The organism is Ascidiaceihabitans donghaensis (genome assembly GCF_900302465.1).
GTDB classification, from domain to species: Bacteria; Pseudomonadota; Alphaproteobacteria; order Rhodobacterales; family Rhodobacteraceae; genus Ascidiaceihabitans; species Ascidiaceihabitans donghaensis.
This window is the reverse complement of record NZ_OMOR01000001.1, coordinates 800,219-857,889: the sequence shown is the minus strand read 5'-3', so window position 1 is coordinate 857,889 and position 57,671 is coordinate 800,219. Positions and strand designations below refer to the sequence as shown.

Annotated in this window: 54 protein-coding genes; 23 read left to right on the top strand and 31 right to left on the bottom strand. The window is 54.6% G+C overall.

Annotated elements, in window-relative coordinates; all coding sequences use genetic code 11:
- Positions 1–56 precede the first annotated feature (56 nt).
- A complete protein-coding gene (groL, locus tag ASD8599_RS04265) occupies positions 57–1,697 on the bottom strand; it encodes a chaperonin GroEL (protein WP_108827387.1) in 1,641 nt (546 codons plus the stop codon).
- Positions 1,698–1,775: 78 nt separating this feature from the next.
- Positions 1,776–2,063 (bottom strand): co-chaperone GroES, encoded by a 288-nt coding sequence (locus tag ASD8599_RS04260; protein ID WP_108827386.1) that lies wholly within the window; start codon positions 2,061–2,063, stop codon positions 1,776–1,778.
- Positions 2,064–2,306: 243 nt separating this feature from the next.
- On the opposite strand from ASD8599_RS04260, the gene ASD8599_RS04255 reads away from it, so the two are divergent.
- Together ASD8599_RS04255 and ASD8599_RS04250 are read left to right on the top strand one after the other, a co-directional pair.
- Entirely contained in the window at positions 2,307–5,573 is a 3,267-nt protein-coding gene (locus ASD8599_RS04255) for a Hint domain-containing protein (RefSeq protein WP_181364403.1), read from the top strand.
- Positions 5,574–5,638: 65 nt separating this feature from the next.
- Positions 5,639–6,628, top strand: coding sequence for a TraB/GumN family protein (locus tag ASD8599_RS04250; protein ID WP_108827384.1), 990 nt, complete (start codon positions 5,639–5,641; stop codon positions 6,626–6,628).
- Between the two features lie 19 nt (positions 6,629–6,647).
- Here the strand turns inward: ASD8599_RS04250 and ASD8599_RS04245 are convergent, their stop codons facing one another.
- On the bottom strand, positions 6,648–7,328 hold the full coding sequence (locus ASD8599_RS04245) for a DUF2161 domain-containing phosphodiesterase (protein ID WP_108829996.1): 681 nt from the start codon (positions 7,326–7,328) through the stop codon (positions 6,648–6,650).
- Positions 7,329–7,590: 262 nt separating this feature from the next.
- On the opposite strand from ASD8599_RS04245, the gene ASD8599_RS04240 reads away from it, so the two are divergent.
- From ASD8599_RS04240 to ASD8599_RS04205, 8 genes are all read left to right on the top strand, one after another.
- Positions 7,591–8,511 (top strand): manganese-dependent inorganic pyrophosphatase, encoded by a 921-nt coding sequence (locus tag ASD8599_RS04240; protein WP_108827383.1) that lies wholly within the window; start codon positions 7,591–7,593, stop codon positions 8,509–8,511.
- A gap of 159 nt (positions 8,512–8,670) precedes the next feature.
- On the top strand, positions 8,671–9,546 hold the full coding sequence (locus tag ASD8599_RS04235) for a TIGR01459 family HAD-type hydrolase (protein WP_108827382.1): 876 nt from the start codon (positions 8,671–8,673) through the stop codon (positions 9,544–9,546).
- An 88-nt stretch (positions 9,547–9,634) separates the two neighbouring features.
- Positions 9,635–10,078 carry a MaoC family dehydratase gene (locus tag ASD8599_RS04230; RefSeq protein ID WP_108827381.1) on the top strand — a complete coding sequence of 148 codons (444 nt, stop codon included), beginning with the start codon at positions 9,635–9,637 and terminating at the stop codon, positions 10,076–10,078.
- An 86-nt stretch (positions 10,079–10,164) separates the two neighbouring features.
- On the top strand, positions 10,165–10,896 hold the full coding sequence (locus ASD8599_RS04225; RefSeq protein WP_108827380.1) for a sterol desaturase family protein: 732 nt from the start codon (positions 10,165–10,167) through the stop codon (positions 10,894–10,896).
- Between the two features lie 63 nt (positions 10,897–10,959).
- The gene (locus ASD8599_RS04220; protein ID WP_108827379.1) at positions 10,960–11,892 is read left to right on the top strand and encodes a bifunctional riboflavin kinase/FAD synthetase; all 933 of its coding nucleotides are present in this window, start codon (positions 10,960–10,962) and stop codon (positions 11,890–11,892) included.
- Entirely contained in the window at positions 11,889–12,359 is a 471-nt protein-coding gene (locus tag ASD8599_RS04215) for a YcgN family cysteine cluster protein (RefSeq protein WP_108827378.1), read from the top strand. Before ASD8599_RS04220 ends, ASD8599_RS04215 begins: the two co-directional genes overlap by 4 nt.
- On the top strand, positions 12,359–13,396 hold the full coding sequence (locus ASD8599_RS04210) for a threonine aldolase family protein (RefSeq protein WP_108827377.1): 1,038 nt from the start codon (positions 12,359–12,361) through the stop codon (positions 13,394–13,396). The genes ASD8599_RS04215 and ASD8599_RS04210 overlap by 1 nt, the downstream gene beginning before the upstream one ends.
- A gap of 125 nt (positions 13,397–13,521) precedes the next feature.
- Positions 13,522–14,367, top strand: coding sequence for an MBL fold metallo-hydrolase (locus ASD8599_RS04205; protein WP_108827376.1), 846 nt, complete (start codon positions 13,522–13,524; stop codon positions 14,365–14,367).
- 40 nt (positions 14,368–14,407) lie between these two features.
- Here ASD8599_RS04205 and ASD8599_RS04200 read toward each other — a convergent pair whose 3' ends face one another.
- Positions 14,408–15,196 (bottom strand): alpha/beta fold hydrolase, encoded by a 789-nt coding sequence (locus ASD8599_RS04200; RefSeq protein ID WP_108827375.1) that lies wholly within the window; start codon positions 15,194–15,196, stop codon positions 14,408–14,410.
- Positions 15,193–15,789, bottom strand: coding sequence for a 2-hydroxychromene-2-carboxylate isomerase (locus ASD8599_RS04195; protein WP_108827374.1), 597 nt, complete (start codon positions 15,787–15,789; stop codon positions 15,193–15,195). The genes ASD8599_RS04200 and ASD8599_RS04195 overlap by 4 nt, the downstream gene beginning before the upstream one ends.
- 118 nt (positions 15,790–15,907) lie before the next feature.
- Between ASD8599_RS04195 and ASD8599_RS04190 the strand changes: the two genes are divergently transcribed.
- Together ASD8599_RS04190 and ASD8599_RS04185 are read left to right on the top strand one after the other, a co-directional pair.
- Positions 15,908–16,927 (top strand): ribose-phosphate pyrophosphokinase, encoded by a 1,020-nt coding sequence (locus ASD8599_RS04190; protein WP_108829995.1) that lies wholly within the window; start codon positions 15,908–15,910, stop codon positions 16,925–16,927.
- A 128-nt stretch (positions 16,928–17,055) separates the two neighbouring features.
- Positions 17,056–17,868, top strand: a complete 813-nt coding sequence (locus ASD8599_RS04185) for a formate/nitrite transporter family protein (RefSeq protein WP_108827373.1) — start codon at positions 17,056–17,058, stop codon at positions 17,866–17,868.
- Positions 17,869–17,874: 6 nt separating this feature from the next.
- Here the strand turns inward: ASD8599_RS04185 and ASD8599_RS04180 are convergent, their stop codons facing one another.
- The 7 genes from ASD8599_RS04180 to ASD8599_RS04150 form a co-directional block, all read right to left on the bottom strand.
- Positions 17,875–18,225 (bottom strand): H-type lectin domain-containing protein, encoded by a 351-nt coding sequence (locus ASD8599_RS04180; protein ID WP_108827372.1) that lies wholly within the window; start codon positions 18,223–18,225, stop codon positions 17,875–17,877.
- Between the two features lie 113 nt (positions 18,226–18,338).
- Positions 18,339–18,764, bottom strand: a complete 426-nt coding sequence (locus ASD8599_RS04175; protein WP_108827371.1) for a F0F1 ATP synthase subunit epsilon — start codon at positions 18,762–18,764, stop codon at positions 18,339–18,341.
- 26 nt (positions 18,765–18,790) lie between these two features.
- Entirely contained in the window at positions 18,791–20,212 is a 1,422-nt protein-coding gene (gene atpD / locus ASD8599_RS04170; protein ID WP_108827370.1) for a F0F1 ATP synthase subunit beta, read from the bottom strand.
- A gap of 21 nt (positions 20,213–20,233) precedes the next feature.
- Positions 20,234–21,109, bottom strand: a complete 876-nt coding sequence (locus ASD8599_RS04165; RefSeq protein ID WP_108827369.1) for a F0F1 ATP synthase subunit gamma — start codon at positions 21,107–21,109, stop codon at positions 20,234–20,236.
- 13 nt (positions 21,110–21,122) lie between these two features.
- On the bottom strand, positions 21,123–22,661 hold the full coding sequence (gene atpA, locus ASD8599_RS04160; RefSeq protein ID WP_108827368.1) for a F0F1 ATP synthase subunit alpha: 1,539 nt from the start codon (positions 22,659–22,661) through the stop codon (positions 21,123–21,125).
- Entirely contained in the window at positions 22,662–23,222 is a 561-nt protein-coding gene (locus ASD8599_RS04155) for a F0F1 ATP synthase subunit delta (protein ID WP_108829994.1), read from the bottom strand.
- Positions 23,223–23,681: 459 nt separating this feature from the next.
- Positions 23,682–24,434: a class I SAM-dependent methyltransferase gene (locus ASD8599_RS04150; RefSeq protein ID WP_108827367.1), complete on the bottom strand. Its 753-nt coding sequence runs from the start codon at positions 24,432–24,434 to the stop codon at positions 23,682–23,684.
- A gap of 61 nt (positions 24,435–24,495) precedes the next feature.
- Here ASD8599_RS04150 and gloB point away from each other — a divergent pair, with 61 nt between their 5' ends.
- From gloB to ASD8599_RS04135, 3 genes are all read left to right on the top strand, one after another.
- Positions 24,496–25,263, top strand: a complete 768-nt coding sequence (gene gloB, locus ASD8599_RS04145; RefSeq protein ID WP_181364402.1) for a hydroxyacylglutathione hydrolase — start codon at positions 24,496–24,498, stop codon at positions 25,261–25,263.
- Between the two features lie 174 nt (positions 25,264–25,437).
- Positions 25,438–27,759 (top strand): ATP-dependent Clp protease ATP-binding subunit ClpA, encoded by a 2,322-nt coding sequence (gene clpA / locus ASD8599_RS04140; protein ID WP_108827365.1) that lies wholly within the window; start codon positions 25,438–25,440, stop codon positions 27,757–27,759.
- Between the two features lie 89 nt (positions 27,760–27,848).
- Positions 27,849–28,727: a M23 family metallopeptidase gene (locus ASD8599_RS04135; RefSeq protein ID WP_108829993.1), complete on the top strand. Its 879-nt coding sequence runs from the start codon at positions 27,849–27,851 to the stop codon at positions 28,725–28,727.
- Between the two features lie 2 nt (positions 28,728–28,729).
- Here ASD8599_RS04135 and ASD8599_RS04130 read toward each other — a convergent pair whose 3' ends face one another.
- From ASD8599_RS04130 to ASD8599_RS04120, 3 genes are all read right to left on the bottom strand, one after another.
- Positions 28,730–30,697 (bottom strand): peptidoglycan -binding protein, encoded by a 1,968-nt coding sequence (locus tag ASD8599_RS04130; protein ID WP_108827364.1) that lies wholly within the window; start codon positions 30,695–30,697, stop codon positions 28,730–28,732.
- A gap of 2 nt (positions 30,698–30,699) precedes the next feature.
- Complete coding sequence (locus ASD8599_RS04125) at positions 30,700–31,896, bottom strand: biopolymer transporter ExbB (RefSeq protein WP_108827363.1); 1,197 nt, start codon at positions 31,894–31,896, stop codon at positions 30,700–30,702.
- Between the two features lie 76 nt (positions 31,897–31,972).
- Positions 31,973–32,503, bottom strand: coding sequence for a gamma-glutamylcyclotransferase (locus tag ASD8599_RS04120; RefSeq protein WP_108827362.1), 531 nt, complete (start codon positions 32,501–32,503; stop codon positions 31,973–31,975).
- A gap of 64 nt (positions 32,504–32,567) precedes the next feature.
- Here ASD8599_RS04120 and ASD8599_RS04115 point away from each other — a divergent pair, with 64 nt between their 5' ends.
- Positions 32,568–33,572, top strand: coding sequence for a DUF2125 domain-containing protein (locus tag ASD8599_RS04115; protein ID WP_108827361.1), 1,005 nt, complete (start codon positions 32,568–32,570; stop codon positions 33,570–33,572).
- Here the strand turns inward: ASD8599_RS04115 and ASD8599_RS04110 are convergent, their stop codons facing one another.
- Genes ASD8599_RS04110 through hisC form a run of 3 tightly spaced genes read right to left on the bottom strand, consistent with a single transcriptional unit; the run spans position 33,573 to position 36,405 of the window.
- Entirely contained in the window at positions 33,573–34,403 is an 831-nt protein-coding gene (locus tag ASD8599_RS04110) for an extensin-like domain-containing protein (RefSeq protein WP_181364401.1), read from the bottom strand.
- Positions 34,400–35,323, bottom strand: a complete 924-nt coding sequence (locus tag ASD8599_RS04105) for a prephenate/arogenate dehydrogenase family protein (RefSeq protein ID WP_108827360.1) — start codon at positions 35,321–35,323, stop codon at positions 34,400–34,402. The genes ASD8599_RS04110 and ASD8599_RS04105 overlap by 4 nt, the downstream gene beginning before the upstream one ends.
- Positions 35,320–36,405 carry a histidinol-phosphate transaminase gene (hisC, locus tag ASD8599_RS04100; protein ID WP_108827359.1) on the bottom strand — a complete coding sequence of 362 codons (1,086 nt, stop codon included), beginning with the start codon at positions 36,403–36,405 and terminating at the stop codon, positions 35,320–35,322. Before hisC ends, ASD8599_RS04105 begins: the two co-directional genes overlap by 4 nt.
- 173 nt (positions 36,406–36,578) lie before the next feature.
- Between hisC and ASD8599_RS04095 the strand changes: the two genes are divergently transcribed.
- Positions 36,579–37,298: an OB-fold-containig protein gene (locus ASD8599_RS04095; RefSeq protein ID WP_108827358.1), complete on the top strand. Its 720-nt coding sequence runs from the start codon at positions 36,579–36,581 to the stop codon at positions 37,296–37,298.
- Positions 37,299–37,382: 84 nt separating this feature from the next.
- On the top strand, positions 37,383–39,041 hold the full coding sequence (locus ASD8599_RS04090) for a flotillin family protein (protein ID WP_108827357.1): 1,659 nt from the start codon (positions 37,383–37,385) through the stop codon (positions 39,039–39,041).
- A 129-nt stretch (positions 39,042–39,170) separates the two neighbouring features.
- Here the strand turns inward: ASD8599_RS04090 and ASD8599_RS04085 are convergent, their stop codons facing one another.
- From ASD8599_RS04085 to ASD8599_RS04070, 4 genes are all read right to left on the bottom strand, one after another.
- Complete coding sequence (locus ASD8599_RS04085) at positions 39,171–40,352, bottom strand: adenylate/guanylate cyclase domain-containing protein (protein WP_108827356.1); 1,182 nt, start codon at positions 40,350–40,352, stop codon at positions 39,171–39,173.
- Positions 40,353–40,550: 198 nt separating this feature from the next.
- Complete coding sequence (locus ASD8599_RS04080; protein WP_108827355.1) at positions 40,551–40,871, bottom strand: hypothetical protein; 321 nt, start codon at positions 40,869–40,871, stop codon at positions 40,551–40,553.
- A 182-nt stretch (positions 40,872–41,053) separates the two neighbouring features.
- On the bottom strand, positions 41,054–41,674 hold the full coding sequence (gene rpsD, locus ASD8599_RS04075; RefSeq protein ID WP_108827354.1) for a 30S ribosomal protein S4: 621 nt from the start codon (positions 41,672–41,674) through the stop codon (positions 41,054–41,056).
- Positions 41,675–41,816: 142 nt separating this feature from the next.
- Complete coding sequence (locus tag ASD8599_RS04070) at positions 41,817–42,392, bottom strand: DNA-3-methyladenine glycosylase I (protein WP_108827353.1); 576 nt, start codon at positions 42,390–42,392, stop codon at positions 41,817–41,819.
- A 114-nt stretch (positions 42,393–42,506) separates the two neighbouring features.
- Between ASD8599_RS04070 and ASD8599_RS04065 the strand changes: the two genes are divergently transcribed.
- From ASD8599_RS04065 to ASD8599_RS04050, 4 genes are all read left to right on the top strand, one after another.
- Entirely contained in the window at positions 42,507–43,340 is an 834-nt protein-coding gene (locus ASD8599_RS04065) for an EAL domain-containing protein (RefSeq protein WP_245925920.1), read from the top strand.
- Positions 43,341–43,528: 188 nt separating this feature from the next.
- Positions 43,529–44,704: an acetyl-CoA C-acetyltransferase gene (locus ASD8599_RS04060; protein WP_108827352.1), complete on the top strand. Its 1,176-nt coding sequence runs from the start codon at positions 43,529–43,531 to the stop codon at positions 44,702–44,704.
- 158 nt (positions 44,705–44,862) lie between these two features.
- A complete protein-coding gene (gene phbB / locus ASD8599_RS04055; protein ID WP_108827351.1) occupies positions 44,863–45,585 on the top strand; it encodes an acetoacetyl-CoA reductase in 723 nt (240 codons plus the stop codon).
- 324 nt (positions 45,586–45,909) lie between these two features.
- Positions 45,910–46,854: a transcriptional regulator GcvA gene (locus ASD8599_RS04050; protein WP_108827350.1), complete on the top strand. Its 945-nt coding sequence runs from the start codon at positions 45,910–45,912 to the stop codon at positions 46,852–46,854.
- Between the two features lie 5 nt (positions 46,855–46,859).
- On the opposite strand, the gene ASD8599_RS04045 is transcribed toward ASD8599_RS04050, so the two are convergent.
- The 3 genes from ASD8599_RS04045 to ASD8599_RS04035 form a co-directional block, all read right to left on the bottom strand.
- Positions 46,860–47,024 (bottom strand): YdcH family protein, encoded by a 165-nt coding sequence (locus ASD8599_RS04045; RefSeq protein WP_108827349.1) that lies wholly within the window; start codon positions 47,022–47,024, stop codon positions 46,860–46,862.
- A gap of 103 nt (positions 47,025–47,127) precedes the next feature.
- Positions 47,128–47,871, bottom strand: a complete 744-nt coding sequence (locus tag ASD8599_RS04040) for a tRNA1(Val) (adenine(37)-N6)-methyltransferase (protein WP_108827348.1) — start codon at positions 47,869–47,871, stop codon at positions 47,128–47,130.
- A complete protein-coding gene (locus ASD8599_RS04035) occupies positions 47,849–48,064 on the bottom strand; it encodes a putative signal transducing protein (protein WP_108827347.1) in 216 nt (71 codons plus the stop codon). The genes ASD8599_RS04040 and ASD8599_RS04035 overlap by 23 nt, the downstream gene beginning before the upstream one ends.
- Before the next feature lie 56 nt (positions 48,065–48,120).
- Between ASD8599_RS04035 and ASD8599_RS04030 the strand changes: the two genes are divergently transcribed.
- On the top strand, positions 48,121–49,122 hold the full coding sequence (locus ASD8599_RS04030; RefSeq protein ID WP_108827346.1) for a polyprenyl synthetase family protein: 1,002 nt from the start codon (positions 48,121–48,123) through the stop codon (positions 49,120–49,122).
- Here the strand turns inward: ASD8599_RS04030 and ASD8599_RS04025 are convergent.
- The 6 genes from ASD8599_RS04025 to soxR all read right to left on the bottom strand — a co-directional run bounded on the left by ASD8599_RS04025 (position 49,115) and on the right by soxR (position 57,648).
- Positions 49,115–49,912, bottom strand: a complete 798-nt coding sequence (locus ASD8599_RS04025; RefSeq protein WP_108827345.1) for a 4-(cytidine 5'-diphospho)-2-C-methyl-D-erythritol kinase — start codon at positions 49,910–49,912, stop codon at positions 49,115–49,117. The genes ASD8599_RS04030 and ASD8599_RS04025 overlap by 8 nt on opposite strands.
- Positions 49,902–51,614 (bottom strand): tetratricopeptide repeat protein, encoded by a 1,713-nt coding sequence (locus ASD8599_RS04020; RefSeq protein ID WP_108827344.1) that lies wholly within the window; start codon positions 51,612–51,614, stop codon positions 49,902–49,904. The genes ASD8599_RS04025 and ASD8599_RS04020 overlap by 11 nt, the downstream gene beginning before the upstream one ends.
- Positions 51,615–51,707: 93 nt before the next feature.
- A complete protein-coding gene (locus ASD8599_RS04015; RefSeq protein WP_108827343.1) occupies positions 51,708–53,474 on the bottom strand; it encodes a carboxyl transferase domain-containing protein in 1,767 nt (588 codons plus the stop codon).
- Between the two features lie 120 nt (positions 53,475–53,594).
- Positions 53,595–55,244 carry an electron transfer flavoprotein-ubiquinone oxidoreductase gene (locus ASD8599_RS04010; protein ID WP_108827342.1) on the bottom strand — a complete coding sequence of 550 codons (1,650 nt, stop codon included), beginning with the start codon at positions 55,242–55,244 and terminating at the stop codon, positions 53,595–53,597.
- 178 nt (positions 55,245–55,422) lie between these two features.
- Entirely contained in the window at positions 55,423–57,108 is a 1,686-nt protein-coding gene (locus ASD8599_RS04005; protein ID WP_108827341.1) for a hypothetical protein, read from the bottom strand.
- Positions 57,109–57,192: 84 nt separating this feature from the next.
- Positions 57,193–57,648, bottom strand: a complete 456-nt coding sequence (gene soxR, locus ASD8599_RS04000) for a redox-sensitive transcriptional activator SoxR (protein WP_108827340.1) — start codon at positions 57,646–57,648, stop codon at positions 57,193–57,195.
- Positions 57,649–57,671 lie beyond the last annotated feature (23 nt).

The following is a 57,671-nucleotide window of genomic DNA, read 5'->3' as shown; positions in this document are numbered from 1 at the left end:
CCTTTTGCATTTCTGTTTGCGTCGTGCAGACAGGCTTTGGATTTACCAAAGTCGTCTTACATCATGCCGCCCATGCCGCCCATGTCGGGCATTGCTGGTGCGCCGCCGCCGTCTTTGGCGGGACGATCAGCAACCATAGCTTCTGTTGTGATCAGCAAGGATGCAACGGATGCTGCGTCCTGAAGCGCTGTGCGCACAACTTTGGCCGGGTCAATGACGCCGAACGAGAACATGTCGCCATATTCTTCTGTTTGCGCGTTGAAGCCGAATGTCAGGTCGTCGCTCTCGCGGATTTTGCCCGCAACAACAGCGCCGTCTACGCCCGCGTTTTCAGCGATCTGGCGCAATGGCGCTTCGATGGCTTTACGCACGATGGAGATACCAACGTTCTGGTCGTTGTTTGCGCCTGTCACGCCTTCAAGCAGCTTGGCCGCCTGAACCAGAGCAACACCACCACCAACAACGATACCTTCTTGAACCGCGGCACGTGTCGCGTTCAATGCATCGTCAACGCGGTCTTTGCGCTCTTTGACTTCTACTTCTGTCATGCCGCCAACGCGGATCACAGCAACACCGCCAGCCAATTTGGCAACGCGCTCTTGCAGCTTCTCTTTGTCGTAGTCAGACGTGGTTTCTTCTGTCTGCTGACGGATTTGTGTGACGCGTGCTTCGATTTCGCCGCTGTCGCCGTTGCCATCGATGATTGTTGTTTCATCTTTGGTGATAGCGACGCGCTTGGCGGAACCCAGCATGTCCATTGTGACGGATTCAAGCTTCATGCCGAGGTCTTCGGAAATCACTTGGCCGCCTGTCAGGATCGCGATGTCTTGCAACATGGCTTTGCGACGATCGCCGAAACCAGGTGCTTTAACAGCTGCAATTTTCAGGCCGCCGCGCAGTTTGTTCACGACCAACGTCGCCAAAGCTTCGCCTTCAACATCTTCTGCGATGATCAAGAGCGGCTTCTGGGACTGGATGACCTGCTCGAGCAATGGAACCATTGGCTGCAAGGAAGACAGTTTCTTCTCGTGCAACAAGATGATGCAGTCTTCGAGTTCTGTCGTCATTTTGTCAGGGTTTGTGACAAAGTAAGGGGACAGGTAGCCGCGGTCGAACTGCATGCCTTCAACAACATCGGTTTCTGTTTCCAGGCCTTTGTTCTCTTCAACAGTGATAACGCCTTCGTTGCCAACTTTTTGCATCGCGTCTGCGATTTGTTGACCGATTTCGGCTTCGCCGTTTGCAGAGATCGTACCGACCTGAGCAACTTCAGCAGAATCGTTAACTTCACGTGCAGCAGATTTGATCGCTTCAACAACAGTTGTTGTCGCCAGATCGATGCCGCGCTTGAGGTCCATTGGGTTCATGCCAGCGGCAACCGACTTCATGCCTTCTTTGACGATGGCTTGGGCCAAAACTGTCGCGGTTGTTGTACCGTCGCCAGCTTCGTCATTGGTGCGAGAAGCAACTTCTTTCACCATTTGTGCGCCCATGTTTTCGAACTTGTCTTCCAGTTCGATTTCTTTCGCCACGGATACACCATCTTTGGTGATGCGCGGTGCGCCGAAAGATTTGTCCAGAACCACGTTACGACCCTTTGGGCCCAATGTGACTTTGACAGCGTTTGCAAGAATGTTCACGCCATCCAGCATACGGTTGCGGGCGTCTGTGCCGAACTTTACGTCCTTAGCAGCCATGTTGTTTCTCCTTAAGAGTATTCAAATATCGAGAGGGGTGGTGCATTGAAATGCACCTTACGAGACAACCGAAAAGGTTTACTCGATGATGCCCATGATGTCGGATTCTTTCATCATCAAAAGCTCTTCGCCTTCAACGGTGACTTCTGTTCCGGACCATTTGCCGAACAGGATTTTGTCGCCGGCTTTAACAGCCATTGCGATCAGCTCACCGCTGTCTTTACGGGCGCCTTCGCCTGTAGATACAACTTCGCCTTCGCTTGGTTTCTCTTTCGCGCTTTCGGGAATGATCAACCCGCCAGCTGTTTTTTCGTCGCTTTCGGTGCGGCGTACCAGCACACGGTCATGAAGCGGTTTCAATGCCATCTTTGTAGCTCCTCAAAGGATCAAAGTTTCTCCCTGACCTTGGTCATCCAAGGCCGTTAGCACTCAGTCAGTTCGAGTGATAACGGCGCATAGCTAGGCATGTGCATGGGGCGAGTCAAGGAAAGGGACCGTAAAAATTTTGCAAAAATGCGAAACAGAAATGCCGTGACAAGAAACCTGCTGTTAGCTTGCTTTGTATTAACCATCGCACCTGACGGGATTAGCAGTTTCAGGGGTGCGACAATGGCGACGGTAAATGGTGGCAGTGGCAGTGAAAACATTAACACCGGAAGTGAAAACGACTCCATAAACGGAGGCGGCGGGAATGACACCGTCACTTCTAACGCTGGCAATGATACTGTTAGCACTGGCAGCGGTGCAGATTCCGTTGATTCCGGGGCGGGCAATGATCGCGTCGTCTCTGGTGGCGGCCATGATACAGTCAACGCTGGCGAAGGAGACGATTATGTCGATGGTTGGACCGGCGACGATTCCATCAGTGGCGGGGACGGCAGCGACACCATTCTAGGTTATTCGGGCGATGACACCATCGATGGGGGCGCAGGCAATGATAGCATTGATGGGGAAGGCGACAACGACAGTATTTCTGGCGGTAGCGGCAATGACACCATTTTTGGTTCAGCCGGCAGCGACACCATCGACGGCGGCGGTGACGACGACACAATTGATGGCGGCACCGATAATGACAGCATTGAAGGCGGCGACGGAAATGACTCAATAGCCGGCGGTTCTGGTGATGATTTTTTATCCGGTGGCTTAGGCGACGACAGTATTGAAGGCGGCAGCGGCAACGACACGATAGAAGGCGACGAAGGTAACGATACCCTAAAGGGCGGCGATGGGGACGATGTCATTTCGATGTGGGGTGGCGCGGATTATGCCGAGGGCGGCAGCGGCAGCGACACCTTTATTCTGCATGACAACTTTGGCAACGACACGATCATCGGCGGTGAAGGCGGTAGCGATTTCGACACGATCGACCTGCAACATCTCAGCGGGCCTGTCACGGTCACCTACACCGGAGAAGAATCCGGCACCATCACCGACGGCGTCAGCACAATCACGTTCAGTGAAGTCGAAAACCTGATCCTGACCGAACACAACGATTATGTTGACGCTAGCGTTGTCCACTCCGGAAAGAGTGGCGATCATCAGGGCATCAATGTTGACACTGCGGCCGGGGATGACACAGTGATCGGTGGACGTGGCGGTGACACCATTGAAGGCGGCGCGGGCAACGACAGTATTGATGGCGGCTACGGGGACGACACCCTCTCTGGCGGCGACGGAAACGATACAATCGAGGGTGGCAGCGGCAACGATACGATCATTGGCGGCTCAGGAAGCGACAGTTTAGACGGCGGCCTTGAAGCAGATACCCTTGAGGGAGGGGATGGGGCAGATACGATTGATGGGGGCGAAGGCGATGATTCAATCGATGGCGGGGCGGGCAACGATACGCTTAGTGGTGGAAGTGGCGCAGATACTATTGACGGCGGTGCGGGGCGCGACAGCATCCTTGGCGGAGACGGTGACGACAGTATCTATGGCGGCAGCACCATTGAAAACGATACCATCGACGGCGGTGCAGGCAATGACCGCATCGACGGCGGTCGAGGTGACAACAGCATTTTCGGAGGCACCGGGGACGACACGATCCTGTCCAATTGGGGCATCGACACCATGGATGGTGGCGACGGCATCGACACCTACAACGTGGACGAAGGCGAAACGCGCAACTTGCGCTATGATGTCAACCTCACCAGCGGCTCTGATCAATACGGCAACCAATACAGCAACTTTGAAAATGTCGTGGGCGGCACGCAAGGCGATTCGATCACAGGCGACTCTGGAAACAACATTCTGGACGGGCGCGGCGGCAATGACACGCTGAGTGGTGAAGGCGGCGATGACACGATCCTTGGCGGCGACGGCGACGATATCATTCGCGGCGGCACAGGCGACGACAGTCTGGATGGCGGCGAAGGATCCGACACTTTCGTCATGGACGGCAGTTTTGGAAACGACACCATTTCTGGGGGCAGCACAGGAAGCGACTACGACACTATCGACCTGTCCGCGGTGTCAGGGCCCGTAACAGTCACCTACACAGGCGACAAGGCCGGAACCATCACCGACGGAACCGACACGATCACCTTCACCGACATCGAACATCTGATCCTGACCGACGAAGCAGATGTGGTCGACGCCACTGCGGACGGCGTTGGCATTGATGTGGATGCAGGCGACGGCGATGACACGGTTACGGGTGGTACTGGTGACGATAGCATCGAGGGCGGCAACGGCTACGACAGCCTAAGTGGCGGCGACGGCAACGACACTATCGACGGTGGCGATCAAGGCGACGTCATCTACGGCGGTGCTGGTAACGATCGGATCGAAGCCGGAGAGGAACAAACCTTCGGAGATGACGACACGATCTACGGGGGCAGTGGAAACGACACCATCACCTCATCCGAAACAGACGGCAATTCCAACGACCAACTCTACGGCGAAGACGGCGACGACAGCATCTCGACGCAGGGCGGCGACGCGACATTAGATGGCGGCAGCGGCAACGACACATTGCAGGGTGGTGGCGGGGATGACGTCCTGACAGGCGGTGACGGGGACGATGTCTTTGTCTATTCCCCTGGCGGTGGCAACGACACGATCACCGACTTCAACACTGGCAACAGCGGCGCGTTGAATGACGGCGACACCACGAACAACGATTTTGTCGATCTCAGCAATTACTACACGGACATTTTCGAATTACGGGCCGATTTGGCGGACGACAACACGCTTAATCAATCCACCGGCGATTATGATGACAACGCCAACATGGATGGCTCATTGACGTTTTCCGGCGCCAGCGGCTCCGATTTGACAACGGATAACACCAATCTGGCATGCTTCACGCAAGGCACAATGATCGAAACAGATCAAGGACCTGTTGCCATTGAACGGCTCACGCAGCACCACAAAGTTTGCACGTTGGACCATGGGGCGCAAAGGGTGCGTACCGTTTTGTCCAACACTGTTCCGGGTTATGGAAGGCACGCGCCAATTGTGATCCAGTCCGGCGTGCTCGGCAACAAAGCCGCGTTGATCGTCTCTCCCGCACACCGCATGATGCTTAGGGACACGCAAGCAGAAGTTATGTTTGGGCAGGCTGAAGTCTTGGCGACTGCAAAATCACTATGTGACGGCAAAACCGTTTATCGTATGCCAGTGGTCAACATCACCTACTACCATGTCGTTCTGTCCCGCCATGAGATCATCTTCGCCGAAGGCTGTGCCACTGAAAGCTACCAAACCGATGGCACCCACTCCCAACCAAGCGCAGATCACAACAAATCCGCCACAGATTTCGTACAAAGCCCGATGGCTTGTGTCAGACCCAGTTTGCGTCATTTTGAAGTTCAGCTTTTAAGAAATTTACAACGCAGCTGGACCTGTCCGCGCCATGACCTGCAAGCAGCCTAGCGTATAGGTGTTGCAGCATAGGCAACAGGCCCATATCCTGCACACAATCAGCAACAGGAGCCACAATGCGCGCCATCACAGCCCTTTGTCTTAGTCTATTTTTGTGCGGCACATCCGCTTGGGCAGCCTGCACCGGCGTCGACTTGCGCGACCAATTATCGGCATCACAATCATCCGACCTGCAAAGCCGGCTGAAAGATCAAGCATTCCGGCACGGCAATCACTGGGTTGCAACGAAAGAAGATGTGCGTTTGAACATCATCGGTACCTTGCACCTAGATGACCCTCGCCATGACGCGATTGTGAAACAGCTAAAACCCGTTTTACAAGGCGCGGATCTACTTCTTGTGGAGGCGACCGAGGCGGAAGAAAGGGCTCTGGAAAACGCCATGGCGCTGCAGCCGGACGTGATGTTTATCCAGACAGGGCCAAGCCTGATCGACATGATGTCTGCCGAAGAGTGGGCCGCATTGTCCGAAGCAGCACAGGCCCGTGGAATCCCTTCATTCATGGCTGCAAAATTTCAGCCTTGGTACTTAAGTCTGGTGTTGGGGCTGCCCCCTTGTGTGATGCAGCAAATGGCGCAAGGCGGGCGCGGACTGGACCACCGTATCATGGCAGAGGCGAAGAAAGCCGGGGTACCGACAGCCGCGTTAGAGCCTTGGGACACATTGTTTGAAATCTTCGGTAACGATCCGATCGAAGACCAGATCGAAATGCTAAAATTGTCGGTAATGCCTGTCAAAGCCGCCGAAGACGCGGTTGCCACTTTGGTCGCGCAATACTTCGATGAAGATCACGGCGCCGTCATGGACACATCGCGTGTGATCACCAAGGCGCAGGTCGATATGGCACCCGTTGCCTTCGATACGGCCTTTGATGCGCTTCTGGACAACTTGCTTGTGGCACGCAATCTGGCGTGGATGGATGTGATTGCAGCACAAAAAGACACCCGTATCGTGATTGCTGTTGGGGCGGGGCATTTATCAGGGCCGCACGGAATTTTAAAGATGTTGCAAAACGTCGGATATAAAATGGAACGTCAGCCGTTTTGAGAGCCTCGCCGTTCTGGTGCTAACTGCTGCCTAGAATTTGTCCAGAAGCAGAAACTGCATCAGCCCCAAGGGGCGTCAGTCCGTAAACGCCTTTTTCAACCTTTTCAAACCAGCCATAGTGATTGTCACGCATCATTGTCGTAGCCCGCGCGACTTGGGTTTCACGGGCCACATCAGCACCACGGCACGCGCCCACTTCAAAAAGGTATAGCGCGACCTTGATTGCATCCTGTCGATAGGCAGTTATCAATCCAACACGGGTCTGACCGCCATCATTGGGATCACCCACCCGCCCTGCAAACTCTTTCAACAAACGTGCTTCCCGTTTGGCAGATTTACGTGGTGCATAGGGCCCAGGATCACAATGAACTTGAACAAGACCATCAGCAATCCTGACTGTAATCAAACCCAAGCCCAAACGGCGGGCCAATTTGGTCATGTCTTTTACGGATTTCAAAAACCGTTTGCCCGATCCGTGTGCAACGGCCATGTAAACGTCCTCGGTGATAGACAATCGTGCAACGCATTGGTGCACCAAGGTCAGCGAAAACCCCAGCTTGAGTTCGACGATAACGGCAGGTTCTGCACCACGCACCGCAACCACATCAGCAGCACCAACTTCGGATTTCACGACATACCCTTGCCCCTCTAAGAAGGCTTTGATTGGCGGGTACAAATCGGTCTCTTTAAATGCGTCCATACAGGCGTCGTAGCAGGGTTTTGCCCAAGCGCCCAGAGAGGTGACAATATCCGCAACACCAGAGAGGACCCTGCAAATGGTCCAGACCTGCAACACAAGACCCATAACAACGTTACGCCGATTCTTTTCGCCAAAAATATCCCGGGGAGTTTGAGGGGCAGCGCCCCTCATCATTGAAACAGCAAAAAATGCCGCAGGTGACAACCGCGATAAGCAGTCCTATAAGGCGCGTAAATCAGACGCTTTGAGCAGGAATACACCCATGACAACTCTCGTTTTTGGCCATAAATCACCAGACACCGACAGCACAGGCAGCCCCATCATTTGGGCGTGGTATCTCAACGAGATCAAAGGCCAATCGGCCAAGCCGGTTCTCTTGGGTGAGCCAAACACAGAAGCGGCCTTTGTGCTGAAACGCTGGAATTTGGACAAACCAGAAATCGTGTCCGAAGTTGCGGCAGACACCCCAGTGGTCATCGTGGATACGAACAACCCCGCCGAATTGCCTACAGGGATCAACGATTGCGACATCACAGCTATCATTGATCACCACAAACTGGTGGGTGGGCTGGAAACCAAAGGCCCCATCGACATCCGGATCGAACCCTTGGCATGTACGGCCACCATCATGTGGAAAATGATCGGCAAAGACATGGCGCAAATGCCTAAAGACGTGAAAGGGGCAATGTTGTCTTGCATCTTGTCGGACACACTAGAGTTCCGCAGCCCCACAACGACACAAGAAGACAAAGCCATCGCGTATGATCTCGCCAAAGATCTGGACGTCGACATTTCCGCCTATGCTGCGGAAATGTTCGAAGCCAAATCAGATGTGTCCGCCTTCTCGGACGCGGAATTGCTGCGGATGGACAGCAAGGAATACGAAGTTGACGGCAAACAATTCCGTGTGTCCGTTCTGGAAACCACTGCACCGCAAATCCTGATTGACCGTAAGGATAGCCTTATGGCGTCCATGCCGGGCGTTGCCGCCGAAGATGGTGCGGATCAGGTGCTTTTGTTTGTCATCGACATTCTAAATGAAGAAGCGACGTTGCTGGTTCCCAATGATCTGGTCAAAACCGTCGCGGAGAAAAGCTTTGATGCGACGGTCAAGGGCGACACTGTTGTGTTGCCAGGCATCATGAGCCGTAAAAAGCAGATCATTCCAAACCTGAAAGTATGATCGGTGTGGTGCAGTGAACTGCACCTTACTGACCTGTGATCTCGTAAGGCGCACCTTGGTGCGCCTTATTGTTTTTCAAAGAATACATGTCGGGATCTGTCCAGATGCGTTGTTCATGAACCGCAACTGTGATTTGACCCACGCCAAAGGAGCCTCCCAATGACCCAAATCATCACTGCTTTGTCCGAAGTGTCCCAACGCTACGACGCACTTTTTGTCGATTTGTGGGGCTGCGTCCACAACGGTGTCACAGCCCATGTCCCTGCTGTTGAGGCGTTACAAGCCTACCGCAAAACGGGTGGGAAAGTGGTCTTGGTCACCAACTCACCCAAACCACGTGCCGGGGTCGCAGACCAGCTATTGGGCTTTGGTGTGCCTGATGATGCCTATGACACCATCGCCACATCTGGCGATTCTGCACGGTCCGCGATGTTTCGGGGTGCCGTTGGTGAAAAGGTGTTCTTTATGGGCGAAGAACGGCGTGATGCGCAGTTTTTTGAGCCACTTAGCCTGTTAGACGCCCCTGTGGACATTTCGCGTGTGCCCCTGCAGGAGGCCACGGGCATCGTTTGCTGCGGCCCTTTTGATCCGATGGCCGACCCTGACGTCAATCGTGCCGACTTTCTGTATGCCAAGCAAAAAGGCATGAAATTGCTATGTGCAAATCCTGACATTGTTGTGGACCGCGGCGACGTGCGTGAATGGTGTGCGGGCGCTTTGGCCCAGTTGTACACAGAGATGGGCGGCGAAAGCCTGTATTTCGGTAAACCCCACCCCCCTATTTATGATCTTGCCCGCCGCCGGCTTGCAGAACTGGGCGCGGATATTCCGGACACACGTATTTTGGCCATCGGCGACGGGGTCCTGACCGACATCAAAGGGGCCATTGGTGAAGACATTGATTCCCTATTCATCTCGGGTGGCTTGGCCGCGTCAGAAACAAAAACAATCGACCAACCTGACCCAGATCTTCTAAGTGCCTATTTAGAAAAAGAAATGTCGTCCCCAACCTTCACAATAGGACATCTGCGCTGACCCTTTTTTCGCTTGATTTTCTGCGCCTGCAAAGTAATTAAGTTACTTGAGACTGACGGCAGGCGTCAGAAAATTACCGGAGCGTGAAATGTTGGACAATCTTCCCCGCGGCACCATCTGCATTGAAGACATCGAAATGGGCATGACCCGCTACTTGCGCAAACAAGTCACCGACAAAGACATCGAAATGTTCGCCGAGGTATCGACCGACCACAACCCGGTCCATCTTGATGATGAATACGCACAAGACACGATTTTTGAGGGCCGCATCGCCCACGGCATGCTGACTGCAGGCTTGATTTCCGCAGTCATCGGAGAACAGCTGCCCGGTCACGGCACCATTTACATGGGTCAAAATCTCAAGTTTCTGGCCCCTGTGCGCCCCGGTGACATGGTCTATGCCGAGGTTAAAGTCATCGACATCGAGATCTCCAAACGCCGTGTGAAACTGGACTGCCATTGCTCTGTCGATGGTAAGAAAGTGGTCATTGGCGAAGCCACAGTCATGGCGCCGTCGCGTAAATTCGATTGACCTAGCTTTACGTCACCCTACGCCACGTCAACCTTTACACACGACCAAACAACGCTTTTCATCATATCCATCCAAAGGAGGATGCTATGAAAGAAACGCTGCGGGTGCTGATGCACATGGGGTCATTGCAACGGCTTTTGCCGTTTTGGTTGTTTGGGGTGGCCCTTATGGTTTGGGCGCCTTCCTTGTGGATCCTGCCCGCTTTGGTCTGGGGCGGTGTCATGCAATTTTTTGTCGAATACGCGATGCACCGTTTCTTGCTGCACCGTGCGCCCCCAACCGATCAAAGCCCTTTCAACGCATTGTACCGCAGCCACATCGGCCATCATGAATTTCCAAACACGCCGGAATTCTTCACCGGCGACGACCACTGGTATCCGGTGCGGTTCGGGCTTTTGTCTTTGGCCCTGCACGTCGCGGTTTTGGGATGGATTATAGGCATTCAAGCAGCCCTCTGGTTTTCGATCATCGCCATTTTTGTCGGATCAGTCAGCGCGTTTGCCTTTTACGAATTTTGTCATACCCTGGCGCATCTTAAAGTCCCCAAAGGCTGGTTCGGCACTCAAATCACCCAAAGCCACCTGCGCCATCACTTCAATGACCATGATGCGACCTTTCACGTGTCCTTCGGCATGGGATGGATAGATCGGGTGTTTGGCACCGGATACAATAGGGAAACCGCCCGCGACCGGTTCGATGCAGACACCATTCTAAGCATGGGCATGGACCCTGAAGATTTGCGTTTGGTTACTGCACGCAAGGCCTATGGCTTGCCTGCATCACCGCGCCCGCGCAAAGGATCAACGCAAGCGCAGTGAAGGCGCGGCGAATGTCCCTTTTGGCCGCTTGCACCCTTCGCCCTCCAAGGCTAGGCATGTCGCATGCGCATCATTCGAGACTATCACTTCGTTGAACCCCAAGACCGCGGCGCCACAGTCGCTGTCGGCAACTTTGACGGGGTTCACCAAGGCCATCAATCCGTCATAGACATGGCCCGCGCCGCAAGGCCCGACGCCCCTTTGGGCGTGTTGACGTTTGAACCCCACCCCCGTCAGTTTTTCGCCCCCCACGCCCCGTCCTTTCGACTAATGAGCCGTGAAGCCCGAGCGTCACGATTGGAAAAGCTGGGTGTTGAAAAACTGTATGAATTGAATTTCAACGCTGCACTTTCAGGCCTTAGTCCACATGATTTTGCAAAGATCGTGATCGCGGATGGCCTTGGGTTGCAGCATGTTATTGTCGGCGCTGATTTTTGCTTTGGCAAAGACCGTGCAGGCACTGTGCAAGATTTGCAACAATTCGGGGCCGAAATGGGGTTTGGCGTCACAATCGCCCCCCTGATCGCGCAATCTGAAAAAACGATTTCATCCACCGCCATCCGGCAAGCGTTGAGCGATGCGCGGCCCGCCGATGCCGCGGCGATGCTGGGCCACTGGCACCGGATCGAAGGCCCTGTGATTGGTGGCGAGCAACGTGGCCGCGAATTGGGCTATCCAACGGCCAACATGTCCATTGACGGGCTGCATCCCCCTGCCTTTGGCGTCTATGCTGTTCTGGTCGATGTGTTAGACGGGCCGCACACAGGCCAGTATCACGGCGTCGCATCCATGGGCGTGCGTCCCATGTTTGGCGAAAACAAACCCAACCTAGAAACCTTTATCTTCGATTTCACCGGCGATCTGTATGGCACGCAATTGTCCGTCGGTCTGGTAGCCCATTTGCGCGGCGAAGAGAAATTTGACGGCCTAGATGCGTTGATCACGCAGATGGATGCCGACAGCCTACAAGCCCGCTCCATTCTGGCCGCTCTATGACCGGTGCAATTGCACAAAAGGGGCTGGCCCGCGAATTCTGGAAGCGTAAACCGCTGAAAAAAATGAATGATGCGGAATGGGAAGCGCTGTGTGACGGGTGCGGCAAGTGCTGCCTGAACAAACTGGAAGACGATGACAGCGGCGAAGTTGCATTGACAAATGTGGCCTGTCGCCTGCTGGACGATGCAACATGCCGATGTGTGCACTACGAAAACCGTCGCCAGTTTGTGCCTGATTGCATCAGCCTGACCCCGGACAATCTGGACACGCACGCCTATTGGATGCCGCAGACCTGTGCCTACCGCCTGCTGTTTGATGGCAAGGAATTGCCCGAATGGCATCCTTTGATCACGGGCGACCCGAATTCCGTCCACAAGGCCGGCGTCAGCATGCAACATCGGACAGTGTCTGAATTCAGCGTCCCCGAGGAAGATTGGGAAGATCACATCATAGAGGAGCCCACCTGATGTTTTTTGCCTCTGACAACGCAGGCCCAGTGCATCCGCAAGTCATGGACAGGCTGAACAATGCCAATGATGGATACGCAATGCCATACGGCGCAGACCCGATCATGGACGAGGTGCGCGAAGCAATACGCAACCTCTTTGAGGCGCCGGAGGCTGCCGTTTATCTGGTGGCCACAGGCACAGCCGCCAACAGTTTGGCATTGGCCTGTTACGCCCCCGCGTACAGCACCGTCTTTTGCACACAGGTTGCGCATATCCACGAAGACGAATGCAACGCGCCAGAATTCTATTCAGCGGGCGCCAAACTGACGCTGGTGCCGGGCACAGACAAAATGACACCCGAAGCCCTGCGAAAAACCATCGAAGGCGAAGAAGTCCGCGGCGTGCACGGTCCGCAACGGGGGCCGGTTTCAATTACGCAAGTGACAGAACGCGGATCGGTCTACACTTTGGACGAACTCAGCGCCCTCACAGCTGTCGCCAAAGACTATAAACTGCCTGTCCATCTTGATGGTGCGCGATTTGCCAATGCGATGATGGCACTGGGGTGCACCCCAGCAGAGATGACATGGAAAGCCGGCGTTGATGTAGTCAGCTTCGGAGGCACCAAAAACGGCTGCATGGGGGTCGAAGCCGTCGTGTTGTTTGATCCTAAAAAAGCATGGGAATTTGAATTGCGGCGCAAACGCGGGGCACATCTTTTTTCCAAACACCGCTACTTGTCAGCGCAAATGGCCGGGTATCTGGCAGATGATCTGTGGATGAAAACAGCGGCCATGGCAAATCGCAATTGCGCCCGATTGGCTGAAGGATTGCAAGCAAAGGGGGCCTCGTTTCTGCATCAGCCCCAAGCCAACATGATCTTCGCGACATTGCCGCGTAGCGCACACCGACGGCTGCACGATGCCGGGGCTACAAATTACATCTGGGAAGGATCGCTTGAAGGCGACGACCCGGACGAACATCTCGCCATGCGCCTCGTATGCGATTGGTCGATAACTCCAGATGACATCGATACGTTTGTAAGCCACATTTAACGCCTGTCTTTTTCCAAAAAGAACCGGAGGTGTGGTGCAAAGCACCAAAGCGGGCAGAGCCCCCACTTCAAACACGAGACCAAACACAAAACGGCACCCTGCCCCGCGAAGCATAGGAACAGCCCATGTTATGTAAAATTGGTGATATCGAAATCTGGCGCCTGTTAGAGATCAACGGTCCTTTTCTGGACCCTCTAAAACTTTTCCCCAACGCAGGGCCGGACGTCAGCGCCAGAATCGAAAAACTTGTCCCCGGTGCAATAGACGCCGAAACGGGGGCAATGATCCTACCAGTGCAAGGTTTTTTGCTGAAAACCCCTGACCATGTTGTTCTGGTTGACGGCTGCGTTGGCAACGACAAAACAGCCGCTCTGCCCGCATGGAACAAACGTCAGGACGGGCGGTTTATGGCTGCGTTAACGGCCGCCGGGGTGACACCCGCACAAGTGGATTTCGTGCTTTGCACCCATCTGCACACAGATCACGTGGGCTGGAACACGCAATTGCAAGACGGACGCTGGGTGCCGACTTTTCCAAATGCAAAATACCTAATGCCCTCAGCAGACGAGGCCGTGTTTCGTGCCACCGCCAGCGACACCTTCACCGAAAGCGTGTTGCCAGTCATCGAAGCTGGACAAGCAGAGCTGGTGCAAGCCGGGCACACTTTGGGCGATTACATCACATTGATGCCAACGCCGGGTCACACCCCCGGTCATGTGTCGATCGGGATCAAACATGGAGCCACACAAGCCGTCATCACCGGCGATGCGCTGCACACCACCGCGCAATGCTGGCATCCCGAATGGCACTTCTCATTTGATATGGATGCCGACTTGGCAGAAACCTCAAGACGACAGCTTCTTGAAACCGCATCAGAAACACATGCCCGCATCATCGGCAGCCACTTCAAGCTGCCATCCATCGGGCACATCGGTGCGACGGGCGACGGGTTCTTTTGGACTGACGACTAGGGTTCTGACCTTAAGACCAGCCACTGTTCTGGGCACGCACTTAAAGCGACGCCCAGAACTTTGATATTTCAGCGGCGATGCGCTTTGCATGCGTGATCGGGGCCATATGTCCTGCCCGCTCCACAACAACGGACCGGACATCAGGCAAACGCTTTTCCAGCGACGCATTGATGGCAATGGTTGTGTCGGAACTTTGGTCACCACGCATCAAAAGGGTGGGCATCATCGCTTGCGCAAAACGATTGCCCGCCAGCAAATTAGCTGAATCGTGAAACAGAAACGGGGCACTTGCAGGCACGAAATGAATACGGTCCGCCATGTATTGACGCAACGTGTCCGGAATCGCATCCCACTTGGTGCCATCCCCCCATCCTCTGTTGAAGGTGCGGGCGGCTTCCATCATATCACCCGACGCATATGCATCAGCAAATGCTGAATTTTGTGCGTCATAGGTTTCCCACAACGCAGGCGCATCTTCCATTGCGGCGGCAAAGTACACGGGTTCAAACATCGTCAGGGACCGCACCATTTCCGGCATCTCGATGGCGAGGCGCATAGCCACGGTCGCGCCGAACGAATGGCCGATCAGATCCATGGGTTCGGTCAACAAAGCCCGCCCCATATCGGTGGCCACGTCGTGCACGTTGCCCTTGCGATCCCAGTCGCCGGATTGCCCATGGCTGGGCAAATCATAGGCAAGCAATGTCGCTTGGTCCCCCAGTGCCACGCCAAGCCCCTTCAGGGCACCAGAATGCGCCAAAGTGCAGTGGATGCCCAAGGCCTTACGCGGGCCTTGGCCAAAGCTGCGGCTGTGGGTGTGCAGTGTCACGCGAGGGATGCCAAATGCGCGTCCAGATCGTCGATCTTGTCTTGGCCCCAGAAACGGGCCGCCCCGTCGACCACATAGAACGGTGCCCCGAAGACGCCATTTGCATATGCCTCTTCCAAGTTGGCCGCGTAGGTGTCCGCAGACCCCATCAAATCGCTGTCTGCAAGTGCTGGATCAAAACCGGCACCTTCCAGGCACCCGCGAATAACGTCATCTTGGGCGATGTCTTTTTCTTCCGCCCAGCACGCCCGTAAAAACGCATGTGTCAAAGCCCCTACATCACCGCCTGTTTTTTGTGCTGCGATAATCGCATAAGATGACGGCGCCATATTTGTGGGCCAATGTGCCGGCTTCAAATTAAAGTCCATACCCAACTTTTGCGACTGCCGTTCCAGTTCAATTGCACGGTATTCGATACGGCTGATGTGACGATCTTTTGGCGGTGTTCCGCCTGTGCGTCCAAACAAAGTCATAAGGTCCAAAGGCTTATACGTCACGGTCGCGCCATGCTTTTTTGCAACAGCTTCCATGCGCATCCCAGCCAGATAGGCATAGGGGGACAGCGTCGCGAAATAATAGTCGATATGGGCCATTAACTTTCTCCTAAGGTATGCTTTGCCGGACGGTATAGGCGTGTTAAGCGAATGCCAACATCACGAATCTGTCACATTCGAAATGTTGTTAATGACGCTGCTTCACGGGGACCCACATATGCCAGCCATCGTCGAACCCAAACTCATCACCGGGAACGCAAACAAGCCTTTGGCCTCAGCAATCGCGCGGCGCATGTCCTTGCACAGAGGCGTCAACGTGGGCCTTGTGGATGCGCGTGTCGAACGTTTCAACGACGGCGAAATCTTTGTTGAGGTCTTTGAAAATGTCCGTGGCGAGGACATGTTCATCATCCAGTCCACATCAAACCCCGCCAATGACAACCTGATGGAACTGCTGGTGATGTGCGATGCACTGCGCCGGTCCTCCGCGTCTCGGATCACAGCTGTCATTCCCTACTTCGGATATGCCCGCCAAGACCGTCGCACCAAAGCCCGCACCCCTATTTCCGCCAAGCTGGTGGCCAATATGATCCACGGTGCTGGCATTGAACGTGTTCTGACAATGGACCTGCACGCAGCCCAGATTCAGGGGTTCTTCGATATTCCGGTCGACAACCTGTATGCGTCCCCCGTCTTTGCTTTGGACATCAAAGCCCAGTTCAAAGATCGCATGGACGAACTGATGGTCATTTCCCCCGACGTGGGCGGCGTGGCCCGCGCCCGCGAATTGGCCAAACGTATCAACGCGCCTTTGTCCATCGTTGACAAGCGCCGCGAAAAGCCCGGCGAAATTGCTGAAATGACAGTCATCGGCAATGTCGAAGGCAAGGTGTGCCTGATCGTTGACGACATTTGCGATACGGCTGGCACCCTGTGCAAAGCGGCCGAAGTCTTGATGGAAAATGGCGCCAAAGAGGTGCACAGCTACATCAGCCACGGCGTCATGTCCGGTCCTGCCGTCGAACGCGTTACAAATTCCGTTATGAAGTCACTGGTGCTGACGGATACCATTGAACCAACCCAACCCATCAAAGACGCCGCAAACATTCGTGTTGTGCCAACAGCCCCGATTTTTGCACAAGCGATCCTGAACATCTGGAACGGCACATCTGTTTCTTCCTTGTTCGACGACACAACTTTGAGCCCGATCTATGACGGGCTTTACGCGGCTGAATAACGTCGAACCAAAGCTTTGAACACACTGACGAAAGCCGCGGCAACCCGCGGCTTTTGCATTTGGGACGGCTGTATTTTGGAACCATTTAACTGCGTGCTGCGTTGTCCTTCTTTACGAAGGACATCCTCATGCTTGACGAAAAACACGCGCCTAAAGTGATTGCCAAAAGCGAGACGCTCTCTGCCAAACGCATCTTTGAGGTCATCCGCAACGAAGGCGAAGAAGAGTTGAGCCGGCCAAAGGCCTCTTTGATGTGGTCCGGTGTTGCTGCGGGCTTGATGATATCCCTGTCCGTGCTGGGCGAGGCAATCTTTCGCACATACCTGCCGGACGCACAGTGGAGTTATCTGCTTGAAAACATTGGGTATAGCCTTGGGTTTCTGGTCGTCATTTTGGGGCGCATGCAATTGTTCACGGAAAATACGATTACGACAGTCCTTCCCGTTATGAACACACCAACAGGTGCCATGATCGGACGCACGGCGATGCTGTGGATGATTGTCTTAAGTGCAAATGTCGTGGGCGCATTTGTGGCGGCGCTATTGTTTGCATATACCTCTGCCATTCCAGCAGAATTGCTGCCCGCCATCGAAGAACTGTCACGCCACGCCACAGGGTTCACTGCGGCCGAAGCCTTTCAGCGTGCTATACCCGCAGGGGTTCTGGTGGCCGCAATTGTCTGGATGCTGCCCGAATCCGAGGGTTTCGAGATCTTTGTGATCTTGATCTTTACGTGGTTGATCGCTGCCGGGGACTTCACTCACATCGTCGCTGGATCAGTTGAAATGGCATTTTTGCAAGTACAGGGATTGCTGTCTTTTCCAGACGCTATGTTTGGTTTCTTCCTGCCCGTTCTGGCAGGGAACATACTTGGCGGCACCGCGATCTTCGCACTGATCGCCTTTGGTCAGGTGCGACATGAATTGGAAGACGAAATCTGAAAAAGCTTAGTACAAGTCCCAGTCGTCTTCATCCGACAGCTCGCCCAGTGCCATCCACCCAATGCGTACACGGGCAACACGGGTGTCGCCCCAAGTGCGAAAAACCAGGTCGAAGCCGTCTTCAGTGACGGCTTCCGCCGCAACATCAGCGCGAATAATGGTATCCGCCGCCATGTCCCACAAGCTGACCGAGGTCTGGACCGTGGGTACGGACCGGAAATTTTCAGAAAATTTTATGCGGCGACGGCGTTCACGTTGACCGCGACCTGTCCACATTTCCCCGTCAGTTTCAAAATCGGAAAACAGAACGGTATCGCCCTGCTCAACGCCCATCAAATGGCTTCGTAATCGTTTCATAGTGTCTTCGCTTTAAATACTTGAAAGGGCATAACACGATCACTCTTGTCAAAAACAAAAAAGGCCACGGTCACCCGGGGCCTTTTTCAAAGTCTGTGACGTAAAAACCAGCCTTAGCGGGCGTTCAAGCCGATGTCTTCACCCATAGCAACCATATCGGACAACAGCTTGGCTGCGTCGTCTACAGGGCCCGGTTCGTTTTCGAAGAATTCCTTGGCCGTCGAATAAGCTGTTTTTGCTTCTTCAACCATGTTTGCCATTTCTTCTTGCGTCATCTCTGCTTTGGGCACCGCGCGTTCGGCCAAAACCGACACGCCACCTGCACCGATTTCCGCAAAACCGCCGGTCACAACATATTCTGTCGTGCCCTCTGGACCTTCGACACGCAGCACACCAGGGCGCAGCGTGGTGATGGTTGGCGCATGATCGGGCATTGCCGTCATGTCGCCATCGGCGCCTGGGATTTGCACAGCGGATGCTTGCACAGAGGCCAACAACCGCTCGGGTGATACCAGTTCAAATTGCATCGTGTCTGCCATATGTCAGACCTCCTTAAGGCTTTGAATTAAGCTGCGTCTGCAGCCATTTTCTCGGCTTTTGCAATCACTTCGTCGATGCCGCCAACCATGTAGAAGGCGCCTTCTGGCAAGTGATCGTATTCGCCAGCCACAACAGCTTTGAACGAAGAAATCGTATCTTCCAGCTGAACCTGTTTGCCGTCTGCGCCAGTAAATACTTTTGCAACGTCGAAAGGTTGGGACAAGAAGCGTTCGATCTTACGCGCACGCGCAACGGTCAATTTGTCTTCTTCTGACAATTCGTCCATGCCCAAAATCGCGATGATGTCCTGCAAGGATTTGTAGCGCTGCAAGATTTGCTGCACGTCTGTCGCAACCTTGTAGTGTTCGTCGCCGATGATCAGTGGATCCAGCAAACGGGATGTTGAACCAAGTGGGTCCACAGCCGGGTAAATGCCTTTTTCAGAGATCGAACGATCCAGAACCGTTGTCGCATCAAGGTGCGCAAAGGATGTCGCAGGTGCGGGGTCAGTAAGGTCATCCGCAGGCACGTAAACCGCTTGAACAGATGTAATGGAGCCGTTTTTCGTCGACGAAATACGCTCCTGCATCTGGCCCATGTCTGTCGCCAATGTCGGCTGGTAGCCAACCGCAGATGGGATACGACCCAACAAAGCGGACACTTCGGAACCGGCTTGTGTAAAGCGGAAGATGTTGTCCACAAAGAACAAAACGTCGGAACCCGTGTCATCACGGAACTGTTCCGCAAGGGACAGGCCTGTCAAAGCAACACGCATACGCGCACCGGGAGGTTCGTTCATCTGACCGTACACCAGCGCAATTTTGGACTCTGGCAGGTTGTCAGGCACGATAACGTTGGATTCGATCATTTCGTGGTAAAGGTCGTTGCCTTCACGCGTCCGCTCACCAACACCCGCGAACACGGACACACCAGAGTGCACCTTCGCGATGTTGTTGATCAGTTCCATGATCAAAACGGTTTTGCCAACACCGGCACCACCGAACAGACCAATTTTACCACCCTTGGTGTAGGGGGCCAGAAGGTCGATGACTTTGATGCCTGTTGTCAGGATTTCAGTCGCTGTGGACTGCTGGTCAAAGGCAGGCGCGTCGCCGTGGATGGAACGTGTTTCAGTCGCGTCCACTGGGCCTTGTTCGTCAACAGGGTCGCCTGTGACGTTCAGGATGCGGCCCAATGTACCGTTGCCCACCGGCACTTGAATGGGTTTGCCTGTGTCGGACACGGGCGCGCCGCGCACGAGACCTTCAGAGGCGTCCATCGCAATGGTACGCACTGTGTTTTCGCCAAGGTGCTGAGCCACTTCGAGGATCAGTTTCTTGCCGTTGTTGTCTGTTTCCAATGCGTTCAGGATCTCTGGCAGAGCATCCTCAAACTGCACGTCGACGACGGCGCCGATGACTTGGGTGATTTTTCCGACGTTAGCCATGTCGTATTTCTCCGGTTCTCTCTAGAGCGCTTCCGCGCCCGAAATGATTTCAATCAGCTCGTTGGTGATCACGGCCTGACGCGAGCGGTTGTATTGGATGGTCAGTTTGTCGATCATCTCGCCTGCGTTGCGTGTCGCGTTGTCCATTGCAGACATCCGCGCGCCTTGTTCGGACGCACCGTTTTCCAGCAATGCGCTGAAAATGGCAGTCGCCACACCACGGGGCAGCAAGTCAGCCAAGATGGCCTCTTCACTGGGCTCGTAGTCATAAAGCGTTGCGTCGCCAGCATCTTCCGTGGCTTCAAAAGAAGCTGGAATAACCTGCTGCGCTGTTGGGATCTGGCTGACCACGTTCACGAACTTCGCGTAGAAGATCGTGGCGACGTCAAACTCACCCGCATCAAAGCGGCCCAACACGTCTTTGGCGATGCCTTGGGCATCCACATATCCAACGCGTTTTACGTCTGTCAGGTCAACGTGGCCGATGAATGTATCACCGAAATCACGTTTCATCTGGTCGCGGCCTTTTTTGCCCACAGACAGAATTTTGACCGTCTTGCCAGCGGTTTGCAATTCGCTTGCACGGGCCTTGGCCAGCTTCACGATGTTGGTGTTAAACCCACCGCAAAGCCCACGTTCAGACGTCATGACAACCAGCAACTGCACTTGGTCGCTGCCCGTACCGGACAACAATTTCGGTGCACTGTCTGATCCACCAACAGAAGCGGCCAAACCGCCCATCACCGCGTTAAAACGCGTGGTGTAGGGGCGTGATTGCTCAGCCGCTTCCTGCGCGCGGCGAAGCTTCGCCGCGGCAACCATTTGCATGGCCTTTGTGATCTTCCGCGTGTTTTTCACGCTGGTGATCCTGTTTTTAAGGTCCTTAAGGTTTGCCATTTACCTTGGCTCCTTAAGCGAAATCAGCGGCGAATGCGTCGAGCGCTGCTTTCATTGCGTCCGCAAGGTCGTCTTTTACCTTACGATCGTTGTCTGTGATGTCTGCCAGCAGGTCTGCGTTGTTTGTGCGCAGGTGCTTCAGCATTGCGGCCTCAAAGCGGCCCACATCGGATACGTCGATCTTGTCGAGGTAGCCATTTGTGCCTGCATAGATCACGCATACGATTTCCGCGTTGGTCAGCGGCGCGTATTGTGGCTGCTTCATCAACTCGGTCAAACGTGCACCACGGTTCAGCAACTGCTGCGTAGACGCGTCCAAGTCAGACCCGAACTGCGCGAAGGCCGCCATTTCGCGGTACTGCGCGAGGGACAATTTCACCGGACCCGCAACAGAAGACATCGCTTTGGTTTGCGCCGAAGACCCAACACGGGAAACGGACAGACCTGTGTTCACAGCAGGGCGGATGCCTTGGTAGAACAATTCTGTTTCCAAGAAGATCTGACCGTCTGTGATCGAAATCACGTTAGTCGGAATAAACGCAGAAACGTCACCGCCTTGGGTTTCAATGATCGGCAGAGCCGTCAAAGACCCGTTACCGGACGCATCGCCCAATTTCGCAGAACGCTCAAGCAAACGAGAGTGAAGATAGAAAACGTCACCAGGATAGGCTTCACGTCCAGGTGGGCGACGCAGAAGCAAGGACATCTGGCGGTAAGACACGGCTTGCTTGGACAAATCATCATAGATGATCAAAGCGTGACGGCCATTGTCGCGGAAGTGCTCTGCCATGGATGTCGCGGCATAGGGTGCCAGGAACTGCATTGGTGCCGGATCAGAAGCGGTCGCAGCAACCACGATGGAATACTCAATCGCGCCTGTTTCTTCGAGCTTCTTAACCAACTGCGCCACGGTGGAACGCTTTTGGCCGATCGCAACATAAACGCAATACAATTTCTTGTACTCGTCGTCGCCTGCGGCCTCGTTGTAGGATTTCTGGTTCAGGATCGCGTCCAAAGCCACGGCTGTTTTACCAGTCTGACGGTCACCAATGATCAATTCACGCTGGCCACGGCCAATCGGGATCATCGCGTCCACAGACTTCAGGCCAGTCGCCATCGGCTCGTGTACGGATTTACGCGGGATAATGCCCGGCGCTTTTACGTCCGCCACTTGGCGCTTGGTCGTTTTGATCGGACCCTTGCCGTCAATTGGGTTGCCCAAACCGTCAACAACGCGGCCCAGCAATTCGTCGCCCACCGGAACGTCAACGATCGCGTTGGTGCGCTTAACAGTGTCACCCTCTTTAATGTCGCGGTCGGAGCCGAAGATAACAACACCAACGTTGTCCGCTTCAAGGTTCAAGGCCATGCCTTGGATGCCGCCGGGGAATTCGACCATTTCGCCAGCCTGGACATTGTCCAAACCGTAAACACGGGCGATACCGTCACCAACGGACAAAACGCGGCCAACTTCGGCCACTTCTGCTTCTTGACCAAAGTTCTTGATCTGGTCTTTCAGGATCGCAGAAATTTCTGCAGCTTGGATACCCATTTATCCGACCTCTTTCATTGCATTCTGGAGGGAGTTCAGCTTCGAACGGATCGACGTGTCGATCATTTTCGAACCCACTTTAACAACAAGACCGCCGATGAGGCTTTCATCCACGGTCGCGTTAATCGTCACGTCTTTACCCATTTGGGCTTTCAACGTCTTGGCAAGCGCATCCGCTTGGCCTTTGGTCAGTGCCTTGGCGCTGGCCACGTCTGCTGTCACTTCACCCTTGTCGTCGGCAATCAAAGCCCGCAGCGATGCGACCAGTTGCGGCACCACAAACAAACGACGCTTGGTGGCCATCAAAGCCAGCGTGTTTGCCATGATTGGGGAAAGTTTCATTTTTTTGGCGATGGCTGTAATCGCCACCCCCTGTTCATCGCGTGTGTAAATCGGAGAATGGATCAGGGCGTTAAAGTCGCCGCTGTCTGCCATTGCACCGCTTAGCGCCGCGAGGTCTGATTCGATGGCTTTGATCTTTTTGCCTTCTTTGGCCAGATCAAACACCGCAGTTGCATAACGCAACGCGATACCTGTGGAAATGGAAACTGGTTCTGACACGTCCACCCTTCCGATGTCTTGGCCCCACATGGCGCTTATTCATGCGCAACGTAGGGGGTTGGTGTCGTGCACAATGTGACGTGACGACAAAATCAGGGCGGATGTAGCAGAGGTATCCTCACCCCGCAACAGGGCAGTGTACACGCCCTTTTTGAGGGTTTATTAACGATTACAACAACTTGACGAGGGTGCGACCAAGTGCGCCTGCATTTTTATGGTACAAGCGTTCATTTTTTGGGGAATAATGGCCTCGAATCCGTCGCATCCGGGCAAAGCCTTCGCAAATTTTCGTCCCGCTTCGCTGTGCCCTCGGCCGTCAAAAACCAAGGAAGCCGCGCTGTTTTCCCGATATAAGTGCATCATTCGATACTTGGTCGAGTACAGGATGTATTGGTGCACGTCCGATCCAGTCCCCGACCGCCACAACTGCCTTCATTTATGAACACGCGGGGGGTATTTTCACCGCATTAGACTGTCGGGATTTGGAACAGGTTGCCCCAAACCCTCTAGCACGCTGATGCGCCGCCGGGTGCGTGTCACCTTGCCTTTTGGCGGATAGACCAGCTTTGACGCTTCAACCATCAAGGCGCCCCCCGCCATGATGCCCGGCATGGTTTGGCCAAATTTTTCGAACACGCGCCCGGACTTCATCCAGATGCGGCGTGCCGAAGGCATTTGATACAATGCGCTCATATGTCGTTCCGGCAGGAATTGGTGTTTACGCAACTGGGTCTCCAACTGGCTTGCCGAATAAGGGCGCCCAAATCCGAACGGGGTGCGATCACGGCGCGACCAAAGCCCTGCGCGGTTGGGCACAATAAACAACGCCTTGCCCCCCGGCCCCAGCACCCGCCAGCATTCTTCCAGCAAATCAAACGCCAGCTCGGACGTCTCAAGCCCGTGCAAAACAACAAGCTTGTCAACATGCCCCGTCTCAATTGGCCACAGCGTTTCTTCAGTCAAAACGGACACATTGGGCAGTCCTGCAGGCCATGGCATCACACCTTGCGGCCCCGGCATCAAGGCCAGCACACGTCGCGCATCCTTTAGATAGGGGCGCAACAACGGTGCCGCGAAACCGTACCCCACAACGGTCTGCCCTTTGGCTTCTGGCCAAAGCTCCAACATCCGGCCCCGCAAAGATGCCTGCGCCGCGCGTCCCAAAGGACTGCGATAGTAGAAATTGCGCAGGTCTTGCACATCAAGGTGCATTGCGGCTCCGGTTCAGTTGGGTCAAGCTTGGGCTAACTTAGCAATCTGAAGGAAAATGACCATGGGTCTCGAAATTATCACTGTCCCCTGTCTGGCGGACAACTATGCCTTCATTCTGCACGATGCCAGTACTGGCGAAACCGCGATCGTTGATGTTCCCGACGCCACCCCATTGAAGGCGGAACTCTCTGCCAAAGGCTGGACATTGACCCAAGTCTGGCTGACCCACCATCATTGGGACCATGTTGACGGGTTGGCGGATCTTCTTGCCGACCACCCGGCACAGGTTATCGGTGCCGCCGATGATGCGCACCGTCTGCCCCCTTTGGATCTGGCATTGACCGAAGGCGAAACCTTTTCTTTCGCAGGTCATGATGTTCACGTCATTGATGTGTCAGGACATACAATAGGACACATCGCGCTGCATCTGCCCGCCGCACATGCCGTTTTCACCGCCGACAGCCTGATGGCATTGGGGTGCGGGCGCCTGTTTGAAGGCACACCCGAGCAAATGTGGGATAGCCTAAGCAAATTGATGACGTTGCCATTGGACACCATTGTCTATTCCGGGCATGAATACACACAGTCCAATGCCAAGTTTGCGCTGACGATTGATCCATCCAACCCCGCGCTGGTGTCTCGGGTTCGGGACATTGATACGATGCGGGAAAACGGCACCCCAACGGTCCCGTCCAGTTTACAGCTTGAGTTGGACACCAACCCGTTTTTGCGTGCATCAGATCCCGAAATACAAACCCATCTCGGCATGGCAGGCGCAAGCCCTTCTGAGGTCTTCAAAGAAATTCGCGCACGCAAAGACAGATTTTGAAGTTAAAAAATTGGCTTTTTCTGCCCAATCACGAAAATTGTGACAGTTTTGTTTAAATTAGAGCTTGAAGCTGGGCGCTGATAAACCAAACTCTAATACTATGAGGCCATGGTTGTTGAAGACGCGTGATATGGTTCCGCGCCTCCGATGACCTCGATCGACAGGAGCACGCCCGTGCCTTCATTTTCGACAACACTTGAAAAGGCGATACATGCCGCCCTCGCGCTGGCCAATGATCGCCACCATGAATTCGCAACGCTGGAGCATTTGCTGCTGGCCTTAATAGATGAACCCGACGCCAAACGCGTGATGCAGGCCTGTTCGGTCGATGTGTCAGAACTGCGCGATACATTGTCGGAGTTCGTGGATGAAGACCTTTCCAATCTCGTCACGGACATCGACGGATCAGAAGCCGTGCCAACAGCAGCATTCCAACGTGTGATCCAACGCGCAGCGATCCATGTGCAGTCGTCCGGCCGCACGGAAGTGACCGGCGCCAACGTGTTGGTCGCCATCTTTGCCGAACGCGAAAGCAACGCGGCCTACTTCCTGCAAGAACAGGATATGACACGCTACGATGCTGTAAACTTTATCGCACATGGCGTGGCCAAAGACCCTGCCTTTGGCGAAGCACGTCCAGTGTCCGGTGCACCAGAAGTCGAAGAAGAAGCCCAAGGGGTGACCGAGGGCGAAAAGAAAGACAGCGCTCTTGAAAAATACTGCGTTGATCTCAATGCCAAATCCCGTGAAGGCGACATCGATCCGCTGATCGGGCGCGACAGCGAAGTCGAGCGGTGCATTCAGGTTCTATGTCGTCGCCGCAAGAACAACCCCCTTTTGGTGGGTGATCCCGGCGTGGGCAAAACGGCGATTGCAGAAGGGTTGGCACGTAAGATCGTGGCTGGTGAAACACCCGAAGTTTTGTCGGAAACGACAATTTTCTCCCTCGATATGGGCGCTTTGTTAGCAGGTACGCGGTACCGTGGTGATTTCGAAGAACGCTTGAAGGCCGTTGTGACGGAACTGGAAGATCACGACGATGCAGTTCTGTTTATCGATGAAATCCACACTGTGATTGGCGCCGGAGCAACCTCTGGCGGCGCAATGGACGCGTCCAATTTACTTAAACCTGCTTTGGCAGGTGGCAAATTGCGCACGATGGGGTCCACAACTTACAAAGAGTTCCGTCAACATTTTGAAAAAGACCGTGCCTTGGCGCGTCGTTTCCAGAAGATTGACGTGAACGAGCCTTCAGTCGAAGATGCGGTCAAAATTCTAAAAGGGCTCAAGCCTTATTTTGAAGACCACCACGCGGTAAAATATACAGCTGATGCGATTAAAACATCGGTAGAACTTGCATCGCGCTATATCAACGACCGCAAATTGCCCGATTCAGCCATTGACGTGATTGATGAAGCCGGTGCTGCGCAACATTTGGTTCAGGCCGCGAAACGTCGAAAAACCATCGGAACAAAGGAAATCGAATCCGTTGTCGCGAAAATTGCGCGCATTCCGCCCAAAAACGTCACCAAAGACGACGCTGTTGTGCTGAAAGATCTCGAAGCTTCTCTGAAACGTGTGGTGTTTGGTCAGGACAAAGCCATCGAGGCTTTGAGCTCTGCTATTAAACTGGCACGGGCCGGGCTGCGTGAACCGGAAAAACCAATCGGCAACTATCTGTTCGCAGGCCCCACCGGCGTTGGTAAAACCGAAGTCGCAAAGCAATTGGCTGATACGTTGGGTGTGGAGCTTTTGCGGTTCGATATGTCCGAGTACATGGAAAAGCATGCGGTATCGCGTCTGATCGGTGCGCCCCCCGGATATGTGGGCTTTGATCAAGGCGGTATGCTGACGGACGGTGTTGATCAGCATCCGCATTGCGTACTGCTGTTGGACGAAATGGAAAAGGCACACCCTGATGTGTACAACATTTTGCTGCAAGTCATGGATCACGGCAAACTGACGGATCACAATGGACGTACTGTTGATTTCCGGAATGTTGTGTTGATCATGACCTCCAATGCGGGCGCTGCAGAACAAGCGAAGGAAGCCATCGGATTTGGGCGTGAACGTCGCCAGGGCGAAGACACCGCTGCGATCGAACGGACATTTACGCCGGAATTCCGCAACCGTTTGGACGCTGTGATCAGCTTTGCACCATTGGGTAAATCTATCATCGCGCAAGTTGTCGAAAAATTCGTGCTGCAACTGGAAGCGCAACTGATGGATCGCAATGTTACCATTGAACTGACGCGTGCAGCCGCCGAGTGGCTTGGAGACAAAGGATATGACGACAAAATGGGCGCACGCCCCTTGGGTCGTGTTATCCAGGAGCACATCAAAAAGCCGCTGGCCGAAGAACTGCTGTTTGGCAAATTGGCCAAAGGCGGCGTGGTGAAAGTTGGTGTAAAAAGCGGCGAATTGGACTTGCGGATCGAAGGCCCTGAAAAGCCGCGTATTTCCGGTGACAAACCGCCCCTTCTGACAGCTGAGTGACCTTTAAGGATATCATATCGGCTTTGCTATTTTGCGCCGCGGCACCTGCTGCGGCGCAAACCATTCAACTACAACAACCCATTGACTGCATGCTTGGGGAAGACTGCTTCATACAGCAGTATGTCGATCACGATCCCACCAAGAATGCAAAAGACTACCGATGCGCACCCCTCAGCTATAACAACCACAAGGGCACAGATTTTGCCCTTCGGACCCTTCGTCAGATGCGCGACGGAGTAAACGTCGTTGCTGCTGCACCCGGTACAGTGGTCCGATTGCGTAACTCCATCAAAGACCAGTTAAAAACAGACGCAAACGCGGAAAGTGTTGCGGGTCGGGAATGTGGGAACGGCGTGGTCATCGAACATTCAGATGGGTGGGAAACCCAGTACTGCCATCTGAAAAAGGGATCGATCGTGGTGCGCAAAGGGCAGACGGTTCAAGCAGGTGCAGTTTTGGGTGAAGTCGGTCTAAGCGGCCGCACACAATTTCCCCATGTCCATCTTTCGGTGCGCAAAAACGGCGAAGTCGTTGATCCGTTTGACCCCGACGGAGTTGTAAAATGTCGCGCACCGGACAAGAAGACACTTTGGAAAACACCTTTAAACTACCAGCCTGGGGGCATGATCTATGCGGGTTTCGCCGACAAGGTGCCTGAATACACAGACGTCAAATCAGGCCGTGCCGCAAAGGGGGTATTGCCACTAGATGCTCCGGCTTTGGTTGTGTTCGGCTTCGGTTTTGGATTGCAAAAAGGAGATCAGCTTAGGTTGGTCATCAAGGGCCCCAACGGAACTATCACGGACCACACAACGAAAATCGAAAAAAACAAAGCCCAATATTTTCAAGCAGCAGGTAAACGATTGAACGGTGCAACCTGGCCCAGCGGTAAATACACAGGCACGGCATTGTTGATTAGAGATGGACGGGTGATCAGCGGGCAAAATGGCTACGTCACGCTAAAATAAGCCTATTTTTCAGTGAATTTCAGCTCGATCCGGCGGTTCTGCGCCCGTGCGGCTGCTGTATCAGCCAAATTCACCGGCTGGTGTTGGCCAAACCCATTAGCGGCCAGACGACTGGGTGGAATTCCAAGGAAATTGACCATGTATTTCACAACAGACAACGCGCGCGCTTGGCTAAGTTCCCAGTTGTCTGCAAATTCCCCTGTGCCAAGCAGCGGTACATTATCAGTGTGGCCATCAACGCGAATGACCCAATCAATCCCGGCGGGAATGTCGTTTGCAATGCTGCGCAAAATACCCGCGACTTTGGCAATCTCTGCCTGACCTTCAACTGACAAATCCGCCCCGCCCGGCGGGAATAGCACTTCGGACGAAAAGACAAATCGGTCCCCTTCGATGCGAATGCCTTCTTGATTTCCAAGCAAGTCTCGCAGCCGTCCAAAAAATTCAGACCGATATTTTTCGAGATCTTGTGCCTCTGCCTCCAAACGTTTGCGATCCTCTTCTTCCAAGGCCCGCGCACGGGTTTCTTGCGCCAAAGCACGCGCCAACGCGGTGTTCACCTGACTGGCCAACGATTGAATTTGCACGTCTTTGGCAGCGTCGCGCACCACTGCATCGTCCAAAAGGGCTTGAAGATCACCCAATTGGGTACGCAATGCTGCAACTTGCTGGTTCAACAACTCGGTTTGGCGTTGTGCCTCCAAGGACTGTTGCTGAGCCGCGCGTGTTGTTTCTTTTTCTACGGTCAGCGCGTCTTGAGCCGCTTTCAACAGGGCTTCGCGGCGATCAATTTCTGTTTGTGTGCTCGCGGTTTGCGCGTTTGCGGCCTGCTTTTCAGCCAATGCACGGGCCAATTGGTCTTGCAAAGATACGGCTTCATCGCGCCCCGAAGCTAACTGTGTTTCAGCTTCCGCCAACCGGGTGCGCAAGGTGCTGACATCTTCGTTTCCAGCTTCGATTGCTTGTTCGGCGGCGGACAGTGCTTGGCGCATCTGGTCCAGTTCAACCATCAAATTGGCGTTGTCTTGTGCCAATTGGGCCGCAGATTTCTGCGTTTCGGACAACGTGCCTTCCACCTCTTGCAAGATCGAAATACGGCTTAAAGCATCTGCCAGTTCGGCGTCCAGCGCGTCACCGGTCGCGCGTGCAGCCGCCAACAGTGTCAACGTGTCTTCGGCCTGCTTGCGTTGTTCTTCCAGTGCCAAGGTCATCGCAGTCAGTTCAGCATCGGCGTTGGCCAAACGTGCCCTAAGCGCTTCCGCGGCAGCCGCTTCCAGCAGGCGGGCTTGTTCTTGCGCTGTCACGCTGTCCTGCGCGGCTGCCAAGTCTGAATTTAACTGCTCGATGCGTTGGTTGGCGTCAGATTTCTCAGATTGTAAATCAGCAATCAAGGCCTGCATTGCATCAGCTTGCGCCGCAGCCAAACGGGCCTGTTCGTTCTGACTGTCGACCTCTCCTCGCAATGACGCCAAAGCCAAGTTAAGGGCTTCTTGTTCGCTCAACAACTCTGCCTCACGGGCTTCAAGTTCGCTTACGTTCACGCGTGCCGCGTCCCGTTGCGCAAGCAATCCGGCTACTTGCGCTTCGAAACCCGTTATTTCTGCTTCTGCGGCAGCCAATGCTGCAGACTGCGCATCGCGCTCAGACGTCAAAGTTGCGATGATGCTGGACTGTTCTGCAAGCTGCACCTGCGCATCGGAAAGCGTGTCGTTCAGCCCCGAAAGCCGCGTTTCCAAACCGGCGCTGCGTTGCTCCTCCAACCCAAGCGCCTGCGCCAATGCCGCGACTTCGCCCGCCAGCGTGTTCAGTTCGGATTCCTGCCCCGATATGGTTTCACGCAAGACAAATTGCACGACCATGAAAATGGTCAACACAAACATCAAAACCAACAACAAACCCGTCATCGCATCCACAAAGCCCGGCCAGATCGAGGCCTGAAACCTTGCTCCTGTGCGACGCGAGAGGGCCATCGTTAATCTTGTCCCTTAGCGTTTGATCCCTTGGTCAGGCGTCTCGCCTGCCCCTTGGGTTGCGACAAAGCTTGTGCCAAAGCGCTAATGTCTGCATGCAGCGCCGCCATGCTTTCTTGCCGACCCGCGGAAATCTCTTCCAGAATGCGCAGCATCTGAACATCGATAGATCGCAGTCGCATCCGGCTTTCCGCGTCGATCCCGTCACCTGTGCCTTGCGTTTCAAGATGGGCGATCAATCGCTCTTGGCCTGCGGCCACGCGCTCTAATGCAGAATTTTCAGCATCACCGTGCTGCATCTGATGGGTCATGTTCTCAATGGATGTGGCCAGCGTGCCCAGCCGTTCATCCACCATGGACCGGCTGACGTCAGACTGCGTGAACATCTGTTGCAAAGCTTCCATCTGTTCGGCCATGTGATCCAGCACCCCTGCCATCGCAACTTGATCTGCGGTGGATTCTTCACCGGATGTAAAGCCGACCCGCGTGATCGTGCTGAGCCATTCTTCAAGTTCGCGGTAAAACCGGTTCTGGCCGTGACCCGCAAACAATTCCAAGAGCCCCACAACAAGCGATCCGGCGAGACCCAAAAGGGACGATGCAAATGCCACGCCCATGCCGCTGAGCTGACTTTCAAGGCCGTTCATCAAGCGTCCGAAAACCTCGACCCCGGCTTCACCTTCCTGTGGTGCGAGACTGCGAATGGTGTCCACAAGCGCCGGTACCGTCGTTGCCAAACCGTAGAACGTCCCCAACAACCCCAAGAAAATCAACAAGTTAACGATATATCGCGTTATCTCGCGGGCTTCGTCAATGCGTGTTGCAACAGATTCCAGGATCGAACTGGTTGAGGCAGAGCTGACCTGCATACGCGCGCCCCGCGCACGCAATAACGTTGCCAACGGCGCCAAAAGCTGTGGCGCTTTGATGTCTTCATCCATGTCTTCGCTGACAAATGCCTCAATCCAGCGTACAGATCCAATCAGCTGCAAAACTTGCCAAAAACAGGCAAGAACTCCGATCAGAAAGACAAAGACGATGAATCCGTTCAGATACGGGTTGGCTTGAAAAACGGGCAAAACGCGAGGGGCAGCAAAAAATGCGCCTACACCGCACAACCCCAAAACCAGCAACATCGTAGTGATCTGCCGGACGGGTTGCGAAAATTGGGGTCGGACCTGTTGGTCTGCTTGCGCCATGGGCGTCTCGTTTCTGACCTGTTTGTTCTGCTCTTGGTGCACAGGTTAACGAAAAAACACAGTAGGCGCCAAGGATTTATGCGCTGAGCACCCTTACGCGTTCCGTCAGCCACGCAAGGTCTGGGTCGTGCAGCCCGATTTGTGTCAAATGATCCGCTGTATTGTACAGATATTCGGTGTTGGGGCCCCGTCCCCCGACAGCTTTTGCGATAATATGGGCCTGCTCTTCCAAGGGCATCCCGCCGCAATACTGATCGTGGCTTTCGTCAATAACATAGGTCACGGCCATCACATCACGCCCGTCTGCCAAGCGTACTGTCAGGTTCTTTTCCAGATACGCCGATGAAATCAACTCCCGCTCGCGTAAATAGGCCAGCGTTTCTGCCTCTTGGCCAGACACGACGGCCAAAGCCACCCCTTGGCAGGACACATCTGATGCTTCGTCCAATGCCAAGACCAAACCCGGCTCCTTTTCGGTGCCGCGGTGGTGAATGGACCGCATGCAAAACGACCGCGCATACCCGTCAAGTTGCCCAATCACCTGTTCTGCCACCTCAAACCCCGGGTTCCACAACAAGCTTCCGTACCCAAACACCCACATTGTCATCGCACTGGTCCTTTTTCCTTGGGCTGGGTAAACCTGAATTCTGGACAAAGCGAAAGGGGCGCATATGCGCAAATTACTGTGGGCCGTTCTTGTTTTGCTTATCATGTGGTGTGTCTGGTGGGCTGTCGCCGCATTTGGGTTGCGCACCGCCATTGAGACGTGGCTCGAAGACCGTCGAGGATTCGGATGGCAAGCCGAAAGCCTGTCACACGACAGCACTGGCTTTCCGCTGCGTATTGAGAGCGCATTAACAGGCATCGCCCTTGCCAATCCCGCACGTGGTGTGGCTGTCAACATACCACAGATGTCGATCAGCACGCCAATTTGGTGGCCCGGCGATGTCAAAGTGACCTTCACCGACGCGCCCATGCAGTTTTTCACACCGCAGTCCAAAGCCAGCGTAACGGCGGCAAATGCGCATACAGATTTGCGCCTGCACCCCGGCACGTCTCTTGAGCTTGAGGGGCTGACCGCCAATGCCGGTGCATGGGACATATCCACGCCAGACGGCGGACTTTATGCAGCCGATCGTTTGACAATGCAGATGTTGCAATCGCCCGATGCCCCCCAGACCTACACATTTTTCGCCATAGCCCCCCGATTTACCCTTGGGTCGTCGATGCGCAAAGAGCTGCGGGTTCCTGTCGAATGGCCAGTGTCATTTGACCGATTGGAATTGGGCGCAAGCATCACATTTGATCGGCCGTGGGACATACGCGCCTTGGAGGATCGTGCCCCGCAGCCGCGTGTCATCAAACTGGATTTAGCAGAAGCGGCATGGGGCGATTTACGTCTGTTCGCCGCCGCTGATCTTGAAGTCGACGACACAGGCGTGCCAACGGGCACATTGAATTTGCAGGCTGAAAATTGGCAAACAATGCTGGACCTCGCAGAAGGTGCCGGGCTTTTGCCATCACAATTGCGCACGCAGGCCCAAGAAGGCTTGGGCCTGTTGGCCCGGATGTCGGGTGACCCTACGGCCCTTGATGTCCAACTGAATTTCCGGTCGGGGTTCATGTCGGTGGGCATTATTCCCATCGGCCCTGCCCCGCGCATCATTCTGCGCTGATCAGCGGCAATAGGGTCCACTGCGGTAACGCGCGGTGTCGAAATGGAAATGGTCCTGATGGTAGCGATCCGCTTCCGGTCCAAGCACTGTACCAAAAGGCCCACATGCGGCGCGATGCATCTGACGCAGCGCTTTGCTTTGTCCGCGTGTGCGCCATCCCTTCAGAACGGTGATCGTGCTGCCGTCGTTCAACGTAAAGCCCGAAATGTCTATCGCGCGGCCTTTGCCATGTTCAGAAATCTTCGCGCCAGTCTTGTTGTTGCGCGTACGGCACGCGTAGTGCGCTGCAACCTTCAGACGCGCCAGTCCGCCCCCTTTGGATCCGATAGCAGGGCGTGCCCCGTTCACGATCCATGATTTCAGGGCTTTGGCTGTGCCGCAATCCATCACTGATCCTTGGCTAAGGGTGACACCAGCCACGGACCGCACACGCACTGCATTGCTCACCCCGCATCCATTCAGTTTGCCCGGAACGCGCCCCACGTCTTCACCTTGAATGTCCAGATCACCGCACACAGCCCCTTTGCGGCGTTGCTTTCGCTTGGCCATTGCCTTTTGCACGATCCCTTGCGACCGCACTTCTGGTCGCAAGGATTGCCCCAGCCCCGGAGCCTCTGCAGATGACAGGATCACCACACCCTGACTGGATGCTGTTTGCCCGACAACGGCTTTCGCCGCATCTGCTGAGGCCACGGTTTGCGCAAGGCTCACAGGGTTTCTTGCGTCTGTGCCAGCGCGTCCCACCGGACGCAATGACGCCTCGGGCGCACTGGCCAACACACCAGCCACACTGCCTGTCAAAACAAGAGCGGCGGCAAACAAACCCTTCATGACTTGGGTGTCCCTGTTCGCCCAAAGTTCGGGGCGTCTGTGTCTTGGCCTGCATCGATGATACTGCGACGAATGGCACGGGTGCGCGTGAAATAGTCGAACAAATGGTCGCCGTCCCCGGTGCGAATGGCGCGTTGAAGCGCGAACAATTCCTCAGTGAAGCGTCCGAGGATCTCCAGCGTCGCGTCTTTGTTCGTTAGGAACACATCACGCCACATCGTCGGATCACTTGCCGCGATACGCGTAAAGTCGCGAAAGCCGCCAGCGGAAAACTTGATGACTTCACTGTCAGTGACACGTCGCAGATCATCCGCCACGCCGACCATCGTGTAGGCGATCAAGTGGGGCGCATGACTTGTGACTGCTACGACAAGATCGTGATGCTCTGCATCCATTTCTTCGACGTTCGATCCAAGCGCCTCCCAATAGGCGCGCAACTTGGCGATCGCGTCAGGGCAAGTGTCTTCAACCGGAACCAAAAAGCACCACCGATCGTCAAACAGCTCGGCAAAGCCGGATTCAGGGCCGGAGTATTCCGTTCCAGCCATAGGATGCCCCGGAATGAAGTGCACGTTTTCGGGAATATGCGGGCCAACGGCAGCAATAACATCGCGTTTAACGGACCCAACATCAGTCACAGTCGCACCCGCAGCCAACGCATCTTTGATTTCGGCTGCGACAGCACCCATCACACCAACAGGCACACAAAGCACCACAAGATCCGCGCCTTCAACGGCCTCTGCCGCGCTGTCGCACACCCTGTCACACAATCCGATACGCCGCGCGGTTTCGCGGGTTTCCTCTGAACGGGCATAGCCGGTGACCTCGCCTGCCAAACCACCGCGTTTCATCGCCCAATGCATCGAGGACGCGATCAGTCCCAAACCGATCAAAGCCACGCGGTTGTACATCACGCTCATTCCGCTTCTGCCTTGAAGGTTTTGACCGCATGCACGATCTGGCGGCACGCACTTTCGTCACCGACCGTGATACGCAGCGCCGCAGGCAATTTATAGCCTGCAACCTTGCGCACAAGCAGCCCTTGGGCCTGCAAATGTGCGTCACAAGCTTCCGCTTCGGCGGCATCTGCAAAACGCGCCAACACAAAGTTGGCGTTGCTGGTGTCGGACGGCACGCCGACTTCCGCCAATCCGTTTGCCAACCACGTCCGCCATTTGGCGTTCTCGGTGCGGCAGTGGGTCAGATAGTCAGTGTCGCGCACTGCAGCGATGGCCGCATCCTGGGCCGCCTGACTTAGATTGAAAGGGCCACGCACACGGTTCAGCACATCGATGATGGGTTTTGGCGCATAGCCCCAACCAACCCGCAAACTGCCCAGCCCGTAGATTTTGGAAAACGTGCGTGTCATCACGACATTTTCGCAGCCCTCAACAAGGGATGCACCTGCGTCATAGCCTTCGACGTATTCCGCATAGGCCCCGTCCAACACCAAAAGCGCTTGGGGCGGCAAACCATCCGCCAAGCGTTCCAGTTCCGCCAAACCGATCATTGTCCCTGTCGGGTTGTTTGGATTGGCCAAAAACACCAGCTTCGTGCGGTCTGTGCAGGCCGCAAGAATAGCGGATACATCCGTGACGCGTTCTGTTTCTTTGACTTCTACAGGGGTCGCCCCCGCCGCCAACGCACTGATTTTGTACATGGCAAAGCCGTGTTCGGTATGGATCACCTCATCTCCGGGGCCTGCGAAGGCCTGACACAAAAAGGTAATGATTTCATCGGACCCAGCACCGCATATCACCCGCTCTGCGTCCAATTCCCAAACATCGGCAATTGCAGTACGCAATTCGGCCTGATCGGATGACGGATAGCGATGCAATGTAAAACTGCCCCGCCGAAAGGCTTCAATCGCAGCCTCGGAAGGCCCCAGTGGGTTTTCGTTGGAACTTAGCTTAACCACGTTGGACACACCCGCCACATGGGCTGCACCGCTTTCGTAAAGCTTGATGTCCATAATACCCGGTTGCGGTGTGATAACAGCCATGATCTGCCCCTTTGTTGCCCGCCAGACATACCGCCACACGTCCGCCAAGAAAAGCGCGAATAGTCTGTGGTCAAGCTGCGTGAAATGCGCAACATGTCACACCAAGGGTTGTAACGAAGCCGTGAAGACCTATATTTAGTATACCGTCGTATACAATTTACCAAAGGACCCAGATGGCCACATTACTGCTAGATCCCGCCCTGCTGCCGTTTACAGTCGCTTTAGCATTGCTGTTCGGGCTTTTGGCGCTTGAGTTGATGGCCGTGCTGTTTGGCGGATCATTGCTGGGGTTAGACACGGATGCGGACCTGGATATCGATCTGGATGTGGACTTCGACATAAGTCCCGATATCGACTTGGACGCCGAATTCAGCGCCTCCGACTTCAGCAATTGGGAAGCCGAACTTGATGTAGCCAATGACAGCGGCGCCGACGCCGCTGCATCTACCGACTGGCTTGGCATCAGCAAAGTGCCAACGCTTATATGGGTTTCGGCCGCTTTGTTGGCCTTCGGACTGACAGGGTTGGTCATCCAAACCTTCGCCGACAGCATCATCGGAACCTTGCTGACGCCATGGGCTGTTGCCATTCCCGCAGCGGCTGCCGGCGTCTGGTTTGCCAAGAACTTTGCAAAAGTCTTCGCGCGGCTGATCCCGAAAAGCGAAAGCTCTGCTGTATCAAACCGCCATCTGGGACGCCGTCGTGGCATCGTAAGTCAAGGCACGGCAGCCCGCGGCAAACCCGCCGAAGTGCGCGTGATGGACGGACATGGCAACGCACACTATTTGCGCGCCGAACCTTTGCGTGATGATGCGACTATCACGCAAGGCACCGAAGTGCTGGTCATGCGCCAGTCCCGCGATGACGGCTACCGCCTTGTGCCCTTAACATAGTACAATGGGCACCAACCGGCAGGCCACCTGATGGCACGCCTGCCGCACAGAATAAAATTAACAATTGAAACAGAGGGAGAGCTTATGCAGTTCCAACTTATCATCGTCGTCGTTGCCAGTATTCTGGTATTTCTTGTCCTTATCGGTCTGATTATGGCACGGCTGTACCGACGTGCAACACGCGAAGTGTCACTGGTCAAAACAGGACAAGGCGGCAAGAAAGTCATCATGGATGGCGGTACGATCGTCATTCCATTGCTGCATGAAATCAGCCCTGTGAACATGAAGACCCTGCGTCTTGAGGTACAGCGCAACAAAGAAGCCGCTTTGATCACTAAAGACCGGATGCGGGTCGACGTGGGTGTGGAATTCTACGTGTCGGTCAATGCGTCGATCGAAGGTATCTCGCGCGCAGCACAAACACTGGGGGATCGGACCTTCTATGTCGATCAACTGCGTGAAATGATCGAAGGCAAACTGGTTGACGGTTTACGGGCTGTGGCCGCGCAAATGACCATGGACGAGCTACACGAAAATCGCGCCGAATTCGTGCAAGACGTGCAGAACGCGGTGTCTGAGGACTTGATGAAAAACGGTCTGGAATTGGAATCTGTGTCGCTGACCGCCTTGGACCAGACCCCCTTTGACGATCTGGACGAAAACAACGCCTTTAACGCTGTCGGTATGCGCAAACTGGCCGAAGTCATTGCGACGTCCAAAAAGGAACGCGCCCAGATTGACGCGGATGCGGAAGTGTCTGTGCGCCGTGCCGCTATGGAAGGTGAACGCGAAAAGCTGAACATTGAGCGTGACGAACAAGCAGCACAAATCGCACAAATCCAAGAAGTTGAAACCTTGCGTGCAGCTCAGGATTCTGAGATCCGCCAGCGTCAGGAACAAGCCGAGCAAGAAAAAGAACGGGCGCGGATTGTACGCGAGGAAGGTATTCGCTCGGCTGAAATTGCCAAAGACCGTGATTTGGAAGTGGCCGAACAAGAACGCCAGATTATCATCAACCAAAAATCCGAAGAAGAAAGCCGCGCACGTGCCTCTGCCGATCTGGCCCGCGCAGAATCCACCAAGGCACAAGAGGCCGTAATCACGGCCCGCCAAGTGGCTGAAGCCGAACGTGTTAAGCAGATTGCGTTGATTGAAGCGGCCCGCGAAGCCGAACGCGAGGCAACCAAAATCCGCCTTGCTGCAACAGCCCAAAAGGACGCGGCCCAAGACCGTGCAGACGCGGTGCGCGAACAAGCCCAAGCCGAAGCGGATGCAATCACGATCAAAGCCAAAGCGAAAAAAGACGATCTGCTGGCCGAAGCCGAAGGCCGTCAGGCGATCACCAACGCAGAGAACACTCTGTCCGAGGAGCTCATCGCGATGAAGGTCGATCTGGCCCGCCTCGAAGCGATGCCCGGCATCGTGGCCGAAATGGTCAAACCCGCCGAGAAAATCGACAGCATCAAAATCCACCAGATCGGTGGCATGGGTGGCGCCTTGGGCGCATCTGCTGGCGGCACATCCGGCGACAAACCTGTCGTCAATCAAGCGCTTGATTCCATTATGGGAATGGCCGTTCAAATGCCTGCCTTGAAGAAGCTGGGCGATGAGTTGGGCCTGTCCATGGAAAACGGTCTGGCCGGTTTGACCTCCAAAGCGATGGGCGCGGATGACGCGGCGCCAAAGCTTATTGAAGACAGTGACACAGACGAAGCATCCGAAGATGCAAAGCCTGTAAACTAGCCGCATTACAACCGGTTGTGTGACGGTGTCCTCTGACACCCGGAAAAATTGAATAAGGGCCGCAGTTATTTACATTGCTGCGGCCCTTTTTGCATTTCACAGTGCCAAACGCCTTGCAGCTGTTCGCCGCTATTCTGACGTTTCGGCGAAGTCGGAAAGATAGAAAAGTTCAATCGGGTCCTTAAGTCCCCGCACGTCTTGCAAGCCGCAGGTCGCAAAAATCCCGGGGCAGGTTTGCGCAACCGCTTTGGTTGCCAGCACGGGATGCCCTGTGGTTTTGGTCAGCCCTTCGATACGGCTGGCGACATTCACCGCACCGCCAAGCACTGTAAAATCCAGCCGCGCCGGGCTGCCAATGTTGCCGTAACTTACCTGCCCAGAGTTCAACCCAATACCGATTTCAAGGGCGGGTTTGTGCATTGTCTCCCGTGTCTTGTTCAGCTCTGCCAAACCTGCCAACGCCCGCTGTGCCGCCCGAACTGCCTGCTGGCATTGAAAGTCACGCTCCTCAGGCTTTGAAATCGTGAAAACAGACAAAATTCCATCTCCCATGAATTTCAGCACATCCCCTTTCAGCTCTTCAACAGACTGCACAACAGCATCAAAATAACCGTTGAGCGCGTCGAACAGATCTGCTTCGGTGGCGCTGTCGGACAAAGCTGTGAACCCACGCAAGTCAGTGAACATGACCACCGCCTCCAAAGTTGTGCGCTCACCCCGGATAATGGTTCCATTCCAGACCGCTTCGGATGGTCCGCGGCCAAGATAGGTGCGCAGCAGGCTTTGCGTCGATCTGCGCATGGTGATCGGCTCCATGGCGCAAGACAGCGCTGGCAAGACCCTTTCGATTTGGGTCAAGTGTTCCGGCGTGAACCCGTCTTCGGCTTGTGTCGCAAAAGTACAGCCGTGCATTGATCCATCGCCGTAAAACAGCAAGGTCGCATAGTAATCGGTACCACCCTGTTCTGCGTATTCGATGTATGAACTGTGGTCCGTTGCAGGATCGAGATTGCGCAGACTTTTATGAAGCGGTTTTCGGTTATCATTGATGTATTCAAACGAACTTCCAATGTAGCCGTCGGTCAGCATCCGCGCGTGCGTTACATCGTAGCTTTCGGTCGCTTCGGGGGTCCACACCACACCCCACGCAATCAACAGCGGGTTGGCATACCGTTGGCCGATATTGACCCGCCAAAGCGGCACACCCGCGGCAATCAATCCATCGCAGAAATGCGAAACAATTTTGTCAGGATCGTCCGAAAGCCGACCTTCAGTGATCAGCCAATGGGAAAGTTCGTCGATTGCTTCCATGTGATCAAACCTGTCTTAACCCGCAGAAATCTTCAGAAAAATAACGTCGTACCAAAACTGACCTTATCGATTTATCAAAAAAAATCGAGTGGTTTGAAAGCTGTTACGATTTGGGTGGTGGTCGCCTTAAACGGCTTTAAGACACAAAAAAGCCGCCCTGATTGGGGCGGCTTGTTCTGCATAGTTGTCTTAAATCGCTTAGAACTTGCAGCGTTTTTTGTTGGCCAGAGCAACCAAGACTTCGTTGCGTTTGTTGGCCGCTTCCAGCGCTTGCTGTGCGTTGGAATAGTTGCCGATAACCGCAGGCCAAAACAGAATAGCAGCCGCGACGTTTTTGCCTGACGCCGTTTTGCCTTTGGCGGCTTCCGTGCGGATTTCTTCAAGTTGTGTCAATTGGACCTTGATCTGTTCACAGGTCAGGCTTTCGTCATTCACAGAAGTCGTCTGTACAACTTCTGGCGATACGCAGGCTGACAGTACCATGGCCATTGCAACGGCCGCAAAACTCATCTTCTTCATTCTTACTCAATCTCCAATTGATTTGTAGAAGGGTCTTAACGCGAAAGGCTTACCAGAGTCTCAGCAAAGAATTCATTTATCAAGATTTTTTCACCTACACAGCATGCCGAAAACGAAAAAGCCGCCCTTTTCAGAACGGCTTTTCCAAATTCCTGGGTACTGAAAAACGCGGGCCTTAGACCTTAGTTTTTCGCGTAGAATTCAACAACAAGGTTGGGTTCCATCATAACTGGGTAAGGCACATCGCCCAACGCAGGTGTGCGCACGAATGTCGCTGTCATTTTGGAGTGGTCGACTTCCATGTAATCCGGAACGTCGCGCTCGGCCAATTGTGTCGCTTCCAGCAGAACCGCCAATTGCTTGGAACGGTCACGCACTTCGATCACGTCGCCTTCTTTGACGCGGTAAGACGGGATGTTAACCTTCTTGCCGTTCACTTTAACGTGGCCGTGGTTCACGAATTGGCGTGCGGCAAATACTGTCGCTACGAATTTCGCGCGGTACACAACAGCGTCAAGGCGGCGCTCAAGCAGACCAACCAAGTTTTCACCTGTATCGCCACCCACACGCTCAGCTTCGGCGTAGATGCGGCGGAATTGCTTTTCGGTCAGGTCGCCGTAGTAGCCTTTCAGCTTCTGTTTGGCGCGCAGCTGGATACCGAAGTCGGACAACTTGCCTTTACGGCGCTGACCGTGCTGGCCGGGGCCATATTCACGGCGGTTCACTGGGGATTTTGGACGGCCCCAGATGTTTTCGCCCATGCGGCGGTCAATTTTGTGCTTGGCAGACGTACGTTTGGTCACGACTGTTCTCCTTCTTAGGGTGCCTTTGCAGGCTATGAAGGGCGTTGTCCTTTGGGCGAACCCCGACAGGCATCCCCTTGCGGGGGCCACCAACACCAATGAATGAGCGGCTTATAAAGAGGTGCTGACCGGAGTCAACGCATTAATCACGCACCAGGCGCTGCACGTCCGCGTGTCTTGGACATGTCACCAAATGGTTATTGATAAGCCCCGTCGCTTCCATAAACGCATAGACGATTGTGGGGCCACAAAACTTGAAGCCTTCTTTCTTCAGATCCTTTGAAATCTGGGTGGACAGCTCCGAGAACGTCGGGACATCTTCCTGCGCTTTCCAATGGTTAAGTTGGGGGGTGCCGCCGACATAGTTCCATAAATAGGTGTCAAAGCCGACCCGTTGTTCGATCTTTTGCCAGACACGGGCATTGGTGATCGTCGCCTCAATCTTGCCGCGGTGGCGAATGATTCCCTTGTCTTGTAGCAACCGCTGCACATCATCTTCGCCCCACGCGGCAATAATGTTGGGGTCAAAACCTGCAAAGGCCCTGCGAAAGTTATCTCGCTTTTTAAGGATCGTGAGCCAACTGAGCCCGGCTTGAAATCCGTCAAGGATCAGCTTTTCCCACAACGCACGACTGTTGTATTCCGGAACACCCCAATCGGTGTCGTGATAATCCAGATATATCTGTTCCGGACCCGCCCAAGTGCACCGATTACTCATAATTTAGTTCCTATTTGATACTTCTTTGAGGAAGAACACAGGGTGAATATTAAGACCTTATTATGCGTTCAAAGCACATGGTCAGGCAACACAACAAATGGGGACACGAAACCAGTGAACCGTTTTCAGGGCAATGCCAATGCACCGCTGTCAGGCGAAGACAATCCGCTGAACTTTGCGGTCAACAGCCGCGATCGCGCGACATTAGACATGGTCGCGTCGGCTATAACCCACAAGCAAACACTGTTGGCCTATCAACCGGTCATGATGGCCAGCGACCCGACGCGCGTGGGCTTTTATGAGGCGCTCATTCGGGTGATGGACGAAACTGGGCGCATCATACCTGCAAAAGATTTCATGGACGTGATCGAAGACACGGAACTGGGACGCCACATTGATGCCTTGTCACTGAATATGGGACTACGGGCGTTACATGAAAACCCGGCCTTGAGGTTATCAATCAACATGTCCGCACGCTCCATTGGCTATGGTCGCTGGATGCAAAATTTCAAACGCTGGATGGCAAAAGACAAAACCATTGCAGAACGGTTGATTTTGGAAATCACAGAAAGTTCCGCAATGGACATGCCTGACATCGTCGTTCGGTTCATGGATGATCTGCAAGCACTTGGCATCAGCTTTGCTTTGGATGATTTCGGGGCGGGCCATACCGCTTTACGCTATTTCAAAGACTTTTACTTTGATGTGCTCAAAATTGACGGCCAGTTCATTCAGGGCATCGCTGATGATGCCGACAATCAGGCGCTGACCCGCGCAATGATCGATATCGCCCGTCATTTTGATATGTTGACGGTGGCAGAATTCGTCGAAACCAAAGCGGACATGGACACTTTAGTGGCCTTGGGAGTCGATTGTTTACAAGGGTTTCTGTTTTCTGCACCCACCACGCGCCCGGATTGGATGCAGCCCGAAGTGCAACGCGCCTAAAACGCCTGCTGCCCCAAAAATGAGCACGTCTTTGAGGGTAACAGCAGAGCCATCCCCCTAGCTTTGATCGAATGCGCAGTTCTGTCGCGTTGCCGCAATGCGGCGAATCCGCTACATGTGGAACGCACAGGGGCAAAGCTGATGGCTACCTTAGACCTCTGGCATTTTCGTAAGAGGACACAACTACCATGACCAACATCGTCATCGCATCCGCAGCCCGTACTGCGGTGGGCAGCTTCGGCGGCTCTTTTGCCAACACCCCTGCCCACGATTTGGGGTCCGCTATGCTCGAGGCGATCGTGGCACGCGCAGGTATCGACAAATCTGAGGTATCGGAAACGATTTTGGGTCAGGTCCTGACCGCTGCGCAAGGACAAAACCCTGCGCGTCAAGCGCACATAAATGCAGGGCTTGCACAAGAAAGTGCTGCTTGGTCAATCAATCAGGTTTGTGGATCAGGTCTGCGCGCCGTTGCATTGGCAGCACAGCACATTCAATTGGGCGACGCCAACATTGTCGCCGCAGGCGGTCAGGAAAACATGACCCTTAGCCCACATGCCGCACATCTGCGTGCCGGTCACAAAATGGGCGACATGAAATACATCGACACAATGATCCGTGACGGTCTTTGGGATGCATTCAACGGTTACCATATGGGTCAAACAGCTGAAAACGTTGCAGAACAGTGGCAGATCAGCCGCGACATGCAGGATGAGTTCGCCGTCGCATCGCAAAACAAAGCTGAAGCCGCGCAAAAAGCCGGTAAATTCGCAGATGAGATTGCAGCCTTTACTGTGAAAACACGCAAGGGCGACATCATTGTCGATCAAGACGAATACATTCGTCACGGCGCGACAATGGAAGCCATGCAAAAGCTGCGCCCGGCCTTTACAAAAGACGGCTCAGTTACCGCTGCAAACGCATCCGGCCTGAACGACGGTGCCGCCGGCGCACTGCTGATGAGCGCCGATGAGGCCGAAAAACGCGGCATTGAGCCACTGGCGCGTATCGCATCTTACGCAACCGCAGGCCTTGACCCATCCATCATGGGGGTTGGTCCGATCTATGCCAGCCGCAAAGCCTTGGAAAAAGCCGGCTGGAAAGCTGAAGACCTCGACTTGGTTGAAGCAAACGAAGCGTTTGCTGCACAGGCATGCGCCGTGAACAAGGACATGGGCTGGGATCCGGCAATCGTGAACGTAAATGGCGGCGCCATCGCGATCGGTCACCCGATTGGGGCATCCGGTGCACGCGTATTGAACACATTGCTGTTTGAAATGAAGCGACGCGGCGCGAAAAAAGGTCTGGCAACACTGTGCATCGGTGGCGGCATGGGCGTCGCGATGTGTCTTGAGCGCCCATAAGGCAGCTTAACCTGAACAAAGGCGGTGCCAGTTGGTGCCGCCTTCTTAGTTTGTAAAATCTGACCGCAACTATTTCGCATCCGCAGCGTAATATTGTTGCGCCGTGAAAATAAAATTTATAATAACCTTTCGAAGACAAAAATCAGGAGTGTTCCAAAATGTCACGCGTTGCTCTCGTCACTGGCGGTTCCCGAGGAATCGGCGCCGCTATCTCTCAAGCGTTGAAAGACGCAGGTTACGCCGTTGCTGCCACCTACGCAGGCAACGATGAAGCCGCGGCCAAATTCACAGAAGAAACCGGCATCAAAACCTACAAATGGAACGTTGCTGACTACGACGAATCTACCGCCGGAATCGCGCAAGTCGAAGCCGACCTTGGGCCTGTTGACGTCGTTGTGGCCAACGCTGGTATCACCCGCGACGCTCCGTTTCACAAAATGACACCTGAGCAGTGGCATCAAGTTGTCGATACGAACCTGACAGGTGTGTTCAACACAGTGCATCCCGTCTGGAACGGCATGCGCGAACGCAAGTTTGGTCGCGTTATCGTCATCTCTTCGATCAACGGCCAGAAGGGGCAATTCGCGCAAGTGAACTACGCGGCCACGAAAGCGGGCGATTTGGGCATTGTGAAATCCCTGGCCCAAGAAGGTGCACGCGCAGGCATCACCGCCAACGCCATCTGCCCCGGCTATATAGGTACTGACATGGTCATGGCCGTTCCTGAAAAAGTGCGCGACAGTATCATTGCGCAAATCCCGGCTGGGCGTTTGGGCGAACCAGAAGAAATCGCGCGCTGCGTTGTGTTCCTTGCATCAGACGATTCCGGGTTCATCAACGGATCGACGATCTCTGCAAATGGTGCACAATTCTTCGTCTAAAAGTTTCTAAAAAATAGAAAAAGGGCCGGTTCATGTTAAATGAACCGGCCCTTTGTCGTCCCGTAAGATCATCGTAACCAGATTGGTTCGGTGATCAGCGGGAAGATTTTTTACCAAACAGCCAGCCCCAAGCTTGGGCAACCGTTTCGGCGCGTTCTTCATGGGCGATTTTGATGGCACGACGCATGGCGGGGCTTGTTGCTACTTCAAACATTGGGTTTTCCTTCGCTTTGGCATTTTTGACTTGTTCCTAATATGGGCAACTCTCGTGGTTACGACAAACGAGACTTTTCAACGCTTCAGTTAAGGTATACTGAACTGAATATGCCTGATCGCCTGCCTCCGCTAACCGCTTTGCGTGCTTTTGATGCCGCCGCACGCCATATGTCCTTTGCAAAAGCTGCAGATGAGTTGCACGTGACCCCGGCTGCACTTAGCTATCAGATCAAATCTATTGAAGACTACCTTGGTGCTCCATTGTTTCGTCGCCTGAATCGGGCAGTCGAGTTGACAGAGGCCGGGACCGCCTTGGCGCCCGGTGCGAAAGACGGGTTCCAAACACTGGCCGCAGCTTGGCGGGCGGCTGTTCGTTTACAAGACACCCAGACACTCACCGTGACAGCCGGACCAGCCTTCACGGCAAAATGGTTGGCCCCGCGATTGTATGAATTTGCCCAAGCCCACCCCGAAATTGAGCTTCGCTTTTCGGCGTCGTTGCGCATGATGGATTTTGGGCGAGATGCAATTGATGTGGCAATCCGGTTTGGATATGGCCCGGACGAAAGCCTGTTTTCTTTACCTTTGGCAGAAGAATGGGTGGCTCCAGTCATGACCTCGGATCTGGCGGAAAAATACCCAACCCCCGAAAGTCTGGTTGATGCACCGCTGATCGTGGATCACAGTATCGATTTTTTGAACCCAAAATGCGATTGGCCCGCGTGGTTCAATGCGATGGGCGTTTCATTCCATGATCTACATGGGCCGCAGTTTTCACAAGCCGACCATGCCGTGGACGCTGCATTGGCTGGTGTAGGTGTCGTGTTGGGTCGAAGAGCGTTGGTGGTCAAGGACATCGCTGACGGTCGTTTTGTCCTACCGTTCACAACGGCGCTTGGAACGGGCGCACGTTTCCGGTTTTTGTGCCCACAAGGAACTGAAAACCGCCCCCAAGTGAAAGCCTTGCGGGAATGGATGTTGGCAGAAATCGACAAAACCGCCAACATCACAGCATCTTTGGATATTATTCCGGTAACGGACCGAAAATCCTAGCCTGTCTAATCAGACAGTCGTGTGATTTGTTCTTTAAGTCGTAGCTTTTGCTTCTTCATCGCGGCCACTTCCATCGCATCCGCGCCCGGCGCACGTTGCGCTTGTTCGACAGCTTCGCTGAGGGAAGTGTGCTTCTTTTTCAGTGTCTCAAGATGTGCATTCAAGCTCATTTAGTCCTCCTGATTGATCAAGTTGCGAGGATGATTGAATCATGGATTACATGATCTGTCACGCCGCACCCGCATTGTAGGCAGAGAACCTCTTAATGAATGATTAAAACTTGAGCGCGGCCCCGTCACGCAAAACTGCTTTGATTTCAGCGGTGTAGCTTTCACCGTCTTTTTCGTGCTTTTCGCCGCAGTGCAAAATGCGCGGATAAAATAGTTCAAATGCAGCGCGACCTTCCTTTCGTGCACGCAAAATCACCAATTCGGCGCGGCGTCCGGTGCGCGGCGCAATCGGCAAAACCTGCGTGGACCCCATGGATGATGGCAACGCGGCCAAAAGGTCCGGCAACCGCTCTGCACGATGAATGAAATGCACATATCCTTTTGGTTTCAATCGCTTGGCCGCAACCTCAACCCACTTTTGCAAAGGTGTCGCTTCACCCATTGCTGTTTCGCGCCCCACATCGCTGGCCGCGACACTGGCAGAGCGATCAAAATACGGGGGGTTGGCCAGAACATGATCAAACTGTCGCTGCCGCACATCAGCAGGCAGCGCAGCAAGATCTGCTTGCAAGACGTTCAAACCGTTGCGTTGCGCCAAATCTGCGTAAAATGCCTGACGTTCCACCCCAAACACGTCCACATCCGGCAAACGCGCCTTAAGGCAAAGTGCCGCAGCCCCAACGCCGCAGCCTAGATCCAAAGCTGTTTGCCCTGGCTTCGCCTCGACGCTGGCAGCCAACAAAACAGGGTCTACACCTGCCCGATATCCCCGCCGTGGCTGCCACAGATGCAGTTTTCCACCCAGAAACGCGTCATATGTCAGGTCATTTTCCAAGGTCAATTTCATTATCACGCATCACCCGCACCGCGGCATCATGATCTCCGTCCCGTACCATCAGTCTACGGGGGAAGATTCCAATGCCACCTTCGAGCACGCTCATATTTACGTCCATTTGAAAACAATCTATATCCTCGCCTGACAGGAGGGCTGTCGCGAATGCAATGATCGTCGGGTCGGTTGTGCGCAAAAGTTCCTTCATACGCCAAGGGTTTACGCCCAAGGCACGCAACAGTCGAGAGACCTTGGGGAAACATCATGGACAGTGCCTTGGAAATCCAGAAACCACACGACCAGTTGGCCGCATTTTTGTCTGATGACATGGTCGCTGTGAACGCTTTGATCCGCGACCGGATGGCATCCGAACACGCCCCACGCATTCCAGAAGTCACCGCCCATCTGGTGGAAGCGGGCGGCAAGCGTTTGCGCCCCATGATGACTTTGGCCGCGGCGCATATGTGTGGCTACGACGGTCCGTTCCACGTGCACTTGGCAGCGACGGTTGAGTTCATTCACACTGCCACTTTGCTGCATGATGATGTTGTAGATGAAAGCGGCCAACGCCGTGGACGCCCGACTGCCAACCTGCTTTGGGACAACAAATCATCTGTTTTGGTCGGGGATTATCTGTTTTCACGGTCCTTCCAGTTGATGGTCGAAACCGGATCACTACGAGTATTGGACATTTTGGCCAACGCATCCGCCACCATTGCGGAAGGAGAAGTACTGCAACTGACCGCCGCGCAAGATCTGGCCACAACCGAAGCCATTTACTTGCAGGTTGTGCGCGGCAAGACAGCAGCTTTGTTTTCTGCGGCCACCGAAGTTGGGGGGGTGATTGCCGGGGCCGACGACGCGACGGTACAGGCTTTGTATGACTACGGAGATGCCCTTGGCGTGTCCTTCCAGATCGTGGATGATTTGCTGGATTATCAAGGCCAAGCGGCTGCCACAGGCAAAAACATCGGCGACGACTTTCGCGAACGCAAATTGACGTTACCCGTTATCAAAGCAATCGCCTTGGCCGACGCAGAAGAACGCGCCTTCTGGCAACGCACTATCGAAAAAGGTGTGCAAGAGGACGGTGATCTTGATCACGCCCTGACCCTGTTGAACACGCATGGCACACTGGCCGCAACGCGCGACGATGCTTTGGCTTGGGCTGAAAAAGGCAAGGCGGCTTTGGACGGATTGCCAGACCACCCTGTAAAGCAAATGCTGATTGATCTGGCGGATTACGTGGTGGATCGCGTCAACTAAGCACGCAAGGTTTAACCCACCAATCGGGATTTGCCGTTGCAAGTGTATGGGCTGCAGCTTGGGCTTTGGGCGCTGTATCAAACAATGCAAAGCACGTCGCCCCGGACCCAGACATCCGCACCAGATTTTGACCATCGCAGGCCGCTAGCGCCGCAAGAACTGAGCCAATCTCAGGGGCTATTGTGATGGCAGCGGCTTGAAGATCGTTGCGCTGCCGGTGCAACCACTGTGTAAAATCCACGCCATGCTGTGGCATGTCTTCCTGACCTGAATTGTCTTTTTGCGCCAAAGCCTGAAAGACCTGCGGGGTCGGCACATAGGCCCCCGAATTCACCAATACCGCAAAAAGCGGGGGCACGTTGGCGACAGGGTGCACCATGTCACCTATGCCCTGCATCCGCGCCGCCCTGCCATATGAACACACCGGCACATCAGCGCCCAGCGCCAAGCCGGCGTTGTCGCAGCCCAACGCACGCAGCAAAGCACCCGCGTCGGACGAACCACCGCCAATTCCGGCCCCATGCGGAAGGTTCTTTTGTAATGTCAAATGACCCGTCACACCTGCCAATTCCGCGGCTTTCCAAAGCAGGTTGCGCCCGTCGCACGGCACACCTGTAGAAAAAGGGCCATCCACCGTCAGGGACATTTCAGGCGCTGGGGTGAAGGTTATCGCATCACCCACATCGGCAAACACAACCAGAGAATCGAGCAAATGATACCCATCTGCCCGCTGCCCTGTGACATGTAGTGTCAGGTTGATTTTAGCGGGTGCGAAGCACTCAGTTGTCATCGGCAACCTTCAGGGGATCGGCGCCTTCTTCCTCCAGCACCACATCCAAACCAACCTCAAGCTTGCGCCGAATGCGGTCCGGTTTCACATCTTCACTGGCCGTGCCGTATTCAGCAAAAGACAAAGCGCGGCTCCATTGGAATTCAGCTTCGCGGGTGCGGCCAACAGCCCAATACACATCGCCCAAGTGGTCATTCACAACTGGGTCAACAGGCATCAATTCCACGGCACGTTCCATATGGGCCACCGCTTCGCCGTAACGGCCAAGCCGGTACAAAACCCATCCCAAACTGTCGACAATGTAGCCGCTGTCCGGTTCTTTTGCGACGGCTTTTTCAATCATTCCAAGGGCTTCATCAAGATTAATCTGTTTCTCGACCATCGAATAGCCTAGGTAATTCAACACCTGTGGCTGATCAGGGTTCAATGCCAAAGCTTGTCGAAAGTCCGCTTCTGCCATGTCCCAATTGTCCAAACGCTCATGGGCGATGGCACGGGCGTAGTGAGAAAACCAACGCCCTCGCGCGTCGGGTTCCATCAGTTCTAATGTCCGGTCATAGGCACCCACGGCATCGCTATAGCGTTCTTGTTGCCGGTAGACATCGCCCAAAGTCGAAAACACAGGCGCCATATCAGGAAAGCGCCGCGACATTTGCTGCAGTGCCTCAATTGCGGCATCGGGCTTGCCACTGCGGCGCAGGGCAGCGGCGCGTCCCAACTGCGCCGCGTGGGTGGCCGCATGCCCGTCAGGGACAGATTCGTAAGCTGCGATTGCCAGATCGAACTGTCCCAATTCCTCCAAAAGCGAAGCATTCAACAAAGCGCTGTCGATATGGTCAGGGCGAATATACTGTGCCAGACGCGCATAAAGCAGCGTGTAATTTGCCCCTGCTTCACCGCGCAGCACATCTGCCAAGGTGTGGAACACTTCGGCATGGCCATCGCGGGCCGACGTCACATGGGTGAACGGCATCGTCTTGCCCGCTTCAAGCCCTTCGACCAAACGCGCCAGTTCCGGATCAGAGGCCGCCCCGAAGGCCAGACGCAGATTTTGCAATGCATCTTCGTTGCGATCCAGTTGCGACAGGATTTCGGCACGCGCCATAATCCCACGCCGCATAATATTCAAAGCCCCGGCATCATCCGACGCGTAAACGGCTTCGGCGGCTGCGAAATCGCCAGTCGATGCCAACGCCATCGCTTTTTGATAGCGTGCAAATCCGCCAAAGCTGGGTTCATCCATCAATGCATCAAAGCTGACCAATGCCCCTTGCATATCCCCAAGACCGACCTTGGTCCAAGCGGCCAACAATCCGTCAACGAGGGGTCCAATTCCAAGTGTTTCTGCATCACGGGCTGCCAAAGTCGCAAAATCTTCGCGTTTGACCAGATCGGCAATCACCACCATATGCGCAGCCTGCGCACGGATGTCTGCATCTTCCATCAGCTTTGCAATCGGCAATGCCCTATCCAACTGACCCAGCGACAAAAGCGACACAACCGCCCCGTCCATGAATTCTGCATTCTGAGCATCTCGCGCCAGCGCCTTGCTATAATACGCAGCCGCCTGTTTGAAATCGCTGTTCACAGCGGCCTCACGCCCCGCCAGATAGGCCCCCGCCGCAGACTGGGCCTGAGCAACATCCAAGCTGGAGAAAGACAAAACGCCCACAAGGGCAGACGACAGAAGAAAACGTAACACGCTCAGGGCACCTCTTGTTGGTTTAACTTCAGGCTAGCACGTTCCCGAAGATGCGCAATGGGGCGCACGGGGGTGTGATAGCTGTGCGGCAGTTCACCACGCATCAACATAACGGTGGCCCGGCACAGCAGCCCCCGCCGTCGCAAAGGCGCGGTCCACCGCGTGGCGCGTATCTGCAGGGTCAATCACCGCGTCAAACTCCAAGACACTTGCGGCGTTCAGCGCTTTGCCACGTGCATACAGTGCATCGATAAGACGCTGCAGCTCTGCTTCGCGTGCTTGGTGGTCTTCGATCGCCGCCAAATGATCACGTGCGCCAAGCTTAACGGCCCCTTCGATGCCCATCGCACCCAATTCACCTGTCGGCCAAGCACAACAAAACTGAGGCCTGTCAAAACCGCCACCGGCCATGGCCATGGCCCCTAACCCATAGGCTTTGCGCAAAATCACAGTCACCAAGGGTTGGCTGAAATGCGCCCCCGCCAGAAAAAGACGCGACACATGCGCCACTTGTCCCGTCGCTTCGACCTCGGGGCCGACCATGAAACCCGGCGTGTCACAAAGCGTTAAAGCCGGCAGCCCCCAGGCATCGCAAAGCTGCAAAAAACGGGCAGCCTTATCGCCAGCCTGAGCATCAATAGCGCCACCAAGATGCAAGGGATTGTTTGCCAACAGACCTAAGGGGCGGCCTTTCACACGCGCAAAACCGGTGATGATACCGTCCCCAAATTTCTGACGCAGCTCCAGAAAACTGTCGTCGTCCACAATGCCTGCAATCGCGCGGCGCATGTCATAGACGCGGGTCCGGTCGCTTGGCACAATATCGCGCAGATCCGCGTCGGGATTTTGCCACGACGCAGTGTCAGACATTCCCAATACCTGTTTGGCGGCCAAAACCGCAGATCTTTCATCTTCGACCCGCAGATCGATCAATCCTGTTTCCATCTGCAAATCAGAAGGGCCGATATCTTTGGCTGCGAAGCGCCCTAGCCCGCCCCCTTCAATCATCGCAGGTCCGCCCATGCCGACCCACGATTTTTTGGTGGCGATGCGAAGGTCACATACCCCGAAAAGGGCTGCATTCCCCGCAAAGCAATATCCCGCCACAATCCCGATCTTGGGGCCTTTGTGGGCCGCAAAGTTACGAAAGGACGGCACATTCAACCCCGCTGCGATCAGCGGATCGACGTCCGCGTCATTGGGCCGCCCGCCGCCCCCTTCGGCAAACAGCACGATGGGCAGTCGGTCGCGTCCAGCCACTTCGATCAAACGGTCCATTTTGCGGTGGTGCTGATAGCCTTGGGTGCCTGCCATCACCATGTAATCCACGGCCATGGCGGCGACGGGGCGCCCGTTGACCAACCCTGTGCCACAGATGATGCCATCTGCTTGGCTTTTGGCTTGGAGTTCTTCTTCCGCTTTGCGGGTCCGCTGGGCAGCAACAGCTAAAGCCCCGTATTCGTTAAACGTTTCGGGATCAAAAAGGTCTTTGATATTTTCGCGGGCAGTGCGGTAACCGTCAGCATGACGCTTGGCCACGGCGTCGGGGCGCGCATTGTCGTCAAGCAGTGCCATTCTATTTTCAAAATCAATGAATTCAGGGCGTGGGGCGTCGGGTTTCGCATCTACAGTGGTCTGCATCTGTGCCGCTTCCAGCGACACCAAGGGCATGCCGCCATGCAGCTCATCTCCAACAGCCACGTGAACGGCCATGATCCGCACGTCTTCAGGTGCCAGAATTTCATGGCGCATTTTCATCAGTTCGGTGGCAATCAGAACGCCCCCTTTAGGCACCAAATCCCCAACGGCCACGCGCACTTCAGCGACCATTGCGGCTCCATCTGCTGTCAAAACTGTCATGGCACCCTCCGTTGTTGTCACCAGACTGGAAGGCCCTTCGCGGCAACGCAAGGTTTTCGGGACGTCACAACAAAAAAGGGCAGGGAAATCCCCGCCCTTCTCAATCCATTTTAAGCCAGTTTACATGTTCGGGTAATTTGGCCCGTCGCCGCCTTGGGGCGTTGTCCAGTTGATGTTCTGGCTGGGGTCTTTGATGTCGCAGGTCTTGCAGTGAACGCAGTTCTGGAAGTTGATCACAAACTTCGTATCTTTGCCGGCTTCTTCGACAAATTCATACACACCGGCTGGGCAGTAGCGCGCCGATGGGCCTGCATATTTGGCAAGGTTCACGTCAACAGGCACAGATGCGTCTTTGAGGTGCAGGTGTGCGGGCTGGCTTTCTTCGTGGTTGGTGAAGGAAAACGCGACGTTGGTCAGGCGATCGAACGACAGCTTTCCATCGGGCTTTGGATAGTCGATGGCCTTGTGTTTGGACGCTTCTTCGGTGGCATCCGCATCGTTTTTGCCATGCTTCAACGTGCCAAGCAAAGAGAAGCCCAGCGTGTTGCACCACATGTCAAAGCCGCCAACAGCCAAGGACGCTGTAAGGCCATACTTGGACCACAAGGGTTTGACGTTACGCACTTTTTTCAGGTCTTTGCCGATGGCGCCTGTGCGCACTTCGTCCTCATATGCGGTCAATTCGTCGCCGGAACGGTCCGCTTTGATCGCGTCCATTGCGGCCTCGGCGGCTGCTTTGCCTGACAGCATTGCGTTGTGGTTGCCCTTGATACGCGGCACGTTGACCATGCCCACAGAGCAACCCAACAGGGCCACGCCGGGTGCGACCATTTTGGGCATAGATTGATAACCACCCTCAGAGATTGCACGCGCACCATAGGCGACGCGTTTTCCACCTTCCAAAAGATCTTTCATCATCGGGTGATGTTTGAACCGCTGGAATTCCATGTAGGGGAACAGATGCGGGTTTTTGTAGTTCAGATGAACAACGAAGCCCACGTAGACCTGATTGTTTTCAAGGTGATAAACGAAAGACCCGCCACCTGCGTTGCTGCCCAACGGCCAGCCCATCGTGTGGGTCACGGTGCCTTCTTTGTGCTTGGCCGGGTCGATTTCCCAGATTTCTTTCATGCCAAGGCCAAATTTTTGCGGTTCTTTGCCTTCAGAAAGGTTGTATTTGGCGATCACCTCTTTCGAAAGCGACCCGCGCACGCCTTCAGACAGGAACACGTATTTGCCGTGCAACTCCATGCCCGGCTCTGTGTTTTCGCCAATGCTGCCGTCCGCTTCCAGCCCAAACACGCCAGCGACCACGCCTTTGACTTCGCCGTTGTCGCCATAGGCCAGTTCGGAACAGGACATGCCGGGGAAAATCTCGACGCCCATTTCTTCGGCTTGTTCGGCCATCCAGCGGCAGACGTTGCCCATGGACACGATATAGTTGTGGTGGTTGTTCATCAAAGGCGGCATCGGGAAGTTCGGGATGCGCAGCTTGCCGGCTTCGCCTAGCATATAGAAGTTGTCTTCTTTCACCTGCGTGTTCAGCGGTGCACCTTTTTCTTTCCAGTCAGGGATCAATGCGTCCAAACCGCAGGGGTCCAGAACTGCACCGGACAGGATATGTGCGCCCACTTCAGAGCCTTTTTCCAACACAACCACATTGCAGTCGGGGTCCAGCTGTTTCAATCGAATGGCCGCAGACAGACCCGCAGGACCAGCCCCCACGATCACAACGTCATATTCCATCGCTTCGCGTTCAATATCGGCCATCGTCAGAGGCTCCCTTTTCTAAATCTGCCACGCATCAAACTGCACACGCAACTTTTGTTCGCGCTTGGCTAAACCACGTGCAAAGCCATTGCAATCAGGACATAGCGTAAATCAGAACCTTAAGCAGAATATGTCAGCATTATTGGGCGAAACGCGTCATTTTAACCCGAATTTCGGGCTAGGCGTGTACCCATAAGGCGCTATCGGCAAACTTGGTCGCTTTCCACCAATCGGTGCGGCCTGCGCTGTAGTTGAAATTCGTACTACCCGCCTGGCTTTGCAACGGCGCGGACACCGATCCGTCAGACAATCGCCGCGCCAGCCCGCCTGCGCCCTCCGGCACAACCATCGACACATGGCCAGAACGTCCGTCGTCTTTCCGCCGTGCAATAATCAATGCAACAGCGCCCAGATTGGCGCTGTGTTGCACATCTGTTGGTGTGGAAACACGTCGCCATCCGAAATCCTGCCCATAAGACACAAGCCAGCGAAACAGATCATTGGCCCGCATTTCGCGGATTGTATTTCCGTATCGGGGCGCCACCGAATGCCCCGCCTGCATCGCGGCCAATGCATCAGCTGTCCACCAGACCCGTGGCAGATAGGCACCTGCCAGCGCGCAAAAATCATGAGCATAAATGTTGCAAAACGTCAGGCCGGCACGGGGTTGATACCGGACATGCGTGTCCTGAGCCGGATTAAGGTAGTTCACGATGCCAGCAAGATCATCACGCAACGTATCTGGTGTGCTTCCCTTCCGGCCGGGCATTTTGGCCTCGTTCAGGGAATGTGCATTTGCGTTCTGCATCCGCGTGGTCACGGTGCCCGCCTTGCGCGGCATTTCCACAGGCAACATTGCGCCACCCGCAACTTTGGGGACAACAACTGGCGTTTTTCCGTCCTTCAGGTATTGCGAAGCAGCATACCCGTGAAACACGGTCCCGCCCATCTCGACCTCAATATGTTCGAACCCGTCCACGGCACTTTCCCCGAAACTGCGCACGGGCCAACCGCACGGCAATTCGGCGACGACGTTTTTAGTCAAAGGCTGGCTAATCGTTGGGCTCATGCGCAGGCGCAACGACGTTGTCATCGTCTCAACATGCATCCAACGTCCAAAAGCCCGCAATGCCATAGGTTTGTCTACAACGGCTGTTCCAGCTGGCACAGGCTGTGTCTGATTAAGGTCTGGATTGGGCATGCGCCGCGCGATTGCGAGATAATCGCGCATATGTTCGCCGTAGAACTTGCCGCCCGACTGATGGCCTTGCTTCAACCCTTTTGAGGCACGATAGCGACCGGTATTATAGGTGATGGCAATCGTCAGAAATTCAGCGTCCGTGATCGATGCCCGATCTTGCAGGCCGCGCTTTTTCAGACATGATTTCAACTCTACCATGGCGTGGTGCAACGTGCCCGAAAAGGCTTCGTATTCGCGGTTCAAAAAGTAGTCCGGATTTGTTTTGAAAAACTGGATGTCGTATTGGAAGACACCAAAGCCGTGGCAAAACTTGTCGGGTCTTTTAAAGGCGAATTTGTAGCCATCAATATGGGCAGCCATGTCCAGCAACGCTTTGCGCGCGATTTGAAACATCTGTGCGCCCTGGGGGGCTGCATCAAGGTGAGCGCGGGTTTTGGGAAACGCGCGTCTGTTGGGCGCATCCAGCGTGTCACCGCAGCACAATCGCACGACGTCTTTGGGACTTAGCCCCGCCTTCTTGCGCAAAATGCCCCATATGCTGCCAGTTTCCTGAAACGCCAGGGCGCACAGCATATCGGGATCGAACACTGTGTCTTGGGTGGCCTGTGCCATTTCGGCAAAAAACTGATCTTTAAACCACTGAATATGATCTGAAACGGCCATAATTGACCTCCCTTTGACGCAAAAATACTTAATCTAATGCGGCAAAGGTTAACGGGTGCAATGATTCCACTCAAGGTGGTGAATTCATGACCCCGCAGGGGTGTCCCCCATCACATATCGCGGCCCGACACCCATTTCTGCAGCGGTGTCCGCGGGATTATACAGTGCGCAGTTTGGCAGACTTAAACACCCACACCCGATGCACCCGTCAAGATTATCACGCAAACGCGTCATTGCATCAATGCGCGTATCCAAGGCTGCGCGAAAGCCACGGCTGATGCGGGCCCAATCGGCTTTCGTCGGGGTGCGCCCCCCCGGCAATCTATCAAGTTCCACCTTTATCTGCGGCAACGTAAAGCCAAATTGCTGGGCGATCATCACAAAGCTGAGCCGACGCAAGTCTGCTCTTTCGAAGCGTCGCTGCCCCCCAGCGTTGCGCCAAGGCTGGATCAATCCTTGCGCCTCATAATAGCGGATCGCAGACACGGCCAGTCCTGTGCGCTGCGCGAGATCACCTATTGTCATTCCATCTTTTGCCATGAGCAATTCCTATCAAAAAATAC

Bases quoted from the DNA above. Each gene is read 5' to 3' on its own strand.
- ASD8599_RS04130 (WP_108827364.1), bottom strand. From the start codon at position 30,697: ATGGCCCTCTCGCGTCGCACAGGAGCAAGGTTTCAGGCCTCGATCTGG.
- atpD (WP_108827370.1), bottom strand. From the start codon at position 20,212: ATGGCTAACGTCGGAAAAATCACCCAAGTCATCGGCGCCGTCGTCGAC.
- ASD8599_RS04215 (WP_108827378.1), top strand. From the start codon at position 11,889: ATGACCGGTGCAATTGCACAAAAGGGGCTGGCCCGCGAATTCTGGAAG.
- ASD8599_RS04165 (WP_108827369.1), bottom strand. From the start codon at position 21,109: ATGGCAAACCTTAAGGACCTTAAAAACAGGATCACCAGCGTGAAAAAC.
- ASD8599_RS04015 (WP_108827343.1), bottom strand. From the start codon at position 53,474: ATGACAGTTTTGACAGCAGATGGAGCCGCAATGGTCGCTGAAGTGCGC.
- ASD8599_RS04230 (WP_108827381.1), top strand. From the start codon at position 9,635: ATGTTGGACAATCTTCCCCGCGGCACCATCTGCATTGAAGACATCGAA.
- ASD8599_RS04070 (WP_108827353.1), bottom strand. From the start codon at position 42,392: ATGAGTAATCGGTGCACTTGGGCGGGTCCGGAACAGATATATCTGGAT.
- ASD8599_RS04220 (WP_108827379.1), top strand. From the start codon at position 10,960: ATGCGCATCATTCGAGACTATCACTTCGTTGAACCCCAAGACCGCGGC.
- ASD8599_RS04245 (WP_108829996.1), bottom strand. From the start codon at position 7,328: ATGGACGCATTTAAAGAGACCGATTTGTACCCGCCAATCAAAGCCTTC.
- ASD8599_RS04235 (WP_108827382.1), top strand. From the start codon at position 8,671: ATGACCCAAATCATCACTGCTTTGTCCGAAGTGTCCCAACGCTACGAC.
- ASD8599_RS04205 (WP_108827376.1), top strand. From the start codon at position 13,522: ATGTTATGTAAAATTGGTGATATCGAAATCTGGCGCCTGTTAGAGATC.
- ASD8599_RS04095 (WP_108827358.1), top strand. From the start codon at position 36,579: ATGGCCACATTACTGCTAGATCCCGCCCTGCTGCCGTTTACAGTCGCT.
- ASD8599_RS04175 (WP_108827371.1), bottom strand. From the start codon at position 18,764: ATGGCAGACACGATGCAATTTGAACTGGTATCACCCGAGCGGTTGTTG.
- ASD8599_RS04185 (WP_108827373.1), top strand. From the start codon at position 17,056: ATGCTTGACGAAAAACACGCGCCTAAAGTGATTGCCAAAAGCGAGACG.
- ASD8599_RS04005 (WP_108827341.1), bottom strand. From the start codon at position 57,108: ATGGCCGTTTCAGATCATATTCAGTGGTTTAAAGATCAGTTTTTTGCC.
- ASD8599_RS04150 (WP_108827367.1), bottom strand. From the start codon at position 24,434: ATGCACCTTGATGTGCAAGACCTGCGCAATTTCTACTATCGCAGTCCT.
- ASD8599_RS04135 (WP_108829993.1), top strand. From the start codon at position 27,849: ATGCTTGGGGAAGACTGCTTCATACAGCAGTATGTCGATCACGATCCC.
- ASD8599_RS04010 (WP_108827342.1), bottom strand. From the start codon at position 55,244: ATGGCCGATATTGAACGCGAAGCGATGGAATATGACGTTGTGATCGTG.
- ASD8599_RS04250 (WP_108827384.1), top strand. From the start codon at position 5,639: ATGCGCGCCATCACAGCCCTTTGTCTTAGTCTATTTTTGTGCGGCACA.
- ASD8599_RS04045 (WP_108827349.1), bottom strand. From the start codon at position 47,024: ATGAGCTTGAATGCACATCTTGAGACACTGAAAAAGAAGCACACTTCC.
- ASD8599_RS04125 (WP_108827363.1), bottom strand. From the start codon at position 31,896: ATGGCGCAAGCAGACCAACAGGTCCGACCCCAATTTTCGCAACCCGTC.
- ASD8599_RS04225 (WP_108827380.1), top strand. From the start codon at position 10,165: ATGAAAGAAACGCTGCGGGTGCTGATGCACATGGGGTCATTGCAACGG.
- ASD8599_RS04105 (WP_108827360.1), bottom strand. From the start codon at position 35,323: ATGAGCGTGATGTACAACCGCGTGGCTTTGATCGGTTTGGGACTGATC.
- ASD8599_RS04060 (WP_108827352.1), top strand. From the start codon at position 43,529: ATGACCAACATCGTCATCGCATCCGCAGCCCGTACTGCGGTGGGCAGC.
- atpA (WP_108827368.1), bottom strand. From the start codon at position 22,661: ATGGGTATCCAAGCTGCAGAAATTTCTGCGATCCTGAAAGACCAGATC.
- ASD8599_RS04030 (WP_108827346.1), top strand. From the start codon at position 48,121: ATGGACAGTGCCTTGGAAATCCAGAAACCACACGACCAGTTGGCCGCA.
- hisC (WP_108827359.1), bottom strand. From the start codon at position 36,405: ATGGCTGTTATCACACCGCAACCGGGTATTATGGACATCAAGCTTTAC.
- ASD8599_RS04115 (WP_108827361.1), top strand. From the start codon at position 32,568: ATGCGCAAATTACTGTGGGCCGTTCTTGTTTTGCTTATCATGTGGTGT.
- ASD8599_RS04240 (WP_108827383.1), top strand. From the start codon at position 7,591: ATGACAACTCTCGTTTTTGGCCATAAATCACCAGACACCGACAGCACA.
- soxR (WP_108827340.1), bottom strand. From the start codon at position 57,648: ATGGCAAAAGATGGAATGACAATAGGTGATCTCGCGCAGCGCACAGGA.
- ASD8599_RS04085 (WP_108827356.1), bottom strand. From the start codon at position 40,352: ATGGAAGCAATCGACGAACTTTCCCATTGGCTGATCACTGAAGGTCGG.
- ASD8599_RS04210 (WP_108827377.1), top strand. From the start codon at position 12,359: ATGTTTTTTGCCTCTGACAACGCAGGCCCAGTGCATCCGCAAGTCATG.
- gloB (WP_181364402.1), top strand. From the start codon at position 24,496: ATGGGTCTCGAAATTATCACTGTCCCCTGTCTGGCGGACAACTATGCC.
- ASD8599_RS04025 (WP_108827345.1), bottom strand. From the start codon at position 49,912: ATGACAACTGAGTGCTTCGCACCCGCTAAAATCAACCTGACACTACAT.
- ASD8599_RS04260 (WP_108827386.1), bottom strand. From the start codon at position 2,063: ATGGCATTGAAACCGCTTCATGACCGTGTGCTGGTACGCCGCACCGAA.
- groL (WP_108827387.1), bottom strand. From the start codon at position 1,697: ATGGCTGCTAAGGACGTAAAGTTCGGCACAGACGCCCGCAACCGTATG.
- ASD8599_RS04120 (WP_108827362.1), bottom strand. From the start codon at position 32,503: ATGACAATGTGGGTGTTTGGGTACGGAAGCTTGTTGTGGAACCCGGGG.
- ASD8599_RS04090 (WP_108827357.1), top strand. From the start codon at position 37,383: ATGCAGTTCCAACTTATCATCGTCGTCGTTGCCAGTATTCTGGTATTT.
- ASD8599_RS04110 (WP_181364401.1), bottom strand. From the start codon at position 34,403: ATGAAGGGTTTGTTTGCCGCCGCTCTTGTTTTGACAGGCAGTGTGGCT.
- ASD8599_RS04180 (WP_108827372.1), bottom strand. From the start codon at position 18,225: ATGAAACGATTACGAAGCCATTTGATGGGCGTTGAGCAGGGCGATACC.
- ASD8599_RS04190 (WP_108829995.1), top strand. From the start codon at position 15,908: ATGCCAGCCATCGTCGAACCCAAACTCATCACCGGGAACGCAAACAAG.
- phbB (WP_108827351.1), top strand. From the start codon at position 44,863: ATGTCACGCGTTGCTCTCGTCACTGGCGGTTCCCGAGGAATCGGCGCC.
- ASD8599_RS04255 (WP_181364403.1), top strand. From the start codon at position 2,307: ATGGCGACGGTAAATGGTGGCAGTGGCAGTGAAAACATTAACACCGGA.
- ASD8599_RS04035 (WP_108827347.1), bottom strand. From the start codon at position 48,064: ATGAAGGAACTTTTGCGCACAACCGACCCGACGATCATTGCATTCGCG.
- ASD8599_RS04195 (WP_108827374.1), bottom strand. From the start codon at position 15,789: ATGGCCCATATCGACTATTATTTCGCGACGCTGTCCCCCTATGCCTAT.
- ASD8599_RS04040 (WP_108827348.1), bottom strand. From the start codon at position 47,871: ATGAAATTGACCTTGGAAAATGACCTGACATATGACGCGTTTCTGGGT.
- ASD8599_RS04080 (WP_108827355.1), bottom strand. From the start codon at position 40,871: ATGAAGAAGATGAGTTTTGCGGCCGTTGCAATGGCCATGGTACTGTCA.
- ASD8599_RS04050 (WP_108827350.1), top strand. From the start codon at position 45,910: ATGCCTGATCGCCTGCCTCCGCTAACCGCTTTGCGTGCTTTTGATGCC.